Source organism: Beggiatoa leptomitoformis, from assembly GCF_001305575.3.
GTDB classification, from domain to species: domain Bacteria; phylum Pseudomonadota; class Gammaproteobacteria; order Beggiatoales; family Beggiatoaceae; genus Beggiatoa; species Beggiatoa leptomitoformis.
This window is the reverse complement of the sequence record NZ_CP012373.2, coordinates 2,018,504-2,076,174: the sequence shown is the minus strand read 5'-3', so window position 1 is coordinate 2,076,174 and position 57,671 is coordinate 2,018,504. Positions and strand designations below refer to the sequence as shown.

Below are 57,671 nucleotides of genomic sequence, written 5' to 3'. Positions count from 1 at the left end.
GCGCGTTTGTAATTCCTCCCACGCACCCGAGCCTGACTTCACGACCGTGCCATTTTCTTTCACGTCACGCAGGAAACCATAAAAATTTCCCCACTCGTAACGTTCTACAATCATCAAATTTTGTGGGTACTCTATTTGGCTTAGGTCCATTGCAAGAATAGGACGAAAATCTAAGCCAACCAAATCACGATTACCTGTTTTGACCAGATAACGATCTACCCATTCAACGTTTTGATCTATTGTGAAACCGATTTCCCGCAAGCGAGCAGCAGGAATTTCTTCCTCACTACGGATTTCAGCAATGAGACGATAACTTGTACCGTCGCGTTCTTTATATTGTGCTTGCATCACCGCTGACGGGTAAAATTGTTCCAAACCACGCACAGCGATAAGAATCAACAAGCCCATAACGACGATGACGCTAACGCTGACTGCGGAGGCTGTTAGCCAAATCCAAGGAGCACCACTTTTCCACCAGTTTTTCATAAGAGTTTAGGTCGGTTGTATTTTTTGATTAGGGAATGCCGTTGACAGCTTTTGTGGGGTATGTGACAGCACAAGCTAGATACTCGTGCTATCCCACATCTTACAAAGTCCGCATGACTACAGCGTTACAGTGAACTGTACTTTTTACGCAAACGATGGCGTATCACTTCTGCAATGGTGTTAAAGAAGAAAGTGACTAAGAACAGGAATAAAGCTGCAAGGAATAGAACCCGATAATGTGTACTGTTGACTTCAGATTCAGGCAACTCTACCGCGATATTCGCAGATAAGGTACGCAAGCCTTGAAAGATGCTGAAATCAATGACAGGTGTATTGCCCGTTGCCATTAACACAATCATCGTTTCCCCAACAGCTCGCCCCACACCAATCATAATGGCAGAGAAAATACCGGGGCTTGCCGTTAAAATCACCACACGGATTAATGTTTGCCAAGGCGTTGCACCTAAAGCCAATGACCCTGAAGTAAGATGTTTAGGAACACTAAAAATTGCATCTTCGGCAATGGAGAAAATGTTAGGAATAACCGCTAATCCCATTGCAATACCCACAACTAGCGCATTACGTTGGTCAAAATCAATCCCATGTTGGGTTAACCAATGAGGCATGTCACCCGCGAATAATAAGGCTTCAATAGGATGACTTAGCGCAAACGCGACCCAACCCACAAAAAGGATAACGGGAATCAATATACCCGCTTGCCACCCATCAGGAACACGTTCAGTAAATGATTTAGGCAGAATATGCCATACATAAGCAGAAACAAGCACCGCAATAGGCAAGAAGAGCAAAAGCATTAATACACCGGGTAAGTTAGATTCAACAAACGGTGCTAACCATAATCCTGCTAAAAAACCTAAAATAACCGTTGGTAACGCTTCCATAATTTCAATGGTTGGTTTTACCACCGTGCGCATTGCAGGCGACATAAAATAAGCGGCATAAATCGCCCCGAAAATAGAAAGGGGAATAGCAACTAATAGCGCGTAAAAAGCCGCTTTTATTGTGCCAAATACCAATGGAACAAGGCTAAACTTAGATTCAAAATCATTGGTCGCTGATGTAGATTGCCATGTATAGTCAGGTTTAGAATAGCTTTCATACCAAACTTTGCTCCACAAGGCATACATAGATGATTCAGGATGTGGATTGTCTAAATGCCAAACACTAATTGTTCCTTTTGCATCCTCTGCCAGAATCACTTCACCACGTGGCGACAACGCAACTTGTTTAATCGGTGCAGGGCTTACTTTTTCAATTTTCAGCACGCGCTCCGACGTGGTGTAATACACACCAACATACCCATCGCTATCGGCTGCAATAAATCCTTTACGACGTTGTTCTATATCAATACTGGTGATTGGTGTCCGTTGTTCATGAAAAAAACGAATGCGCGTTAAAATGGACTCATTTTTTTCATTCCGCACAGGAAACCACTGAGTGATACGACCTAAAGAATCCCCTACTAATAAAGAAATATCGCCATTCAAAAAGGCTAACGCAGTAACGGTTACACCTTTTTCTAAAGCATTAACGCTTTGCTCAATAACCGGTGCATTTTTCTCTACAATATTAATCCGCAAAATAACGCCATTAATATCTGCCAAATAGGCAACCCGTTGTTCTTTATCAATCAACAAATGCTCAACTTTACCCGTTTGTGACAGCGCGATTTCACCATTCACACTTTGTAAAGTCATCTCATCTGTCATAAAGTTTTTTTGCTTTGTAACACCCGTTAATACCAAGCGATTATCGTCTGTTACCGCTGCAATGGTATTTGCATCAGACCCTACCTGCACGGCAATCGTTAATAAAGCGTGTCCTTTAGGGTCAACCACAATCGGTGCTTGCTCCATCGGATAACGCAAAGCAGTTTCTACAGAACGCGCATTATTCTCACCAAAGGAGACTTTAAAAGAGGCTTCCACCACCAATGCCTGTCCATTACTTAAGCCAAACGCAACCGCATTACTGGTAAAATCCGCCGTATTAAAACTGCTAATGCTCACACCATCAGGCAATGTGATTTTCTGCGTTTGCAAGTGTTGACCTGTTGCGACATCAAAAAAAACCACTTGACCTGTCACAGTATAACGAACACCAATTTCCCCCCGTTCTTCCGTCATGATATACAAGCTTTCCCCTGCCTCAGCGACAGGCAGCGCATATTGCTTAACCGCCTCCATTCGTGCAGGCAATAACAAGGGAAAAACAACATAAAGCAGATAGAAGAAAATAAGGACAACGGCAACAATCACGCTTGAGCCACCGACAGTCATACCATGGCGGGCGATTTTATCTTTCAAACGCCGCCAACGGTGTAACCGTTCCATAGCGGGAGTGTCAAATAAAGAGGTAACAGTAGAAGATGTATTATTGGATGCGGTAGTATTCATAAAATAATTCTATTGTTGGTTTATGACAACAATGTTACACCCCTTGTATTAGTCAGGTTTTCTGTGAAATCAGGGTTACAACGCATACACACTTACCTTTCAGCAGGTTATTACTGAAACGAATGTTTATAGTGGGTGGCATCTATAGTGAGAATAAAATTTAACAGGCGCATTGTGACACAGAAACTTGACAGTTTTATTGCTTGTGACGAAATGAAGTCATTTAGCAGATAAGTATGAAAATAAAAGAAAATTTTATCCGCTTTTTGTCAAATTTTAGCTTAAACAATAATGAAGGCATAAAGAGAAAGATTCCCCCTTTCCTTAGCAATCCCCTTTTTTAACGATAACACGCGCTAAGCACTATAAAATTTAAGCACTATTTCCCACCTTGATTTCCCTCTCCAACAGAAGCATGTTCTAAACTCCACCGAATAATAATAGGGAGAGGGAACATGTCTTTAAGTCTTGAAGTGCAAGCGACTGAATTATTGCAGAAAATCCTAACTAATTTAGAACGAAATTTCCCACCAAACGAATTTTCCCAACTAAAAACGTTTACCGAGTATTTCTTTAACTTCCTCACACCTGAAGATGTTTTAGAACGTGCAAGCCTTATCGACTTATATGGTGCAGTCGTCTCTTATTGGCAATTCTCACGACAACGACAACATGATGAAGTGAAAATTCGCGTTTTTAATCCACAGTTTGAACAAGATGGTTGGCAGTCACCCCATACGATTATTAGTATTTTAACCCGTGATAGACCCTTTCTTGTTGATTCCGTACAAATGGCATTAACTCGCCTCAATATGACCATTCATCTTATTGCGCACCCTATTTTAAGGGTAGAACGTGATAAACAAGGCAATTTACAAGCCTTATACTCCCTATCACCGCATCAAGAAGAGGGTTGCAGCGACTGTTATGAGTCGATTATGCATATTGAAATTGACCGCCATACTGACTTGATACAACTAGAAAAAATTCAACAATCTATTGCAAGTGTCCTACAAACGCTAAAATCTGCCGTAGATGACTGGGAAGTGATGAAAACCCAGATGAGTGTGCTGATTGAGGAATTGACAACAACGCCACCTGTTGGCATAGCACGTGAAGAAGTTACTGAAGCAACTGCATTTTTAGCATGGTTGCAAGCTGACCGTTTTACCTTTTTAGGCTATCGAGAATACAAATTAGTCAAGCGCGATGGTGAGGATGAATTACGAGTGGTAGCAGGCTCAGGCTTGGGCATTTTGCGTGAAGAATCCGCCGTTGAACGCAGTTCTAAAGGATTTACTGAATTACCCCCAGCATTACGTCAACTGGCGCGTCAGCCACAATTATTATTATTAACAAAGGCGAATTCGCGCTCGACGATTCATCGCGCCAGCTATATGGATTATATCGGCGTAAAACGCTTTAACGAACAAGGGGAAGTGATTGGCGAGCGGCGATTTGTCGGGCTTTATACCGCGACCTTGTATCATCTCAGCACAGCACACATTCCCTTTTTACAGCGTAAAGTACAACAAGTTGTTACCCATGCAGGGTATCGTCCTAATAGTCATCAACAACGTAAATTACTCACTATTTTAGAAACATATCCGCGTGATGAGTTATTACAAATGGACGCAACGGAATTGTTTCAAATAGTCACGGGAATCTTAAAATTACAAGAACGACAACGTGTGCGTTTATTCGTGCGTCCTGATACGTATAGACGGTTTTATTCCTGCCTAGTCTTTGCCCCACGCGACCGTTATGACTCGGCTGTGCGTGAGCGGATGCAAGCCGTTTTATTAAAGACTTTTCAAGGGAATAGTATTGATTCTACCGTTAATTTATCTGAATCAGCACTTGCGCAAGTCCATCTCGTTGTTCACACCGATTCCAACACAATCCCGCGTTATGATGTAAAAGAGATTGAAACACAACTGGTTGATATTATCAGTGGTTGGGAGGATGTATTAAACACGATGGTATTAGAAATGTATGGCGAAGAAAAAGGCACACAATTATTTCGCCGTTATCGTGCTGCATTTCCAAGTGCTTATCGTGAACATTTTAACCCGCGTCATGCGGCTCATGATGCAGAAAAACTAGAACGCTTGCGGGCAGGCGAACCATTGGTAATGCACTTGTATAAACCATTGGAAGCCTTAGATAATAGCCTACGGTTTAAGCTATTTCATTTGGATAAACATATTTCCTTGTCAGATGTCTTGCCTATGTTGGAAAACATGGGAGTCAAGGTTATCAGCGAGGATGCGTATGAAATTCACCTAGCCGCAGAGCCAACACAACCAACCATGTGGATTCAAGATTTTGGTTTAACCCACATGCCATCGGTTACGATTGATATTAAACAACTAAATCAAGCTTTTCAGGAAACCTTTAAACGGGTTTGGCAGGGTGACATTGAGAACGATGGTTTTAACCGTTTGGTATTACACCCTGAATTAAATTGGCGGGATATTGTCACTTTTCGCGCCTATTACAAATACATACGCCAAGCAGGCAGCAGTTTTAGCCAAAGCTATATTGAACAAACCTTATTTAATAATCTGTCAATCACCTGCTTACTTTCCAAATTATTTCATGCCCGTTGCAACCCTGAACAAGCGGCAGAAATTAAAGCGGATGTTTTGTTAAAGCAGTTAGAAACCGCGTTAGACAGCGTTGTCAGTTTGGATGAAGACCGTATTCTGCGTAAATTTCTTGCTGTGATACAAGCCACGCTCCGCACCAATTTCTTCCAAAAAGAGGCAAATGGCGAACCTAAGCCCTATCTCTCCTTTAAAGTAAATCCGCATAAAATCCCTGATTTGCCTGAACCGCGCCCATTATTTGAAATTTTCGTTTATTCGCCTCGCATGGAAGGCATTCATTTACGGGGCGGCAAAGTAGCGCGGGGGGGAATTCGCTGGTCTGACCGTTTAGAAGATTTTCGCACCGAAGTGTTAGGCTTGGTTAAAGCACAAATGGTGAAAAACGCCATTATCGTACCTGTTGGCTCTAAAGGGGGTTTTGTTTGTAAACGTCCTCCCACAGAAGGCGGGCGCGAAGCCATGCAAGCAGAAGGGATTGCTTGTTATAAAACCTTGATTCGCGGTTTATTAGATTTAACTGATAACTTGGTTGACAATAAAATTGTCCCACCGCCCCATGTTTTGCGCCATGATGACGATGACCCCTATTTAGTCGTTGCTGCTGATAAAGGCACAGCGACTTTTTCTGATATTGCCAATGGCTTGGCGAAAGAATACGGTTTTTGGTTAGGGGATGCTTTTGCTTCTGGCGGGTCTGCGGGTTATGACCACAAAAAAATGGGCATTACCGCACGGGGTGCGTGGGAATCGGTTAAACGTCATTTTCGTGAACTGGGTATCGATACGCAAACCCAGAATTTTACAGTGGTAGGAATTGGTGACATGTCGGGCGATGTATTTGGCAATGGCCTGTTATTGTCTCCTCATATTTGCCTCGTTGCCGCCTTTAATCATCAACACATCTTTTTAGACCCCAATCCTGACCCTGACACCAGCTATGTAGAACGCCAGCGTTTATTTGCATTACCGCGCTCAACGTGGGGAGATTACAATAATCAATTGATTTCTAAAGGTGGTGGGATTCATTCACGCACCGTAAAATCTATTGTTTTAACACCTGAAGTAAGAACGCTTTTAGGTATTCAAGCCTATGCACTCACACCGAATGAATTAATTCGCGCCTTATTATGCGCACCCATTGATTTATTGTGGAATGGCGGTATTGGCACGTATGTAAAAGCAAGTACCGAACACCATAGCGATGTTGGCGACCGTACAAATGATAACTTGCGCGTAAATGGGCAAGAATTACGTTGCAAAGTCGTTGGTGAAGGGGGGAATTTAGGCTTTACCCAACGCGGACGAATTGAATACGCACTGACTGGTGGACGCTTAAATACAGATGCCATTGATAATTCTGGCGGTGTTGACTGCTCCGACCATGAAGTCAATATTAAAATTCTCCTCAATGCCATCGTCAGCAATGGCGATATGACCGCAAAGCAACGCGACCAATTATTAGTCGACATGACCGAATCAGTCGCGCAATTAGTCCTACGCAACAACTACTTACAAACCCAAGCGCGCAGTTTATCGCTACTCCTCGCCAGCTCATTAATTGATGTACATGCCCGCTTTATCCGCGAGCTAGAAAGCAAAGGACAACTGGCGCGCGAACTAGAGTTTTTACCCACCGACAAAACCATTGCAGAACGCCGTGCGCAAGGCATTGGACTCACCGCGCCTGAAATTGCGATTTTAATTGCCTATAGCAAAATCACCATTTATGACGCATTACTCAGCTCTGACGTACCAGACGACCCCTATTTACACACCGTTTTGTGCAACTATTTTCCCACACAATTACCTGAACGTTTTGACAAAGAAATTCGTGAACATCGCTTACACCGCGAAATTGTCGCCACTGAACTCACCAATATGGTAGTCAATCGGGGAAGTAGTGTATTTAGCTTTCTTCTACAAGAAGGCACAGGCTTTCCCGTTGCTGACACCGTGCGTGCATTTCGCATTGCATGGGATATTTTCGACATGAAAACGCTTTGGACAGATATTGAAAGTTTAGACGGCAAGATAACAACCGATGTGCAATACAGCATGATGCTCGATGCACGAAAATTAGTTGACAGAGTCGCCCGCTGGTTACTCCGCAATCATCGCGCCCCACTGAATATGCAAGAGATGGTTAGCGCATTACGCCCCGGTGTGAAACGTCTTACCAGTATCTTATGGGATATTATTGTTCCACAAGACCGCCAACTACTCGCTGATAAACTGCAATTATTGGTTAATGCAGGCATTCCCTTAGCACTTGCGCAACGGGTAGTGAGTTTAGAAACTAATTTTTCCACCCTAGATATTGTCGAAGTGACGAATGCAACCTCGATACATTTCACGGATGAAGATGCGTTTAATCAACGTTTAGCGTATGTAGGACAAGTACACTTTTTATTGGGGACACGTTTACAACTGCATTGGTTACGGGATTGTATGACAGCGTTACCGCGTGATAATCGTTGGTCATCGCTCGCGCGGGCCTCCTTGCGGGATGAATTATTCCGCACGCATCGTGAATTAACGTTAGCCGTGCTGGCTCAAGAAACACCTGATAATCTGAGTGCTGATGTTTTATTTGAAAAATGGAAGGCACAGAATATATTAGGAATTACACGCAGCTTGGCGTTATTGGCAGATTTAAGTCATCAAGACAAGATGGATTTAGCCATGTTATCTGTCGCATTAAGAGAAATTCGCAGTGTTTTATAAATAAAGTGGCTATAAACCACTGATAAAATCGGCACGGACAACATCGTTTAACGCGGTGGTGTCCGTGCCGTCTGCATTAGAACTGGTTGAATATTCACTTGTAGTGGGTGGAAGGTTTAAAGAAAGCAGAGGATGGTTTGGTACAGTGTCGGGCAAATCCTGAGCATTGGTATTATCAGCAGAAATCTGTTTGTACGTGGTGCGAAAGAGTAAAAGCATTACAAGGGAAAGACCCTTTTCCACGTGTGGCTGATTCAGTTTTTATACAAGAGCTATTGCCACCTGTTACGTTACCGCCTGTTGCGTTAGACGGGAGGGCAAAGACTTTTTCACTTCGGGTTTCTTGGTCTGTCAGTATTGAAATGGTTTTAATACCAGCGGGTGAGTTTATGATGGGTTCGAATAATGGGTCTAGTGATGAAAAGCCTGTAAAGACTTTTTCACTTCGGGTTTCTCCGTCTGTCAATATTAAAATGGTTTTAATACCAGCAGGCGAGTTTATGATGGGGTCTGAAAAGGGTGAAGACAATGAAAAGCCTGTGCATAACGTTAAGATAAAACAGCCGTTTTATATGGGGAAATATCCAGTGACGCAAGCGCAATGGAAGGCAGTGATGGGGGATAATCCATCGTATTGGAAAGCAGTGATGGGGAATAATCCATCGCATTGGAAAGGAAACAATTTGCCAGTTGAGAATGTGAATTGGGCAGATTGTGTAGCGTTCTGCGAAAAGCTCTCAAAATTATCAGGGAAAACGATACGTTTACCTAGCGAAGCGGAATGGGAATATGCGTGTCGAGCGGGGACAACAACGAATTACTGGTGGGGCGACAGTATAGATAATAACCGTTGTTGGTATAATGATAATTCAGGGGGAAAAACACACCCACACCCTGTGGGTAAAAAAGTGAACGCGCATACGAACCCATTTGGGTTATGTGATATGTTGGGAAATGTATGGGAATGGTGTGAGGATAAATGGGAAGGGAACTATAATACGCTAAGAAGTCAGCAAGCACATAAAAGTAATAGTGAATATTGGGTTTTGCGCGGCGGCTCTTGGGGCAGCTTTGCAAATGGCGTGCGTTCTGCTTACCGCTACGGCAATTCTACTTACCGTGATGGTATCGAAGGCTTTCGTATTGTTTTCTTCCCCTAGGATTTACCCTTTAATTGTCTGAACCGCAATTCACTCAATTTCCACAATTAACACAATTTAAAGATAATTATTTTTATCTTTTTGTATTAATTGGGGTAATTGTGTTAATTATAGCAACAGTACTATAAAAAGATTAAATAGAATATCAGTAAAAAGAACTCATCATAGAACAATTTGCTTGTTACCAAGCTCTGCTTGGTAATGCCTGCTTTGCAAGCTCCGCTTGCCGAGTACAAGTGGACTTAAGCGTGGGGCGTTCAAGTACCAGCTTGGCGAATAGGCATTACCAAGTGAAACTAATACTTTTACGGAAATCTGTTGAATAGGTCATTTCTTATCCTCTTTTTAAAATACGGTTACTATATGCGAATTGTGGTTCAGACAGTCTGAACCGCAATTCACTCAATTTCCATAATTAACACAATTTAAAGGCAATTATTTTTATCTTTTTGTATTAATTGGGGTAATTGCGTTAATTATGCGAATTGTGGTTCAGACAGTCTGAACCGCAATTCACACAATTTCCATAATTAACACAATTTAAAGACAATTATTTTTATCTTCTTGTATTAATTAAGGTAATTGTGTTAATTACGTAAATTGTGGTTCAGACAATTAAAGCCGTACATTTTCTTAACTTGTCAATATTACCCTCACTACGCTACTATGGTGCATTGCACAATCAATTAGATTCAACTCACTAATCCCTAAAATTGATGTGCCATAACAAACTGGTATGTAACCTTTACGTCAACTGATGTGAACGTTGCAATAAATGTTTGTTATAAAGACCTGTTGGCACTTACAACAATCACCGTATAGGAGTCTTTAATGCTTCCCAAATCACTCAGTGAATTGCCTATTTTTGAAGGGTATAACCCTGAAGCATTGCTAAAAACAATGCAGGGTATTTTGGATAAAAGCCAGAAAATTATGACGCATTTAATGGCTCAACAAGCAGAAAAAGTGGAGCAAGGTACAATCCCTAATATTGACCATGACCCGCTCAATATCGGTCGTGCCTCACAAGAACTTGTAACGCACTTTATGATGAATCCTGTGAGCTTGATGGAAGCAAATTTGTCCTTTTGGCAAGAACAGATTAAAGTGGCTGATAATGTTTTTAAACGTACACTTGGTTTAGAAACAGAACCTTATATTGATGCGGCTAAAGGTGACCGTCGGTTTAAACATGAAGCATGGAATACCGTCCCTGCCTTTGATTTAATTAAGCAAAGCTATTTACTTTCAGCAACATGGCTACACAATACCATTAAAGAAATCGGTATTAAAGAAGCCGAACACGCCAACGCCAAAAAGATTGATTTTTACACCCGCCAACTGATTGATGCACTTGCACCCACTAATTTTGTTGCAACCAATCCTGAAGTTTTATTTCTCACGTTACAAACGGGGGGACAAAACTTGTTAAATGGGTTAAATAATTTCCTTGAAGATTTAGAGCGCGGTAAGGGAAATTTAAGCATTAAAATGACTGATTTGGAAGCGTTTGAACCGGGTAAAAATATCGCCGTCACACCGGGTAAAGTCGTTTTTCAAAACGATTTAATGCAGCTTATCCAATACACACCCAGCACGGAAAAAGTTTACAAACGGCCTTTGTTGATTGTTCCGCCATGGATTAATAAGTTTTATATCCTTGATTTGCGTGAAAATAACTCATTTGTAAAATGGGCTGTTGACCAAGGACATTCCGTTTTTGTTATTTCTTGGGTCAATCCTGACGCACGTTTAGCGGATAAAAACTTTGAAGATTATATGCTTGAAGGTCCATTAGCCGCATTGGGTGCTATCGAGCAAGCAACTGGGGAAAAAGAAGTTAATGCCGTTGGCTATTGTTTAGGCGGTACGCTTTTAACCAGTACCTTAGCTTATATGGCAAGCAAGAATGACACACGCATTGTTAGTGCGACGCTTTTCACTACTTTGTTAGATTTTAAAGACCCCGGTGAGCTGAGTATTTTTATTGATGAAGAGCAAATCGAAGCCTTAGAAGAAAAGATGGATGAAAAAGGCTATTTAGAAGGAAGTCACATGGCAACCACGTTTACCATGTTACGTGCTAACGATTTGATTTGGTCATTCCACATTAATAATTATTTGCTGGGCAAAGAAGCCAGTGCATTTGATTTGTTATATTGGAATTCTGATTCCACCCGTATGCCAGCGAAAATGCACAGTTTTTATTTGCGCCGCATGTATTTAAATAACGCATTAAAAACGCCTAATAACGTTGTTTTAGCAGGACAACCGATTGATTTAGGAAACGTTAAAATTCCAGTTTGTTTTGTATCCGCACAAGAAGACCATATAGCCCCTTGGGAATCTACTTATGCAGGCACGCAATTAGTTTCTGGTGAGGTTAAATTTATTCTGGGTGGTTCTGGGCATATTGCAGGGATTATTAACCCGCCCTATAAACCTAAATATTTTTACTACACGAATGACAAAACCAAGACCATTGATGACCCCAAAACATGGTTAAAAGGTGCAAGCAAGCATGAAGGTTCTTGGTGGCCACATTGGGAATTATGGGTTGACCAATATGGTGGTGAGAAAGTAGATGCGCGCACCCCTGGAACAGGGCAGTTACCTGTTGTTGAAAATGCCCCCGGTAGTTATGTTAAAGTACGTGCATTAGCAGGTTAATTCCTTGTTTGTGTGGTGAATAAAAGGGATGTTGATTGAAAAATCAACATCCCTTTATTTATTGGCATGGATGCCATAGATTCTTGAGAAAGTCACCTTTATAAAACAGACCGTTTAGAGAAATAACACAGACACCACGACTTTAAACGGTGTTATTCGGTCTTAAACATGTTGCTGCTATTTTTCTTAAAAAACTTTAATAAATATTAATTGGTTATATGCTAGATTATTCAGCAATTGATAGTTGTAGGTAAATAAATTTGTACTTATACTTGATATAATTATATTATAGACTATTTTTCTTCATTTTATCCTGTTTGTTTTCTTCATGGAATACCGTTATGCGTATTGTTCAAGAAGCTCTTACCTTTGATGATGTCTTGTTGTTACCCGCCCACTCTGTTGTGTTGCCCAAGCAAGTTGCGCTACGCACGCCACTCACGCGTAAAATTGTTCTCAATATCCCCATTTTATCCGCCGCAATGGATACCGTCACTGAATCCCGTATGGCAATTTCTATTGCACAAGAAGGTGGCATGGGAATTATTCATAAAAATATGACGATAGAAGAACAAGCACGACAAGTAAGACGTGTGAAGAAATTTGAAAGTGGTGTAATCAGTGACCCCATTACAGTGACTCCTAAAACGAGTATTCGTGAAGTTCTCTCGCTAACCCGTGCAAACCAGATTTCGGGTGTTCCTGTTGTGGATGGTGGCATCTTAGTCGGTATTGTTACCAGTCGCGATTTACGTTTTGAAACGCATTATGATAGCCCTGTTTCTAGCATCATGACTCCTAAAAATCGTCTGATTACTGTTCGTGAGGGGGCAAGCCGTGAAGAGGTGCAGGACTTATTACACGAGCATCGTATTGAAAAAGTCTTAGTCGTTAATGACCATTTTCAACTCTGCGGTATGATTACGGTTAAAGATATTCAAAAAGCCACAGAAAAACCCTTTGCTTGTAAAGATGAACAGCAACGTTTGCGGGTTGGTGCGGCTGTTGGAACAGGCGATGATACTGATGCACGAGTTGCTGCGTTGGTAGAGGCTGAAGTTGATGTTATTGTTGTAGATACAGCACATGGACATTCACAAGGTGTATTAGACCGTGTTCGTTATGTAAAACAACGTTATCCGCAAGTTCAAGTGATTGGTGGCAATATTGCGACAGGCGCGGCAGCACTTGCTTTAGCCGACGCGGGTGCAGATGCGGTTAAAGTGGGTATTGGCCCTGGGTCTATTTGTACAACCCGAATTGTTGCAGGTGTTGGCGTGCCGCAAATTACTGCTATTGATAATGTTGCGACCGCCTTACAAAATTTAGACATTCCCCTTATTGCTGATGGGGGCGTGCGTTATTCTGGTGATATAGCTAAAGCACTTGCAGCGGGCGCGCATTGCGTCATGATCGGGGGTTTATTGGCAGGCACAGAAGAAGCACCCGGTGAGGTAGAGTTGTATCAAGGACGTTCTTATAAATCCTATCGGGGTATGGGTTCATTAGGCGCAATGGCACAAACGCAAGGCTCGAAAGACCGCTATTTTCAAGATGATACTGATGTTGAAAAACTTGTTCCTGAAGGTATTGAAGGGCGTGTTCCTTACAAGGGGAGTATGTTAGGTGTTATTCATCAGTTATTAGGTGGATTGCGTTCTAGCATGGGTTATACAGGTTGTCGCGATTTAGATGAAATGCGAACAAAAACCGAATTTGTTAAAGTTTCTTTTGCAGGTATGCGTGAAAGTCATGTTCATGATGTAACGATTACCAAAGAAGCCCCTAATTATCGCGTTGATAATTAAAAAATACCGCAACCAAGAGCAGGCACAAATTTATTTGTGCTTGCTTTGTCTCATCATTAGTGCGTTTTACAAATCCATTCCTCTGCCTTTAGCGCATTTCTTTACATAAAAAAATTTCCCTAATCGTCTTACTTGTGGGGGGAAATTTGCTTTATCCTCACTTGTGTATCACTGTCAACATTAGATTTACACGACCATGTGTTTTTTTGCGAAAGAAAGCATTTGTGTATGCTATTGCTGCAAGCAGTGTTATCTGTCTATCTCGCTTCATCCTTTTGATGAATATAGTGAAATTGCTCGTTATTGCTCGTTACCAAGCTCTGCTTGGTAATGCCTGCCTTGCAAGCTCCGCTTGCCGAGTACAAGCGGACTTAAGCGTGAGGCGTTCAAGTACCCGCCAAGCAGAGCTTGGTAACGAGCAATACTTTTTTACGGAAATCTGTTGAATAGGTCATTTCTTATTCTCTTTTTAAAATACGGTTACTATATCTGTCTATCTCGCTTCATCCTTTTGATGAATATAGTGAAATAATAAAATTCTATTTCTAAAGGGGGTTTTATGAATCATAAAATGCACGCGGTTATTATTCAAAATTTTGGGGGACGTGAACAACTTAAGTATGTTGAATTACCTAAACCCGCTATTAATGAAGGTGAGGTTTTAATTCAGATTAAAGCGGCAGGTGTCAATCCTGTTGATTGGAAAATCCGCGAGGGCTGGTTAAGAGAATTTATTCCCCATCATTTTCCGCTTATTTTAGGCTGGGAAATGGCGGGCGTAGTGGCAGAGTTGGGTTATAGTGCGCGACGTTTTAAAGTGGGGGATGAGGTATATGCTTATTGCCGTCGCCCTTGTGTTAAACAGGGAACATACGCTGAATATATCAGCCTGCCTGAAAGCTATTTGAGCTATCGTCCGAAAAATTTAACATTTGAAGAATCCGCAGGTGTGCCACTGGCAGCATTAACGGCTTATCAGGCGATTTATAGCACCGCCCATTTACAAGAAGGACAGCGTTTATTAGTCATTGGGGCATCAGGTGGTGTGGGGTCATTTGCCGTGCAATATGGCAAGCTGATAGGTGCGCAGGTCATTGGGGTAGCGAGTGGTCGGCATCGCCATTATTTAAAGCAATTAGGGATTGAGCAAGTGTTGGATTATACTGAAACACCCAATTTCGCAACAAGATTGCATGAATGCCTACCAGATGGTGTGGATGTTGTGTTTGATTGTGTTGGTGGTGGGGCATTATATGCAGGACAAACGTGTGTCAAAAAAGGTGGTGTGCTTGTCTCTATTGTTGAACAACTTCCTGAAGAACAAAAATATCCTTTTGACTTTCACTATGTTTTTGTTGAACCCAATGTGATGCAATTAGAGCATATTTGCCAACTATTTGAACAAGAACAACTACAAATTCATATTGATGCAGTGTATCCCTTAGCCGATGTTGCCAAAGCGCATGAAGTATCTGAATTGTTACACACGCGCGGTAAAATTGTATTAAGGGTATAACTTTTGCGGGCTATTTTAGAATCGGCAAAAATACGCAAAAACTGACCCATTTTGTCGTTTTTTAGCCATGTATGACACTTAATTGCCATATATGAAAGCTACGCTTTACAAAAGGTTATTATTACTATTTAATCTCTTTTGTAAAGAAGACAAGAAAGCAGAAAAACTAGGTACTTTGCTATGAAAAAACGACAACACTTATTTTATACTTGCTGTTTGCCTAGCGTATTGTTACTTTTTAACGTAACGCTAGCATCCGACTGTATTGCAAAAGAAATTTATCGTTATACGGATTCTAAAGGGTTGATACATTTTACTGATGTTCCCCCTAAACGTAATGCCGCACAAACTGCAAAAGTAAAAGCAAGCACCAAAACAACGGGCAAAGCCTTTCGTATTTACAAATTTGTTGACTCATTAGGCATTGTCCATCTGACGGATACACCAAAAGACAATCGTTACGAGCTGATTTATGAAGGCCCTAGCAATATTCAAAATCTGTATTATAACCAGCTAGGGGTGACTTACGCGCCAAAAACTATCATCAGTAAATATCAAGATTATAAAGATTTAGTGAATCAAATTGCTGCCCAAACACAGCTAGAACCAGAATTACTTCATGCGGTTATTCATGCAGAATCTGCTTATAACCCTAATGCGGTTTCACCAAAAGGAGCGGTAGGACTTATGCAACTCATGCCTGCAACCGCTGCACGTTATGGTGTATCTGACCGCACCGATCCAGCGGATAATATGGCGGGTGGGGCGCGCTATTTAAAAGATTTATTAGAAATGTTTCAATATAATAAGCAATTAGCAATTGCCGCCTATAACGCGGGTGAAAACGCGGTGATTAAATACGGCAACCAAATTCCGCCTTATAAAGAAACCCGTGGTTATGTCACGCGCGTATTAGGGTTGTATGATGCTTATCGCAATATGTAGGTGCATTATATTTCTATTGGATATCACTGTGTTAAGCGGTGGTATCCATCTGTGGTCAATCCCTTATAAAAACGGCTAAATAACCCGCCTAAACATACCCGCAAACGCTCGTAAACTAAAAACTATTCACATCATGATAATAATAAGCGCGATGTGGCTATATAAATATTAAAAAACGACGGTGTCGTAGTTCAAATTCCTCAATCATTGTCTATCAATGACATTATCTGATGATGTGCCACAAACCCTTAACTTGTTTAGCACTACTTAAAATTTAAGCAAGTAGGTACACATTGCATTATAAACTCTCAATAAGTTGTGCTTTAATAACAGCAATTACTTTTGTATTTGTGCGGGTGACGAAAAATGGCAAAGCAAGTTGGTATTGTTACAACGGTTGTGGACACGGCTATTAAAGCAGTTGGAGCGGATGGCAGTGGTCGAATACTGGTTCAAGGTGACCCTATTTATGAGGGTGATACTATTGAAACAGGTAAGCGGGCATACATTAAAATCACGCTGACTGATGGTACATTATTTCAATTAGGCCCTTTGTCTAAAGCCAGTCTTGATAAGTTTAATTATCAACCAGAAGCACATCATGGTGAATTAGAGACGAATGTTTTTATAGGATTTTTTCGGTTTATTAGCGGAAAAATTGGCGGTGATGAACGCGGGCAACATACAACGATTAAAACCCCTTCGGCCACAATTGGTATTCGTGGTAGCGAACTGGATATGGCAGTTAATGAACACGGTGATACAACCGTTTTACATATTTCAGGGTTGATTGATATTAGTCCGCTTACTGGTGATCCATTCACCGTCTATGTAACAGGTACACGGATTGAAATTCCTCTAACGGGTGTTCCATTTATGGAGTTGGCTTCTCCCGAGTTTATTAATGGATTTCGGGCATTTTTACTGCCACTCAATCCTGCAAATACTGAAAAAGAGGAGTTGCTTCGCACCACTCATGCAGAGAATAAAGAGCAAACGGTAGATGATAAAAATACAGATAACGCAAACCCCAATAATGCCACGGAAAGTTTAGGACGTAATGCGTTTACTATATTTTCGCCTGATGCACAGATACCGTTGACAGGTGCGTTACATTCTTCATCACCAACAGAAACACGGCTAAATCATGCTATTCACACCGCATTTAATCTCAATGATGAGGCTTTAAATAATGAGGGTGTAAGCAACAATAATACAAACATAACCAGTAATGATGCGTTATTAGTCACCGTGCTTGAACCATTGCCTCCAACACCACCGACTGTCGACGACGATGCTAATCAATTGACAGAAGATTACGCGCTGATTACCCCTGTTTTATTTTCTGAACCCGAGTTAATCCGTGCTGATACAGAATTATTGCAAGGTAGCAATGGCTTTGTATTTAATAATCAAGATGGTTCATTTACCTATCAACCCAATGCAGGATTTTCGGGAACAGATACCTTTGCCTATCGATTTACCAGCACAGAACCCTTTATTTTTGTGGAAGTGAACGTGTCGCGTCCACAAGTGATAATGCCGAACATCAAAACAGGTGACGAATTACCCATTAAAACCAATGCGGGGGGCGATTTATTATTACAGCCTGATGGAACAGTGGATTATATTCCCCCTGCTGATTTTCATGGCACGGATAGTTTTAGTTATTTACCCGCAGGACAGACAGAACCCGTTACCATCGTACTAACGGTTGCCGCAATGAACGACGCACCACAAGCCGTGCGTGACCACTATAATGAATTGTCTGACCCTAGCGTTTTAAGCGTTGCAGAAGATTCTAGTTTAACTATTCCCGCCAGCGTTTTATTAGCAAATGATATTGATGTAGATAGCGTAGATGGCGACAGCCTGTCTATTTATCAGGTGAACACCATCCCCAATACACTAGGGTCTTTAGGGACACAAGGGGCTGTGGTACTCAACGCGGATAACAGCATTAGCTTTCAACCAACACCTAATTTTAATGGTGAAACAGAATTTACCTATGTAGTACAAGATAATGCAGGGGTACGCAGCAGTACAACTGTTCGCGTTAATGTAACCGCTGTTAATGATGCCCCCTTAGTGGTAGCGGACACAGTAGAAGGAGCTGGACAAGCCAGCATTACGATTCCTGTTACCCAATTATTAAGTAATGATAGTGACATAGAGGCGCAACCGCTTGTAATCATCGGCGTTGATAATGCAGAAAATGGCGTTGTTACTTTGCTTCCAAATGGCATGATTACGTTTACACCCGCGTTTAACTTTAGCGGTGGACGTTTTGAATATATCGTGAGTGATGGGCAGGCAGAAAATAGCACCAGTCGGGGAGTTGTCACCATCACGGCAGGAAATACGCCAGATACCCCCGACCCAACAATTCCCGACCCTGATATACCCGTTGATAATAATATCAGTCCGATAGCGACTAATGATGGCGTGTTACAAATAGGCTCAGCCGATAGCGTTCTGATTTTAGGAGCGCGCTTGTTAGCCAATGATAGTGACCCAAACGGCGATGTTTTAACCATTACCTCCGTTAATTCATTAACAGGGGGAACGGCTACACTAGACAATGCAGGCAATATTCTGTTTAGCCGTAGCGCGGATTTTACAGGTAACGCCAGTTTTACTTATACAATAAGCGACGGACGCGGTGGCAATGCGAGTGCCATTGTGAGCTTGCAGGGTGACACGCTTCCCGTCAACCTGCCCCCTGTCGCGGTGACTGATAATTTTAGCGTCGCAGAAAATAGTTTTTTAGTCATTGCCCCCTCAGCATTATTAAGTAACGACACAGACCCTGAAGGTCAGCCATTAAATATCGCTTCGTTTGGCGGGGCGAGTAATGGCACGCTAACACAAGATGCAATAGGGAATCTCATTTTTACGCCTACCGCTAATTTTGTAGGCAATGCCCAATTTACCTATAACGTCTCGGACGGGGTAAAAAACAGCACGGCAACGGTACAAATTCAAGTGCTTCCACTGCCTGACGAGCAACCACAAGCTCTTAATGATACTTTTAGCACCCCACACAATACCCCGTTAGAAATTGCCAGCAATTTATTGTTAAATAATGATATTCCTGCGCAATCAGGCGATATTTTACAAGTCACAACAGTGAGTAATGCCAGCAACGGCACCGTGCAACTCACCAGTACTGGCACAGTCCTTTTTACACCAACGGCAGATTTTTCAGGGCTTGCAACCTTTAACTACACAATCAGCGATACGCAAGGTAAAACCAGTAGTGCGAGTGTAACGGTTGACGTGATGGCAAACCAAATGCCTATTGCAGTGGATGATGCCGACTCAAACACCAATACGTATATCACTAACCAATCCTTAACCTTGAATGCGGCATTATTATTAGCCAATGATAGCGACCCTGATGGTGATACCTTACAAATCGTAAGCGTTGGCACAGCAACCCATGGAACAGTTGCACTTGATGCCGATGGAAATGTCATCTACACCCCTGAGACGGACTACAACGGTACAGACCAATTTACTTATACAATTGACGATGGACAAGGTGCGACAGCTAGCGCGACTGTGAGCGTTTTTGCGGAAAACGCGCCGCCTGTCGCCGTAGATGATTTAGACCCAACACAACTAACGACGGCCAAAAATCAAGCTATCATTATTCCCGTTACGACATTATTAGCGAATGATAGCGACCCAGATAATGACCCATTAACCGTTATTGCGTTGGGTAATGCGGTAAATGGTCAAGTATTGTTTGCATTAGATGGCTCTGTTTCCTTCACTCCTGATGTCAACTTTGTTGGTACGGCTGGTTTTCAATACAGTATTGGCGATGGAAAAGGAAAATTTGACAGTGCAACGGTTGCCGTCACGGTGGTCGATGCAAACAGTCCACCCGTTGCCACGCCAGACACCATTGATGCGCCATTTAATCAAACGGTTTTTATCGCCAGTGCAGACCTCCTTAGCAATGACAACGACCCTGATTCCACCGATGTGCTACAAATCACTCAAGTAATTGATAATCCAGATGATGGTGTGACGGTTAAATTACTGAATAATAATGAAATTCAACTATTTGTTGATGCACTTGCTAGCAATCAATTTGAGAGTGTGCGTTTTAACTATATTCTCAGTGATGGACAAGGTCATAACAGTGAAACAACGGTAACGGTGGAAAGTAACAATGTTACTCATGGAACGGCAGTAGCCGATAATCTACGCGGTACTGGTGGAGACGATATTATTTTAGGACTGGGCGGGAATGATACTTTTCAAGCACCGACAGGTAATGATATTTTTCTGGGCGGCACAGGTGACGATTTATTTCTTTTTGACCCCAGCACCGTTAAAAATGCAGTGTTACGCGGTGAAGAAGGTCAAGACACCCTAAAATTAGTGGGGTCACAAAGTTTAGATTTATTACAAAATAGCAGCTTACCTGCGGGAGAAGGATTTGCGCTTACAGGCATTGATGTTATTGATTTACGAAGCACCAGTACCAGCAACAGCCAACTGCGCCTAAGTGTTCAAGATGTGTTAAACATTTCGGATAACAATCGATTGATGATAGAAGGCAACGCGCAAAGTTTTGTGGTTTCTAACGACGGCTGGACAAATTCAGGTGTAGAAACCATAGGAACCGCTTCATATAACCGCTATACCGCAGGCGGGGCTGAACTACTGGTTAATACTGATATTGGGGGACAATTTATATTTTAGATAAATGAATAAATTAAATACCTAGGATGGATATTATTCCATTCTGCTCCCACCGACTGCTATTTATTGCCCTGCGATAAATAGCCGTTTCTTTCCATCTCAACCGCTAAACACTTATGTCTATTGAACTAAAACCCATTGAAAAAAAACTGTCCATCACGCTCACCGAGATTGCCAGCCATCTACCTGAAGGCAGTTTAACGTTACGTCAATTATTAGAAGAAATTGGCGAACAAGGCTTATTAATTTTTTGTATTTTTCTGACGATTCCGTTTTTAATTCCCGTGTCTATTCCCGGTGTTAGCACGGTTTTTGGCGCATTGATTATACTGATTAGTATCGGATTACTCACCAACCGCCTACCTTGGTTGCCCGAAAAACTCATGCAAAAATCGATTCCAAAAGATTTTCTCAATACCGCCTTAGAAAAAAGCGCGCATATTTTTGAAAAAATAGATAAATTTTCTCATGCTCGCTTAGAACAATTAACCCAAAGTACAACCGCCTTACAGTTTAACGGCTTTATGCTGTTACTCGGTGGTATCCTGCTGATTTTCCCTTTTGGATTTGTTCCTTTTTCCAATACCCTACCGGGGCTTGCTATTCTTTTACTAGCCGTTGGTATGCTGCAAAAAGATGGCTATTTCGTGCTAGCTGGCTATATTATGAACATCCTGACAATTATTTATTTTACCGTGCTTATTGGTGGGGCGATTATGGCGGGTAAAGAATTATGGTCATTATTTGGCGGATAAGTTATTTAGCCTAAACCTGTCTGAATCAGGATTTGCAGATACACAAAAATAATACTTTTGTGTCCAGAAATTCAGCCAATTCTGGTTCAGATAATAAACATCTTATTTTTACCTCTTTTTCTATTTAGCACGGCTCATGATTGATAGATTTTACACGGCATAACCTATCATTTTATTGTCATGGCTATGGCATACAAACGGGAGTATATTGACAACTTTCTTAAACAAACCGCCAAAACAACCGCACAGGCGCGTGATTATTTAAGCTTCCTGCTAAAAAGACTATCAAGCCAAAGTCTTACTGAAATTTAAATCAATAAATAAACGTAGTATCAAGCGTATAAAGATAAAATAAGGGATACAGGCGCAAACTTTATTTATCTTACTTGGCACTATGAGTCCGTTGGTAGGAAACCGTCGATTTGTGCTAAAGTTTCACTAAACTAAAACAAACAACGATAAAACAGTTTTAATACTATGACCACTCATTATCAACACCTGTTTTTAGATGGTTCTTCAGTGAATCTCCCCGTCGGCAAAGTTGTCTGCATAGGCAGAAACTACGCAGAACATGCCAAAGAGTTAAATAACCCCATTCCTAGCAAACCCTTATTATTTATTAAACCCAATACCGCGCTTGCCGACTTGCGTAATCCACTAGAAATCCCCAGTTATAGCAAGATATGCCATCATGAATTAGAGTTTGCATTACTGATAGGTAAACCTCTAAAAAAGGCAAATGTGAGCGATGTCGCGGCGGCAATTATTGGTTATGCGTTAGCATTAGACTTAACCCTACGTGATTTACAAGATGAATTAAAAGTAAAAGGTCATCCTTGGGAAATGGCAAAAGCCTTCGATAATGCTTGTCCTATTTCCCCTTTTATTCCTGTAGAGCAAATCCAAGACCCACAAAATGTTGATATTCGCCTGACAGTCAATGGACAATTGCGACAAGAAGGCAATACCCGACAAATGATAACTAAAATCAATGAATTGCTTGCCTATATTTCAACCTACTTTACCTTACTTCCCGGCGATGTTGTATTAACGGGTACACCCGCAGGCGTTGGTGAACTTAAATCAGGCGACCAACTTCTGCTTGAATTAGAAAACGACTATTCATTTGTTACAACAGTTGCTTAACCCTCTTATTTGTTTTTAAACAAAGGAAAAAAACGTGTTTTATCGGCAATCTGCTTTTCGTCACCTAAGTTTATTCGCAAGCCTTGTTTGTGCCTCACTGAATTTAAGCGCGCAAGAAACATCAAAAACCCCTCCCGCACCCGTACCACCTAGCCAACGCCTGCTTTTTGGTTATGAAGGTATTCAATACAACCAAGCCACACTGCCAGACAGTTTGCGGCAAAGTTTGTACGATGCGGATATGGAACACTTCACCAAGCAAAAACAAATCGTTGATGCAGCCGTTTTTGATTTATACGCAGAAGCTGAAGCGAAAAAGCAAGGCAAAGACAAAGAAGTGCTGTTACAAGAATGGTTTAAGGTAGATGAACCCAGCGAGGCGGAAGTCAACACGTTTTATGAGAAGAACAAGGAACGTATTCCCGTCAGTTTAGCCGAAGCCAAAACCCAGATAGTTCAATTTTTGAAACAACAAAAAGTGCAAGAAAAGCAAAAAACGCTGATTGCAAAAGTGAAAGGCGAAGGCTTTTTTGAATTATTGGTTGCTGAACCCGTTGCCCCGATTGCGGATATTCATTTCACGGGCTACCCTGCAAAAGGTAATTTAAATGCCGATATCACCGTTGTAGAGTTCGCTGATTATCAATGTCCACACTGCAAACACGCGGTAGAAGATGTAAAGAAATTAATGGCGGCGTTTGGGGAAAAAATCAAACTGGTTTATATGGACTATCCAATTAATGCTTCAGGTATTTCACGCACGGTTGCTGAAGGTGCAGTCTGTGCTGACCAACAAGGTAAATTCTGGGAGTATCACGAACTTGCTTTTGAACAACAAGCAACATTAAAAACAGATTCTCCACAAGAATTTGCAGGCCTATTAAAACTGGATGAAGCCGCTTTTAAGAAATGTCTTGCAGAACCTGCGACCAAAGCCAAGGTTAAAACTGCCGAGAATGAAGCTTTACGCTTAGGATTAGCGGGAACACCTTCATTTTTTGTCAACGGTAAATTGGTGAATACCGTTGAATTACAAAGTGCGGTGCAAGCCTTGATTAAGTAACACAGAGATTAAATTTTTTGCAAAAATGGTTGTGCCACTTTTGTGAGAAATCCATTCAAAAATGGGCAGTTTATTAAGAACTGCCCAGCTAGATATTCAGTGAAGATTTTGTAAATAATCTAATACCTGCCACGCCCGTTGTTGAATTTCTGCAAAATGGCAGGTTGTCGCTAATAAATCCGCTTCTGTTTGTACGTATTTGTCTGCAATCAATTCAGCATGACAGTTTTGTACAATGTCTTGCACGCTTGCTGGCGTGGATTCTAAATGAAATTGTAGTCCTAACACACGGTCTTTATAAAGAAAAGCCTGATTTTGGCAACCGTCGCTTTTTGCCAACGAAATTGCATCGGGTGGTAATGCGAAAGTATCGCCATGCCAATGGAATGCAGGAAATTGCAGGGTATCCGCCCCGAAAATGCGCTGACTAATTTCTGTATTCATCAACGCTATTGGAAACCAACCAATTTCTTTATACGTATTGCGCGTCACACTCGCCCCTAGCACGTCGGCGATTAGTTGCGCCCCTAAACAAATACCTAATACTTTTTTACCCGATTGTATCGCCTCATGAATAAAGGCTTTTTCACGGGTTAACCATGCAAACTGTTCTACTTCATAAATATTCATGGACCCACCTAACACAATCAAGCAATCAATCGTTGTGAGAGGCGGTAAGGATTCATCATTAAATAAACGGGTAACGGTGACAGAATGTCCATTTTTTTCTATCCATGTTGCAATACTGGCGAGTCCTTCAAAAGGAACATGTTGTAAATAATGTATATTCATCAGTAAATTATCCTGTTTAGCAAAAATGGATTTTCTGTTACAGCTTCAAAATTAACAAACCAGATAAACTTTTCTACAATCCCCCTTTTTCAAAGGGGAAATCTTTTAAATCTATTTTTCTGCTTGAATGATGGGTACGATTAACACAGGTATTGCGGATAATTGTGTAACACGGCGCGCGACTGAACCAATAAATAACTCGCCTAAGGCGTTATGTCCACGTGTTCCCATTACAATCATATCAATATGTTGTGCTTTCGCATGTTCAACAATTGCCTGTGCGGGATTATGTCCTTCAATCACTGTGATGCTTTCTACCAAGTGGCTGGCTATCTCGCTATTTTTTAATTCTGTTGCACAAAAAACTTCTAATTGTTGTTGCATCCCTTTTTGCACTTTTTGCACTGCTTCAGTGTGCATTTGTTTGGCTTTATCTTCTGGAAAATGAGCCTCAAATAATGCCTCTCCAAATGTACCTAGTTGTTCTGTAACATGTACTAGCGTTAGTCGTGCATCGTAACGGTGAGCTAGACTAATGGCATAACGGAAAACAACATCCGCATTTTCTCCCATATCTGTTGCGTATAAAATTTTTTTAATCGTTGGTAACACGTGATTTTCTCCTTTGATGATGACAACAACAAACAAGAATTATTCGAATGTTTTATTAACATGCATAGGAACAACTAAGACAGGAATTTGAGAAATTTGCGTTACCCGACGTGCAACAGAACCGATAAAAAATTCGCCTAACACAGAATAATTATGTGTTCCCATAATAATCATGTCCGCACCACTTTCTTTCACTTGTTCGACAATAGTTTGTGCAACAGAGCCATCAAGTACAGCAATACTATCGATTAGATGGCTTTCTGCTGAGGTTGTATGCAACTCTTCGGCACAAAAGGCTTCTAAACGCTGCTGCATCTTGCTACGGACTTCGTTAATGGCATCGGTGTGCATCTTTTCCGCCATATCACGTGGGATATATGTTTCTAATAATGCCGCCCCGACCGTGCCTAGTGGTTCTAAAACGTGAATAATACGAATGGTCGCACCATACTTTTGCGCCATACTGATGGCATAACGTAAAACAGGGCGTGACTGTTCACCTAAGTCGGCGGGATAAAGAATTTTTTTAATTTGTGGGAGCATGGCAAAATCCTTCTTTAAAGTAACAAAATATAAAGCACGTCAATCATATTATGCAATTCATCATAGCATAAGTTTTTCAACTGGTATCAATGACAATTGCGAGCCTACAGAAGCTTATTATAATGTCAATCCTACCCTATAACCGAGAATGTAAGGCAACAAGATGGATATAAAAACTGCATTGAAAGCCGTGACAGAAAAACGTGATTTAAACATGGATGAAATGCTTGCCGTGATGACCGAAATCATGACAGGACAAGCAACACCCGCTCAAATTGGTGGCTTTCTCATTGGGTTACGTATGAAAGGTGAAACGGTAGAAGAAATTACTGCCGCTGCCCAAGTGATGCGCCAATTAGCCATTCCCGTCAATATTAATGCGCCTCATCTCGTTGATATTGTTGGTACAGGGGGCGATGGTTTAAGTACATTTAATATTTCTACAACCAGCGCGTTTGTTGTTGCGGCGGCTGGCGCACATGTTGCCAAGCATGGCAATCGTTCTGTGTCTAGCCGTTCAGGTAGTGCAGATATTTTAGAGGCTTTAGGTGTAAAACTGGATTTAACCCCTGAACAAATTGCGGATTGTGTGCAAACGGTTGGTGTGGGTTTTATGTTTGCCCCACAACATCATACCGCTATGAAGCACGCAATAGCACCGCGCCGAGAAATGGCTGTTCGGACTATTTTTAATTTGCTCGGCCCACTGACTAATCCCGCTAAAGCACCCAATCAATTGTTGGGGGTCTTCAGTCGTGATTGGCTTATTCCTGTTGCTGAAGTGTTAAAACGTTTAGGCAGTGAACATGTGTTGGTTGTACATTCAGAAGATGGATTAGATGAAATTAGTATTGCTGCCCAGACATTTATCGCCGAGTTAAGAGAAGGGAGCATCAGCACTTACACTATTCAACCTGAAACATTTGGTATTTGTTCCGCGCCATTAAGTTCTATTCAAGTTAATTCTGTCGCGGAGAGTTTAACTATGGTTAATCAGGTGTTAAATAATCAAACTTGTCCCGCGCGTGACGTTGTTTTACTCAATGCAGGCGCGACTTTATACGCAGCAGGTATTACAGATAACATTGCTCAAGGTATTGTTAAAGCCCGCGAAGCCTTAGCCAGTGGTGCAGCAAAACAAAAATTGACTGAATTAGTGAGTCGTTCACAGGGATTTGCACGTATTGTGTGAAGAGTACGGGGCGAATTTATTCGCCCTATTTTTTTAAAAACGATTAACCAATTTGTGTATCACCCCTTAATAACGCACCAACCGCCCTATCATTCACACAAGAAACCGTAAAATTGCCTACATAACGTGGTAAACACGCATCAACAATCCCTTGTTGCACCCATTGTTCTAAAGAGTTGGGATATGTCGGCAAATGGGCTGATTTAACTAAAATTAAACGGCTTGCTTGTAATTGTTGGGCTAACCACGCGGCAAGACTATCTGAGGTCATTTCCCAAGATTCTTCAATATCAGCACGTCCTTTAGTCATCTGACAAGGAAGCCAGAGAGGAATTTTTTCGCCTGTTTCTAAAAGCGTATGAATTTCCGCGAGAGTGCTAACTCCTTGTAAACTTGGCTGTATTCCCTGTAGCATCCATGCGTATTGTTCCATCGCAAGCAATGCCATCTGATGCGCGTTGCTGTCAGGAAAGTGCCAACGGGCTTGAGCAAGACGAACTTGGTCGGCAAATTGTCCACCGCCCGCAACAATGACCGCTTTGTGTCTGCCTTTTTGCACAAGTTCAGTCAACAAATGGGGCAAGTCAGGCGTGTTTGCCAAACTGCCCCCGATTTTGATTACCCAAGGCATATTAATAATTTATTTTTAGTTTTGTTACCTGCCATGTCCGCCACACAAAAACACTGAGTGTTAAAACGGTTAAGGGAATCACAAACCATAACATGGCATCAGAAAAGAACTCTAGCCCCGTGTGGTTAGTAGAAAGCAGGACTAAATAGACCAGATACGCCGCATAGTAGAAGAGGAATAAAGCTCCTTGCCAACGTTCAACTTTATGACCTATAAAGAAAATAGGTAATGTTGCGAGGGCAACACCCAGCATCACAGGAATATCAAAATAAATTGCTGATTCAGAAACCGCAATACCATTCGGTGCAACAAATGCGGACAATCCTAATACGGCGAGAATGTTAAATAAATTACTGCCAATCACATTACCAACAGCAATATCGGCTTCTTTGCGTAAACTAGCAATAATGGAGGTTGCAAGCTCGGGTAACGATGTACCAATCGCAACAATGGTTAATCCAATGACTAACTCACTAATTCCAAAATATTTTGCCAACGCAACAGCACCATCCACTAACCAATTAGAACCGACAACCAACAAAACTAATCCCATTATTAGCAAAGCAATTTGTTTAAAAATAGTTGTTTGGCCTTTATTAGACACTTCCACATCTAAGGCTTCTGCATATTCTGCTTGAACAGCGGCATTATTTTCTTGCCGACTTTTTCTAATAGAATAAACGGTATAAATAACAATACCTGCGAATAAAACAAATCCATCAAATAGGCTGATTAAGCCGTCAAAAACCAAAAACCATAAGAGAAAAGAAGCCCCTATCATTAATGGCACATCTAAACGCAACAGTTGTTGACTGACCATCAATGGCGCAATAACCGCCGCCGCGCCTAAAATCAATAGGATATTAGCGATATTACTCCCAACGACATTCCCAATGGCAATATCAGATTGTCCTATCCATGCCGATTGGATATTCACCGCCAATTCTGGCGCGCTTGTCCCAAATGCGACAACGGTTAGTCCTATCACCAATGGAGAAATTCCCATGATTAATGCAAGTTTAGAAGCACTTGCAACCAACATATCCGCCCCGTAAACCAAGAATACTAAGCCAATAATAAAGAGAATAATGAGTTGTATATCCATGATTAAGTATCTTTTTAAAGGAATGATGAAAGACGCATACGGACACCATTGTTTTAAGCGGTGCTATCCGCGCTACTTCTGCAAATAACCCAAACAAGTAAATTGCGAAGCGTGGCAGTCCTGATTTGTGTAACACGACTAAAAGGATATAAGGCGTTAGCTTGCTGTTTTAAATAACCCAATTTAACAACAATTTCACCAATTAAGATTTTGGTTTAATATTTTCCTGTAAGATAATCAAATTATTTATATAATCCATTCGACACATTAACAGATTAACACCTGTTCAATGATATAAATAAGTGCATAATAATGAAAAATCTACTCATGGATACTGTCGCTATGTACACACATTTGCAGAATGCGTTTCTCCCTTGCATACATCGAGCGACTTATTTAATGATGGAAAATGGCGATATTTATCTAAATTATCCTTAGAGATTAGAGATTGGTGTTATGGCAAACCCAGAGCATTTATCTATCCTACAGCAAGGGGTAGTTGTGTGGAATGCGTGGCGGGCAAAGGCGGCTGAGTGGCCTGATTTATCGGGTAGCAATCTAGCAGGGCTAAACCTCACGAAAGCGGATTTATTTCGCGCCAATTTAAATAAAGTGGATTTAACGAACGCTAATTTAACTGGAGCGAATTTATCTGGAGCGAATTTAAGCGAAGCAAACTTGAGTAAAGCCAATTTAAGTAAAGCGGATTTGAGCGAAGCCAATTTAAGTGAATCTTATCTTGCGCGAACTAACTTAACCGATGCGAATTTATCTGAAGCCAATTTAACAAAGGCTTATCTTATTGAATCGTATTTATCTGGGGCAAATTTGTCCGAAGCCAATTTATTTAGAGCCAACTTATTCGAATCTGACTTGTTTCGCGCCAATTTAACAGGTGCAAATTTATTTAAAACTAATCTCACAGAAACCAATCTCATTGAAGCCTATTTAACAGGGGCAAGCCTTTTTAAAGCAACGATGACAGAAGCTGATTTAACAGGGGCAAAAATTGATGGTACACAAATTGATGAAAGTGTGATGAAAAAATAGCATTTATCATAAAGCATCTTTTATTTGGTTGAATTTTACAGTCGTATAACTATTTTATCTTTTTAACTTAACTTTATAGCGAGGATAGTTTTAATGCGTGGTGGACTCGGTAATTTAATGAAGCAAGCACAAGATATGCAAGCAAATTTACAAAAAGCGCAAGAAGAAATTGCCACTTTAGAAGTCACAGGCGAGGCAGGTGGGGGAATGGTAAAAATCCTGATGACAGGGCGGCATGATGTGAAAAAAGTTACTATAGACCCCACGTTAATGACAGAAGAGCGTGAAATGTTAGAAGATTTACTCGCTGCTGCTGTGAATGATGCCGTGCGTAAAGTAGAAAAAGTAACCCAAGAAAAATATTCGGGTATGACAGGCGGTATTAACCTACCTGCGGGTTTCAAACTCCCCTTTTAACCAACCTAATCTAATCGCTTTTATGCAGATAACGGATTATGAGCCAGCGTTCTTTACAACTTAATCGTTGGTTTGAAACGGCGATTGGACAACGGTTATTTAATATAGAAACAAACAGTCTAGCGCGAATATTACCGTACCTGTTTGGTTATCATCTTGTACAAATTGGCGGTATGGGACAAGGTCGCTTAATAGAAAGCAGTCGCATCCGCCATCGTTGTGTTCTCAGCCGCTATGCTGACAGTTTACAAAGTGTTCGCTCACGTGTGTGTGGTACGATGGAAACGTTGCCATTTGCAGCGGATAGTATTGATGTCGCAGTCTTACCACATATCTTAGAATTTGAAGACAATCCCCACGCCATCCTGCGCGAAGTAGAACGCATCCTCATACCTGAAGGACATGTTATTATTGTCGGGTTTAATCCACTAAGCTTATGGGGAATATGGCGTTGGTCATTTGCTAATCGTAAATCCGCGCCATGGTGTGGACGGTTTATTGGACTGCTCCGCATTAAAGACTGGTTAGCCCTGCTCGGCTTTGAACTGGTAGAACAACAAACCTTATTTTATGCCTTACCGTTTTATCATGAACGCTTAATGCCTCGCTCACCCCTATTTGAAAATATTGGCAAACGGATGGCAGGACGGTTTGGTGCAGTGTACATTGTCGTTGCAAAAAAACGGGTTGCAACCCTTACCCCATTACGAAAACCAACATGGGCAACACGACGGAAATCACTCGTTGCCTCAAACGTGATTCCCTCACGTTACGCTAAAGACCCCCAAAAACAGACAGAACATGAGTGACGATATTGTTGAAGCATTTACCGATGGCGCGTGTCGCGGTAATCCCGGACCTGGTGGCTGGGGCGTATTATTGCGTTATAAACAGCATGAAAAATGTTTATGTGGCGGAGAGCATGAAACCACAAATAACCGCATGGAGTTACTTGCTGCCATTATGGCGTTAGAATCCTTAAATCGTGCTTCTATTGTGCGCCTCACGACAGATTCTACTTATGTTCGTGATGGTATTACAAAATGGATTCATAATTGGATTAAACGCGGGTGGAAAACTGCCGATAAAAGCCCTGTGAAAAATGTTGATTTATGGCAACGGCTTTACCAAGCAACACAACAACATAAGGTTGAATGGTGCTGGGTGCGTGGACACACAGGGCATCGAGAAAATGAACTTGCGGATACGTTGGCTAATCAGGGATTAGATGCGGCCTTAAAACAAAAAATTTTAGGGTAACGATAAATCGCCCAGATTTTTTACAAAAATGAATAATGGAAAATAAACGACGGATAACACCGTTTAAAAATGGTGTTATCCGTGTTGTTTTTGCAAGGTTTTTTTTTGACACAATACATTAAATATACAGTGTAATGTCCGCATTACCTGCAAATTCAAAAAAGGTTGCTGCCCCACCAAACTCAACTGACGGAATAAAATCTTCTTTGTGCAAATCAAATAAATCCACGGTCATCTGACAGGCAATCAGTTTTACTTCCGCCTCGATGCAAAGCTCGCGCAACTCTTCAACACTGGCGACACCTTTTTGCTTCATCTTCTTTTTCATCATGCTGGTCATAAAACTTTGCATACCGGGCAATGCCTGTACTAAGACGGGTACAGGAATAGGCATTTCCATGGCAGGATTGCCCAACGAGGTAACTTGCAAATTTAACTTTTTCTTTAACAATTGTAACCCGTAAAAAGTAAAGAAAATCTGCGCTTCATACCCCAAGGCGGCTGCCGTTGATGCCAAAATAAACGGTGGATACGCCCAATCTAACGTTCCCTTAGTCGCAATAATGGCGAGTTTTTTTGTATCAGACATGCTTATTCCCTCCTTCTTGTACAGGGGATGATTTTATTTCGCTTTTTCAATCAGAAAGGAATACTTGCCATTTTCTTCAGTAGAAGCAAGCAACTTATTGCCTGTTTGACGTGCAAACGCATCAAAATCCTTCACCGAACCGGGGTCAGTTGTCAGAATATGCAGTATTTCACCCATTTGCATGGTGTTAAGCTCTTTCTTGGTTTTCAGAATAGGTAACGGACAGTTTAAACCAGACGCATCTAACTCTTTTGTAAACTCAATCATTTTAGTTTCTCCTAACATTCTAATATAAGCAAATAGCCTAGCATTTTTTACATCAGCACAATAATAACAAATAACGCTAGCATTAGAATTTTTGCGTATTATTTATTTCTTATATACTGAATTAGAAATAGGTGTCAAGTGCTATAACAGTTTGATGCAACGCAAAAAATAAAAATCTTTCAAATAAAGCAATTCCTGCTTGTTTTTAACTGGCAGAATAAGCAAAGACAACAGATTACTGCTTAACATGGCTTATCTTCAGAAGGACACCGAAAATGGATTTTTTTCCTATTTTCCTTGATTTACGCAATCAACCTTGCTTGGTTATTGGCGGGGGAACAACAGCAGCCCGTAAAATTGAATTATTACAACAGGCTGGTGCGCTAATAGATGTTGTTGCCCCTGAGTTACAGGATAAATTAGTTCTTTTACAACAGGCAAGAAGCCTTAGATATTACCCCCGAACATTTCAAGCATCTGATTTGCAAATGCAAGCGTATCGTCTCGTTATCGCCGCAACCAGTGATAATGCGGTGAATCGTGATATATCTGAATGTGCTAACGCCTTAAATATACCTGTCAATGTTGTTGACCAGCCTGAATTATGTAGCTTTATTGTCCCGTCAATGCTAGACCGTTCCCCCTTACAAGTTGCAATCTCTACAGGGGGCGCAGCACCCGTTTTAGCACGGATGCTACGCGCAAAATTAGAAAGTGTCATACCAGCCGCTTTTGGGGATTTAGCCCGTTTAATGGCGCAATTTCGTGATAAAACTAAACGAGTTTTTACCAATACCGCGCAACGGCGGGATTTTTGGGAAACGGTATTAAGTGGACATATTGCTGAATTGGTTTTGTCAGGACAAATTGCAATGGCGGAACAAGCGGTAGAAACCTTACTGCATGAAAAGTCGACTGTCCATTCTACAATGGGAGAGGTTTATCTAGTTGGCGGTGGCCCAGGAGACCCTGATTTATTAACATTTCGCGCCCTGCGTTTAATGCAAAAAGCCGATGTGGTGTTATATGACCGCTTGGTTTCCCCTTCAGTATTAGCCCTTGTCAGACGGGATGCAGAGCATATTTATGTTGGAAAACGTCCGAATAATCACACGTTGCCGCAAGAAGAAATCAATTTGCTATTGGCACGATTGGCAAAAGAAGGCAAAAAAGTCTTGCGCTTAAAAGGCGGAGACCCCTTTATTTTTGGGCGGGGAGGGGAGGAAATTGAAACGCTAATGGCAGAAGGCGTGCCGTTTCAGGTTGTACCCGGAATTACTGCCGCGTTAGGGACGGCTGCTTATGCAGGTATTCCCTTAACTCATCGTGATTATGCCCAATCCTGTATTTTTGTCACAGGACACTTGAAAGATAACAGTATTGATTTAAATTGGCAGGTTCTCACACAAGCACATCAAACGGTTGTGGTCTATATGGGATTGAAAGCAATCTCTATTTTTTGCGCAGAAATGATAAAACATGGCATGTCTGGTGAGCAACCCGCAGCACTTGTTCAAAAAGCAACCACGGCTGACCAAAAAGTGATTGTTGGTACGTTGCAAACATTACCGCAATTGGTTGAAGCTGAGAATGTTAATTTGCAAAGTCTGATTATTGTTGGTGATGTGGTGAAGTTACACGAGAAGTTAAAATGGTTTAATCCTGAGACGATGGCACGGAAGAACGCATCGGTTATGTGAGTGTAAATGGGTGGATTGTTTATAACAGGTTACGCAGATAACACCGTTTGAGACCGTGTTATCTGTGTGATTAAGCATTATGTTAATTGATTTTCTTAACCTTCCCACGCGGTCAAAAATTCTTGTAAATGTTTTTTCTGTGCATCTGCGCCTAGTGTTTCACGGACACGTTGCGTTTCCTTTTGATACTCGTCAGGTTTTAATTTTCCTCGTATTAACTCAAAACGTAAAAAAATCAAATATGTATTTAATACATCCGTTTCGCAATAATGGCGAATATCTTGAATACCGCCTGCTTGGTACACATCCCACACTTGGTCGCCACTCATCCCCATTTTGCCGGGAAACCCCAAAATTGTTGCAATTTCGTCTAAACGGGCAAAGGCTTTTGGTTGATACGCGGCCAACACATCCATTAAATCGGTATGTCTTTCATGAAAACGGCTTAAGTAGTTATTCCACCGAAAATCGCCATTCGTTTCCCAATAACGCGGGGCAGGAATACCATGTAGTAATGTTCGATAATGCAACACGGGTAAATCAAAGCCACTGCCATTCCAAGAAACCAATGTCGGTGTATATTCTTGTAATCCCGTATAAAACCGTTGAATCAATTCCTCTTCTGGTGCATTTGGTTCGCCTAATGACCAAACTTTAAAAATATCATGTCTATCATTTTTAATGCGTAATACGACAGAAATAGCAATAATTTTCTGCAAATGATGGCGTAATACTTCCGTTTGTCCGTCAGTTTCTTGTTTACGATAATGAAACATGACTTTTGCCACGTCTTTATCACTAAGTTGCGCCATTTCGGCGGGCGTTCCATATAAACGTCGACCACTGGCAACATCGGGAATGGTTTCAATATCAAACACAAAAATATTCATGGTGATAGTCCAATACACGGAAGAATTAAAAATTGTTTGATAGTGCCAAATAAATAAAATTATCTTTGTTGCGTTGGCACTACTGATTGTTGGTAGCGATAAAAGAGGCAGAATGAAAAAGTCTTCCTGCTTATTTAGCACTACTCTTTTTTTACCAAGCGTAACGCATTTAGTACAACGAGGAGTGAACTCAAAGACATCCCTAATGCAGCCAACCAAGGTGGAACAAAACCTAACGCCGCTGCGGGTAACGCCAGCACATTATAAGCGATTGCCCAAACAATATTTTGGCGGATAACGATTAAGGTTTTTTGCGCGGTTTGAATGCCGATATTTAAATTAGATAATTGTTCGGATAATAAAATCATATCTGCACTGGCTCGTGCGATTTGTGTACCGCTTCCCATCGCAATGGATACTTGAGCTTGGGCCAGCACAGGGGCATCATTTACACCGTCACCTATCATAACAACGACTGCACCTTGTGCTTGTAACGCTTTAACTTTAGATAATTTATCCGCTGGACTCAATTCTGCTGCGTAGTCTGTAATGCCAACTGCCAGCGCAACATTTTGTACAGCAGTGACATGGTCACCACTGAATAGATACAGTTGCTTGTGTTGTTTACGCAGTGCATCAATCAGCTCGCGCGCTCCTGCACGCAGTTCATCATCCAGTAAAAAAATGCAGTGAATTTGTTGTTTATCCGCAAAACAAACAAGAGTCTGCCCTGTTTTTTGTAGCGTGTTAAGGGTTGTCAGGGGAAGCGTTAGCGTTGTTTGGGTTTGAATAAAAGCAACTGTTCCAACAAAATAGGTTTTACCATTAATCTCACCTTGTAAACCCGCGCCCAGTTGATTGATAACCGCATTCGCACTTAATGGTGTATTTGTACAGGCGTTGTGTAAGGCTTTTGCGATGGGATGTTCGGAATACTTTTCTAAGGCGGTTGCGTATTGTAAACAGGTGCTGGTTGTCCAGTCGCTGATGTTATGTGTACTGTGTAACGTTAGTCGTCCAATGGTGAGTGTGCCTGTTTTGTCAAAAACGATATGTGTTGCCCGCGCGAGTGTTTCTAACGCATGACCGCGTGTGGTTAATAAACCAATACGGGTTAATGTGCTGGTTGCAGCCGTAATTGCGGTTGGTGTCGCCAGCGATAAAGCACAAGGACAGGTAACAACAAGGACAGATAAGGTAATTTCTAGCCAACGGCTGGGGTCAACTTGCCACCAGTAAAAGGCAACGATAACCGAGAGTAATAAGACACCACCCACGAACCATCCTGCGATTTGGTCGGCAAATTGGGTAATATTGGGTTTTTCAGTCTGTGCGCGTTCTAATAAGCGGAGTATGTGTGATAACACGGTATCAGCACCAATTTTGTCCACGCGCATTTGTAAAGGGCTTTCTATGTTGATAGTACCCGCAATAACAGTATCGCCGCTGTGTTTTTCTATTGGGCGACTTTCTCCTGTTAGTAATGATTCATCAATACTGGAATATCCCGCGATAACCTGCCCATCTGCTGGAATATTTTCTCCCGGACGAATCAATACGGTATCACCAATCGCTAAATCGGCAACTAAAACAAGTTCTTCATCCGTCCCTGTTGCATTGGTGATGAGGCGTGTTGCCATACTGGGAACAATACGAACTAAACTTTCTGACGCATGGGAACTTTTTTGGCGGGCAACCAATTCAAAATAGCGACCACTCAGGAGAAAAAACACAAACATGCTCACAGAATCATAGTAAACATGTTCAGTTCCTTGCACGATAGTTGTCCACACGCTACCAACAAAAGCGAGGAGTAAGCCTAACGCAACAGGCACATCCATACCAACGCGCCGTAAGGATAAATCTCGATAAGCATTATTAAAAAACGGCGTTGCGGCATACAACATAATGGGGATAGTCAATAATAAACTAATCCAATTAAATAAAATGCGGAATTCATCTTCCAATTGTGTACCAGACCATTCTGCTGCATAAACGGCGAGGGCAAACATCATAATCTGCATACTAAGAACCCCTGCAACCCCAATACGTCGCAGATAATAACGGCGTTCTTGCTCTAAAACGGCTTGTTGGCGGTCGGGGTCATAGGGATGAGCAAGATAACCTATACGTGTAACTGCTTGTAAAATATCGCTCAATTGAATTTTACGGCTATCCCAACGCACACGCGCTCGATGTGTTGTGTAATTGACACTCACTTCTAACACACCTGATAAACTGCGCAGATGGCGTTCATTTAGCCATACACAAGCAGCGCAAGTAATTCCTTCTAATATTAATGCCGCTTCATAAATATTCTCCCCTTCTTCTCGTACAAAGCGTTTTTGAATTTGTGGATTATCATAAACCGTCGTTTGCTGTAAAAAACTCGGGACGATTTCCCGTCCTGTTGGCGCGTTATCTGTACGATAATCATAAAAATCGGTTAAACCACTATCAACAATGGCTTGTGCAACTGCCTGACAGCCTGCACAACACATTAAATGGGTTTCATGATTGATACGAACGGGTAAATAAGTTTTTTCAGGAATGGGTAATCCGCAATGGTAACAATGGGTTTCTGACATCATGGGAGAGGATATTTAGTTGTGATTCAATAGACGGTTGAATATATTTATAGATTGGCTTTCATAGCCCTATTATGTATTTGAATGGTTTCTACCCGTAAGTGCAAGTTACCATAACATGGCAGAATACAAGAATTCGGGATGACTTCAAACTGTCTTAAGGTGAAGAAAAGATTTATGTGCGCAGATTGCCACAATAAAACACTTAATAGCTAATAAAAATAAGTAATTAAGCTAGAATGCTGGGACAGCTTAACTAAAAACAGATTAAGAGAAAAGCTATGTTATCCATATTACGCTTAATTAAAAGGGTCATTATCTTTGAAAAACATTGCTCTTGTCTTTAAATTCTCTGTATCTGAGCATCCTGATAAAAATAACCTTTAAAAACAGATGATATTGTTTTAAACAGTGGTGTCTGTGTTATTACAAACCGTCAAGTAATTTACACTCTGTAAGATTTTTTTATAAAAAAACAAAATTAGCTTGCATGTAAAAAGCAACAGGTCTATAATGGGTTCTTCTGGTGCGAGGTGGAGCAGTCTGGCAGCTCGTCGGGCTCATAACCCGAAGGTCGTAGGTTCAAATCCTGCCCTCGCTACCAATTTTTAACCCTTCTTAAATGTATTTTTCTGTTATTACACTCAAATAAATCCCCAATATTCTGTTCAAAAATAAGCCACTAACTTCCTGTTAGCTTGCTTTTTCTTGCGTCTGCAAATAATTCAGCTATTTTTCCATCCCGTAACAACATTAAAACCCATTTGAATCAGGACTAACCGCATTACTAATGTAGTAACACTATTAATCCTGACACAAACAAGTTTTAGTTTATTACTTATACAACAACAGGTTGTGTAAACTGTGCTTCAGTTTTCTTGACGGTTTTTTCTGCAATGCGCCGATAACGTCTATCAGTGGCTGATAAAAATCCCGCGAATGCCATGAATAACGCACCTAACCAAATCCAACGAATAAATGGCTTGTAATAAATCCGCACGCTCCACGCGCCACCACCTAATGGCTCACCCATTGACACGTAAATATCACGGAATAAACCCGCATCAATACCCGCTTCAGTCATTGGCATAGAACGGACTAGATAATTACGCTTTTCAGGATGTAACACAGCAACATCCTCTCCATCTTTCTGCACACGCACGGTTGCGCGCTCTGCCTTATAATTTGGACCATCAACCTGTTCGATTTTTTCAAAAATAAAATGATGCGCCGCAACATCTAATTCTACATTCGGTTCTAAACGAACATCCTGCTCCACACTATAAGCATTTGTTAGCGTAACCCCGACAACAAATACGGCAACCCCAAGATGTGCGATAGTCATGCCGTAAAAACCACGCGGTAAATCACGCAAGCCTTGCCAAACAGTTGGTTTATTTCTTATTTTTTCACGTATATCCTTAACCACTGTGAATAAAATCCAAAATGCAACCGCAAGACCGGGAAAAACGACTAAGCCTGCTTCACCCAAATAAAAAACAGGGACGGCAACACCTAACACAATACTCATCAACAATAAAAACCACAATTGCTTGATTACTCTGCGTGGATTATCACTTTTCCAATGGGTTAATGAACCAAATCCTAACAACAACATTAAGGGTGCGATAAGAAAGAAAAAGACTTTATCAAAATAAGGCGGGCCGACAGAAATTTTTCCTAAATTCAATGCGTCTAAAAAGAGTGGGTATAATGTTCCCAATAAAATACACGCGGCAGCAACTACAAGAAATACATTATTCAACAACAACAATGTTTCTTTAGAAAATAAATCAAAATGTCCACCTTTACCCATTTTTGGCGCACGCCATGCGTAAAGTAATAAAGAAATTCCAATTACCGTACCCAAAAAAGCAAGAATAAAAATCCCTCTTTCAGGGTCAGTCGCAAACGCATGAACCGACGTTAGCACACCTGAACGAACTAAAAACGTTCCTAATAAGCTAAGAGAAAAGGTAATAATAGCAAGCAATACCGTCCAGCTCTTAAAAGCACCGCGTTTTTCAGTAACTGCCAACGAATGAATTAATGCTGTCCCTACCAGCCAAGGCATAAAAGACGCATTCTCCACAGGGTCCCAAAACCACCAACCGCCCCACCCCAATTCGTAATATGCCCACCAACTACCCAACGCAATACCTACCGTTAAAAACATCCACGCAATCAGTGTCCAAGGGCGTGACCACCGCGTCCACGCACTGTCTAGCTGTCCACTCAGCAATGCTGCTATTGCAAAACTAAATGCAACGGAAAAACCAACGTAACCCATATACAACATGGGTGGATGGATAATTAAACCGGGGTCTTGTAATAACGGATTTAAATCGCGCCCATTAGCAGGCGCAACAGCCAAACGGTCAAATGGATTAGACGTAACAATTAGAAACAATAAAAACCCCGCGCTGATAAAACCCATAACACTCAACACCCGCGCAAGGGTTGCGATGGGTAAATGACGGCTAATAATGGCAACAGCTACCGTCCAAAATCCTAAGGTCATCACCCACAATAATAATGACCCCTCATGTCCACCCCACACGCTCACAATGCGATAAATAAGCGGTAATTGTGAATTAGAATTTTGTGCAACATAGCTAACGGAAAAATCATTTGTAATAAAAGCATAAGTTAAACAGCAATAGGCCAATAAAATAAACACCAATTGCCCCACCGCCGCAGGACGCGCCACCGCCATCCAGTTAGGAATATTGCGTGTTGCACCCACCAAAGGGAAAAACAATTGCACCATCGCCAAACACAAAGCGAGAATTAAAGCGAAATGACCAAGTTCTGGAATCATAAATAAACACAAGTAAAAGAAAAAAGAAGGAAAACCGCTTATTGCGGGGCTTTAGCTTTTTCTAACTGCGCGGCTTTAATCGCGCTAGCGGCTTCAGGCGGCATATATTTCTCATCATGCTTTGCCAACACCTCAGAGGCTTTAAACACCCCATCACTGGATAATTTACCAATTGCAACAACGCCTTGTCCTTCACGAAACAAATCAGGCAAAATCCCTGTATATTCAACCATCATGGTTTTTACCGTATCAGTTACTGTAAATTGCACGGTTAAACTATCCTTTGCCCGTTGCAAACTGCCTGTTGTGACCATGCCACCGATACGAATTGTTTTATCTGCGGGTGCTTTGCCTGCCAAAATTTCACTTGGCGTAAAGAAAAACAACATATTCTCACTAAAGGCACTCACCGCTAACCCAACCGTTGCGCCAACCCCAGCAATAATCAAAAATACAATAACAAGACGTTGCTTGTGTTTTTTTGTCATAGTGATAAAACTATTAGCCATTTTCTTTCCTTCTAGCTCGTCGCGCTAACGTTTGCAATAACTCACGCTTATGACTCAAGGGAATCAACAAATTAGCTCCTAAAATTAAAAAAGCCAATCCATAACTTGTCCAGACATAAAAGGCGTAACCGCCCATATTAAAAAAATCATTCATTGATTAATACCCGCTCTCTTATTCTTTAACAACCGATGGATTAGATGCCGTTGTCAACGTAACGGGTGTCAATAAGAGAGATTCCACCCATTTACTGTTTTTTTCACGTTCTAACACCTCATTGCGCGCTCGCATCAACAAAACCAATACAAAAAATAATTTAAATGCAATCGCCATAATCAACAAAGGAATCAACATACTAATATCAATATTGGATTTCATCTTTAAAATACTGATAGTTGAACCTTGATGCAAACTGTTCCACCAATCTACAGAAAACTTAATAATCGGTAAATTAACAGCACCAACAATGGCTAAGATACCACTTGCCCGTGCAGCGTTACGCTTATCCTCAATCGCAGAATTTAACGCAATAATTCCTAAATACAGAAAAAACATGATTAATGTAGAAGTGAGTCGTGCATCCCATGCCCACCACGTTCCCCACATAGGTTTTCCCCATAAAGACCCTGTTGCTAAAGCAAGTAAGGCGAAGGAAGCCCCAATCGGTGCTGCACATGCCGCCATAATATCCGCAAGTTTAATTTTCCAAATAATACCAATTGCGGCAGAAACGGCCATAAACGCATAAATAAACATACCCATCCATGCTGCAGGCACATGTACAAACATAATTCGATAACTATGTCCTTGTTGATAATCGACAGGTGCGACGATTAAGGCTTGATATAAACCAATCAGTAGTAGAACAGCGCAAGTCCAACCCACATAAGGAATCAAACGACCTGCAAAACTGTAGAAATAAGGCGGAGAGGAAAGTTTATGTAAAAATGCCCACATAGCGTATAGGTAATGAGTGAGAAACCAATTTGATTTGAAAGGAGAGTATAGATGATAGTGCTTAAAACGGACTGAAGAACATAACTTAATTAGTTAAGACAGTACAGCATTTAAATAAAATTTAATCAGAATCTTCTTTTTAGGGTAAATTTCTCGCAAACCCATATCCAAGTAAACAATGCAAAATGGGCAATTATTAAATCATTGATTAAAATAATTACCAATCCAGAAAAGACAAACCTACCCCCAGAAGTAGGCTTATTACGTCTTGTTTGATACCATTGATATTTACACACCATAATGAAGAATATTAATAACATAGGATTGATTAACCTAAATATTTTAGGAATGAGCAGGTTTTGTCCTCATTATAGTAATATGGTAGTTGAAAGGTCTAATATCTGGGTAGGGAATAAATCGAGGATTAAAAACGTTGAACAATCTTTTGAGAATGCAAATGCGAAACTAAAATTGTGTTCTATCACACTAATGATTAAATGAATGGTTTTCTTTTAAAGACTTCAAATAGGTTCTATAAAATTAAGAGTATTTAATTTTGGCAAATGAATTTAAGCAGTTAAGTTTTGAATATCGTATCGAATCCAACGTCGTACGTGTGTATAAAGTTATTGATTTGTTTGCGGGTATTGGTGGCATTCGGACAGGTTTTCAACAAGCATTTAAAGAATATGCACAGTTCGTGTTTTCTTCAGAAATCGATAAGTTTTCAGCACAAAGCTATCAAGCAAATTATGGTGAATCACCTGTGGGCGATATTACCCTAATTAATGAAACTGAAATTCCTCAATTTGATGTTTTACTTGCAGGTTTTCCCTGTCAGCCATTTTCTCATGCAGGACTGAAAAAAGGTTTTGAAGATGTACGCGGCACTTTGTTTTTTGACATTGTCCGTATTGTGAAGCATCACCAGCCAAAAGTGGTATTTTTGGAGAATGTGAAAGGCTTTAAAAATCACGATAAAGGCAATACTTTTCGCGTCGTTAAAAATACATTAAATGAGTTAGGTTACATAGTTTATGCTGAAGTTTTAAATGCTAAAGATTTTGGTGTTCCTCAAAATCGCGAGCGGATTTATATTATTGGTTTTCGAGAGCCATTGGATTTTGAATTTCCCACTCCGCCAAAATGCAAAGTCAAATTAGGCGATATTTTGGAAGCTAATGTTGATGAAAAATATACACTTTCAGATAAGTTATGGGATGGGCATCAGCGGCGTAAACTAGAACATTTACAAAAGGGTAACGGTTTTGGGTATTCTTTATTTGATGCGAATTCTGCATATACCAGCACTATTTCTGCGCGCTATTATAAAGATGGTTCGGAAATTTTGATTGCTCAACAAGGTAAAAATCCCCGTAAGTTAACACCCCGTGAGGCTTGTCGCCTACAGGGGTTTCCTGAAGATTTTATGATTGTGGTAAGTGATACGCAAGCGTATCGGCAGTTTGGCAACAGTGTTTGTGTGCCTGTAATTCGCGCTTTGGCGGAGGCTATTTTTAATGTCCTATTACAAAAGGTAAAATGAACATGACGATACAGAAAATCAAAATTCTTGATAAAAAATTTGATATTAGAGCCTGTCATCAAATAAGAAGGGTTAAAGGTTCAAGCCAAAAGAATCAAGGTAGAAGCCAAATAAACCCCACTTAAGAAATTCCTAGCGCGTTTATCATATCGTGTAGCTATGGCGCGGTATTGCTTTAATTTACCGAAGAAATGCTCGATTAAATAACGTGCCTTATAAAGGACTTTATCATAATCAGGTGGATTTAAACGATTTTTCCTGAACGGAATCACAGGTTCTATGCTTTTCTGTTTTAAAACATCTCTAACCCGTTCATCAGCATCATAAGCCTTATCAGCCAATAAAGCGTTTGCCTTTATCTGAGGAATAAGAGCATCAGCCCCTTCAAGGTCGCTTGCCTGTCCCGCAGTCAAAAAAAAAGGGTCGGATTGCCCAGTGCGTCAACAACGGAGTTAATCTTGGTACTTAAACCCCCTGCGCTACGTCCAATGGCTTCATCTGCACCACCACCACTACTATGTTGATGCGCTCTAACTATTGTGCTGTCTATCATGGCATATTCATTATCGGCATCGGCACTTAGTATCTTGAAAACACGTTCCCAGACACCTTTTTTAGACCAACGACTGAAGCGGGTATGGACGACACGGAAATCACCAAAGCGTTCGGGGAGGTCGCGCCAAGGAATGCCACTGCGATAACGGAATAGAACGGCATCAATAAACAAGCGGTTATCTTTAGCCGTCATCCCGACATGTCCTTTACGTCCAGGGAGTAGCGGTTCTAGTTTTGACCATTGTTCATCGGTTAAGGCATAGCGACGACTCATTGTTTTATCCTTGGCGATATCTGGGTATATACCTATAATATAACACTTTTTACTATTTGATGACACGCTCTAGGCTTTATGCAATTAAAGATTTACTATTGAGCGAAGCCAAATTAAAAATAATTACCATTGCTGAACGGCTTGCCAGCTTACCGCCACTTTCTCTTGAATATGATAAATTATCAGTGATGACACCGTATTCAGCGCGGGTTAATGGTGCATTATTAGCGTTGGTGTTTTTTGAAAAATTGATAGCAGGTCAATCTGACTTTATGTCTCAAGAAGTTGAAGATTTTTTAAAATCTTTATCAATATCGGCAATGAGCTTAGTAGCTAAAGGCGTTGAACCTAATCAGATATTTATGCTGATGTTTAATGAAAGCATAAATCAATCGATTATTTCCAACTCAGGCTCAAACTATGAAGATCGTATTTTATCCGTCTTAACTGGAAATATGGGACTTAGAAAAGAAGATATTGAGTGCAATGTGCATGATACAACCGATGCAAGTACTGAATATGATTTTCGGTTTAAATTACGGGATAAGAGAAGCTATGGCATTGGTGCGAAAAGAACTTTGCGTGAACGCTATAAACAATTTATAAAAACAGCCCATGCCAGTGATATTAACGTGATGATTACAATTACTATCGGATTAGATTTAACAGAAGATAAAGCAGTGACCATTCGAGAAAATGGGGTGTATATCTTTGTGGCTGATGAAGTTTACAGTGATCGTGGCTACTTACGAGAGCAGGAGGGTATTTTCCCAACAAGTGAATTAACGGAAACAACATTGTTAGGTTTAACCTAAGAAGAACGAATAATAGATACCACCATGTGAAGTGATGTCATTCATGCCATATTACAAAGCATCATTTTTGGTAAATTCCGTGCATAACGCATCTAAAGATGAACGATTAAACCACGATTAACGCATTCAATAAGGCTAATCGCTCGGGTGTACCAATATCTAGCCATTTTCCGTGATAGTGTTCGCCACTTACTTGTTGATTTTTCATTGCTTCTAATAGTAATGGAACAATAGAAAATTTACCCGCCGTACAATTTTTAAATAATATAGGGTGATAATAAGCAATTCCGCTGAATGTTAAACGGGGTTCTCCTTGTGGGGAAACGGTGGCATTTTCTAAATAAAAATCACCTGATGGATGTTGGATAGGATTATCAACTAATACTAAATGTGCTAATCCTTGCAAATGAAAATGGTGAAATCGTGCAAATGGATAGTCACACCATATATCACCATTAACTACCAAAAAAGGTGCATTCCCTAGTAATGGTAAGGCTTGATAAATTCCGCCCCCTGTTTCTAGTGCTTGGGTTTCGCGGGAGTAGAAAAATGTTGCGCCATAATGTGAACCATCACCCAATGTTTGTTCTATTTTTTCACCTAGCCACGCATGATTAATAATAATCTCTGTAAATCCAGCATTAACCAATCGTTCAATATGATGTTCAATTAATGCTTTACCGCCTGCCTGTAATAAAGGTTTAGGACAGGTATCAGTGAGAGGGCGCATCCGCTCCCCACGCCCTGCCGCAAGTATCATGGCACGTATCATTTTGTTTAATTTAGTAGGTGAGTAAAAAAGTAGTTGTGTTCTAAAATTAATTGGATTATTAGAAGCTTAATCTTTTGTCTTTCCTTTTTAAAGCCGTTATTAAGCCTGATTCAGACAGGTAATAAAGTATCTGCCAAGTTTAAAAAATTTAGTTAATGTTATCAGGATTACATAAAGTTTATGGATGGACACTAAAGGATAAAATGTAAATTTATGAAAAAACTCATTGTATTATAATGTTTCATAAGCTATAAATTTTCTTAATTTATTAGGTATTTTTATAACTAAAAATTAATCCCTAGTCTGAAAAAGCTATGTTATATTAACCATCAATACCTCAACATCAGTATTAATTACTGTTAATACTTCATTATCATCAAATGCTTTGCAGCCTGTGCAAAGTTGATATAGAGGGGGAATTATCGTTTTCTCCCTTTCTTTTTCCGATTTGCTAACCCTTGTTTTATGCCTCACTGGCAGATTTTGTATGCTAATCGTTGCGTTGACAACGACTAAGGTTTTAACCTTATACAAAAATTAGACAACCCGTTTAATAATACTAGTCAAATAGAATAGTTAGTTTGTATAAAACTTATACGACTGTGTGAAACTGATTGTTTGATTCACTTGACATAATAATACCTGAGTGTTACACTGGGTTTAAATCTGTACAAAAGCGTTGAAGATACCATCCTCATGATTTTCGCGCTCTGTCAACAGAATGCCAAGCATATCTCACAACGCTTATGAGGGGAGGTTTACCATGACATCTCAGACATTAACGCTTAATTTGCAACTTGCTGTTCCCGGTCAAAGCATTGAAGGTTATGCGCAGGCTATTAGAGCAATTCCAATGTTAACCAGTGATGAAGAGAAAGCACTGGCTGTTCGCTTGCGGAGTGAAGAAGACCTTGAAGCGGCTCGGGTATTGGTAATGTCGCATTTGCGTTTTGTGATGCACATTGCACATAGCTATCGTGGCTATGGCTTACCGCAAGCGGATTTAATTCAAGAAGGCAATATTGGCTTGATGAAAGCCGTTAAACGCTTTGACCCGACGGTTGGCGTGCGTTTGGTTTCTTTTGCAGTCCATTGGATTCGTGCAGAAATTCATGAGTATATTTTGCGTAACTGGCGAATTGTTAAGGTCGCTACAACCAAGTCACAACGTAAGTTGTTTTTTAACTTAAGAAGTGCAAAAAAGCATTTAGGTTGGTTAACGAATGCTGAAGTAGAGTCGGTTGCAAAAGATTTGGGTGTCAGCACTAAAGATGTGCTGGAAATGGAAACCCGTTTGACAATGCACGATATGGCGTTTGACGCGCCAAATGATGCCGATGAAGAAAATGAAATGCTTGCACCAGCGGCATATTTAGAAGACATTCGTTACGATCCCGCAACCATGATTGAGCAGGCGGAGTGGGATGCGCATGGGAATAAACAGCTTAAACAGGCTTTAGATCAACTGGATTTGCGTAGCCAAGATATTTTACAGAAGCGTTGGTTAGGCGACGAGAAAGCAACATTGCAAGAGTTGGCTGAACAGTACAATGTTTCTGCGGAACGTATTCGGCAAATTGAAAATAATGCAATGAAAAAATTGAAGAAGAATTTACTAACCGCAATATAATTGTAATTAACGGGCTGATTTTTTGCGGTATTTGCTGGATAAATGGGAAATATATTGATTTGTCCCTATTTTGGTCTGAGGGCTTTTGTTTAGACAGTTTTGTTTTGTGTGTTTAAATAAAATGCGGTAGCATGGGTGTGACCAGTACCCAAGCTACCTAACTACATGCAGACTGGGTAGGAGCAATCCATCATGTAGCTATTTCCTATAAGGCAATTAGAGTGCCAAGTTTTTTGTTCATCGTGGTTAGTTATTTTTAGATTGAAAAATTTTTTCTATATCAGGTTATTATAAATAGTCCGTGTATTTTTGTATAAAAAAACCCCTTGCGCTGATATTCAGTTCAAGGGGTTTTGTGTTTGTTCTACAGTATTGTTAGTAAATCTGACGATAATTCGGTTTTATTTGGTTTTATGATGACACTTTATTAAATCTTGCCTGACCAAAACCTCGACAATATTGTCATTTAAACAACGCTTCTCCTGAAAATCCTTCTTTTTCCAGAATTTCCCGCAATCGTTTTAAGGCTTCCAGTTGAATTTGTCTTACTCTTTCGCGGGTGATACCGATTTCTGCACCGACTTGTTCAAGTGTCGCAACTTCATCACCATCTAAACCAAATCGACGTTCAACAACCCGTCTTTGTTTCTCGTTGAGTTGTGATAACCACAATTCAATGTGTTTTAACATGTCCGCATCTTGTAATAATACCGATGGGTCGGGGTTTTGTTCGTCAGGAATAGTGTCAAGCAATGATTTTTCAGAGTCATTTGCCCGTGGCGTGTCAACTGAGGTAATCCGCTCGTTTAAACCTAACATCCGTTTTACATCTTCAATCGGACGGTCTAGCTCTTGAGCAACATCTTCAGGCGTGGGTTCGCGATCAAGTTTTTGTGACAATTGACGTGCGGCACGCAAGTAAATATTTAGCTCTTTTACGACATGAATGGGTAAACGAATGGTGCGTGTTTGGTTCATCAACGCGCGGTCTATCGTTTGTTTAATCCACCATGTTGCGTAGGTTGAAAAGCGAAACCCACGTTCGGGGTCAAATTTTTCTACGGCACGAATCAGACCTAAATTGCCTTCTTCAATCAAATCTAAAAGAGCAAGCCCACGATTCATATAACGCCGCGCAATTTTTACGACTAGGCGTAAATTTGCCACAATCATCATGCGCCGTGCATCCATATCGCCTTTTTGAGCGCGCCGTGCATAATCAACTTCTTGTTGTGGTGTTAAAAGTGCGGAAAAACCAATTTCATTTAAATAAATACGGGTTGCATCACGATCACCATCCACAACATCGTGAACAGGGGCTACAACCCCTGCTTCTATTTCTTCCGTGACGGGTTCGTCAACATCTGCGACATCATCACCTTCAAGGATGTCCGTATCATCTAATACAATAGGGTCGTCATCCATATCTGCCTCATCATTAATTGATGTGTTAGTTTGATCCTATAATGGGGGCAGATATAGCAAAGGATCAACTGCTTTTGTACGGCATCTGATTTCAAAATGTAACGCGGCAATGCCGTTACTATCTGTTCCCATTTCGGCTATCGCTTGTCCTGACGCAACTTGTGTGCCTTCGCGAACGAGTAAACGGCGATTATCAGCATAGACGCTATAATAAGCATTATTGTGTTGTAGAATGATTAGATTACGATAACCATTTGTTCCTGTTCCACTATAAACAACTTTACCCGCAGCGGCAGCACGGACAGATTGTCCTTGTTGACTAGCTATCTTAATTCCCCGCCGTCCTTCAGGTGAAACACTGGCAGAAACACGCCCATTGGTTGGCCATATCCATTGTACAGGAGGGAAACAACTATCTGATGTTGTTGGTTTAACTGTCACTTCAGGTTCTTGTTGATAACCTCTATATACCTGACGTAAAGGTTGTTTTTGCGTTGTATTCGTCGCAGGTGTGGAATAGGTTGGCGTTGGGGCTGTATAGCTGGGGGTAGGGGTGGTGGTGCGACTGGGCGCGGGTGTTACAACAACAGGGGTGGTTTTGCTGGGGGTGGTGGGCTGTTGTGTGGTTGCAATACGAATAACTTGTCCAACTTGTAGGGCTTTAGAAACACTAAAACCGTTTAAACGGGCAATGGCATTTGCTGTTGTATTGTATTGACGAGCAATGGCATACAGCGTATCACCCTTTTTAACGACATAAGTGATTTGTGAAGCAGCCGCACTGAATTCTGTATTATCATCAGCGGTGGGTTTGTCTATATTACGGGGTAAAAACAGGCTGTTACTACAGGCACTGCTGAGAAGAATGCTAGCGAATAAAGCAAGGTGACGAACGGCAAACATGGTGTACAACTTCTTGGCTGGGGTCAGTTAAAAATAGACTTGTTCATGACTGAACAAGTCTATTTACAGTGACTAATTGGGCGGGATAATCATTAAACGTTGTCCTGGATAGACCGTATAAGGACTACCAATGCCATTCCATAATGCAAGTTCTTGTCTGGTCAACCCATAGCGTTCTGCAATACTACCCAGCGTTTCTCCTTGCGCAACCACATGATAACTATATGCTTGTGAGAAGTTACGGCTATTGTTAGTAACACTTTGCGTTTTAAGCGTACTGCTTGTATTGCCTGTATAAGATTGGCTTGTCATATCCCCTGTGTAACTGCTTGCAGCTGGGGGAGAAACAATTAAACGTTGACCTAACATAATGTTATAGGGTGGTGCAATATTATTCCATGCGGCAACATCCAACGGCGTAAACCCGTAACGGGTTGCAATATTGTATAGCGTATCACCTTTAGCAACTGTATGATATTGTTCGGTACTACGGCTATAACTGCGGGTTGCTACGCTTGCTTTTGTCACGGCACCCCCTGTGCCAACGGTTAGCTGTTGCCCGACAGATAACGTGTATGGTTGAGGAATATTATTCCAACTCGCCACTTGTTGCACAGAAGCACCATAGCGTTTAGAAATGCTATAAAGTGTTTCACCTGCTTGTACAACATGGGTATTTTCAGATGTTGCATAATTACGACTACTGCTAACGGGAACAGCGGCTGTTGTACTACCTGTTGTCCCTGCGGGAGATAAATTTAACTGTTGCCCAACAGAAATCGCATAGGGGGCAGGAATATTATTCCACGCAGCTATGTTACGAAAATCCACATTATACAAACGTGCGATACCGTATAAACTTTCTCCACGCTGTACGACATGCACATTACCACTGCTAACACTTGGATAGTTATTATAATCAGGTGTTGTTGGTTGCGGTTGTGGCGTAGGTACTGATTTTACAGGCGCAGTTACCGCGCCACTATCATAACTAGGACTACTACTCCCATTAATAATTAATTGCTGCCCTACAGACAAGTTATAGGGTGGAACAATACCATTACTACTTGCGATTGCACGCCAATCCATATTGTAGCGTCGAGCAATTGCATACAAACTGTCGCCAGCAACAACCGTATAATAAGAGCCATCAGCAGGAGGGGACTCGTTACCATTATCTGGGATAGTTATATCAGTCGGATATTCTCCTGAATACCCGCCATTATCTGTATCTGTTGGGGTTGGTTCGGTGGTTTCAACGGTAGAACAGCCACTGATAAAAGCGGTCATTACTAAACCTAAAACTGTCCATCGCCTTGCAGAGATTAGCGTTCTATACATTGTGAGATAAACTCCAAGCTGTTTTTAAACATACTACAGCTAACAAAAGCGCGTTTTTGAAAACAAGGGGTCAAGCCATTCCATTTCTGTTATCGCCAGAAATGGTAAACAGCCCATTTAAGATAAACGCTATTTAACCCATTGTGAGAAAAAAGTTAAGTTTTATTTTGACATAAAGAACTTATTTAAATCAACTTATAAACCTTTAGTATTTAGTCTGTTGAAAATAAAATGAATTACTCATTAGTAACAACATCATCATGTACTAATTTCTTCATTTCATTCTCAATCCACTCTTCAGCCTGTGTATTAATAACCTTAGCAGTTTTCCCTTCAGTCTTAATTAATGTTCCAATACTCACTTGAATAACACCGGGATATTTTAAAAACCCCTGTCGTCGCCAAAAAACACCCGCATTATGCGCAATTGGTAACACAGAAAAACCACTTTTCTCCGCCAATAATGCGCCACTGACGGTATAACGTCCACGTTCGTTTGGTGCAACCCGCGTGCCTTCAGGAAAAATAATTACAGAAATTCCATTCGCCAACCGCTTACGCCCTTGGTCAATAATCTGTTCTAAAGAACGGCGCACATTTGTCCGTTCAATGGCAATCGGACGCATTGTTGCTAACCCCCAACCAAACAATGGAATCCACAATAATTCCTTTTTTAAAACCCACACCTGCATAAATGGTAATATTTTTGCATAAGCAATTGTTTCCCAAGCAGATTGATGTTTGCTCAATACAATGACAGGCTTATCTTTAGGAATATTTTCTAAGCCTTTCACTTCATAAGTCAAATGACAAGTTTTATCCAACCACCATAAAAAAAAGTGCGCAAAGTGCGTCATAATTTGATAGCGAACAGGGTAACGCACCAAGGCGAGTGGCAACGATAAAGGCATAAATACCATCAATGCCGCCACGATACCCAGATAAAAAGCAATAGAACGTCCATAAAGAACGAAGGTAGAAGGGGTTAAATCATTACGCATGTTTTTCACTCAAGAGGTCATCCACAACACTAGCGAGGTTTTCATATACGGCAACATCGCCAAATCCATTTAGTTCTTGTAAGGTTTTTTCACCCTTGCCCGTTAAAACCAGCAAAGGTTTTGCGCCACAGGTAATGGCCGCTTGTAAATCACGTAAAGAATCACCAACAGCAGGCACGCCCGTTAAGGAAATACCCAACCGTTCTGCCAAATTATGAAATAAGCCCGCACGGGGTTTACGACATTGACAATCGTCTTGCAAGTTATGCGGACAGAAAAAAATTGCCTCAATGTTACCGCCAACCTCGCTCAACTGTTGATACATCTTATTATGAATCGCGTTCAAATCATCTAACGTAAATAAACCACGCGCCACACCCGACTGATTGGTAATCACAACCACGCGATAACCCGCCTGATTTAGTCGCGCAATCGCAGCTAAACTCCCCGGTATTGCGTGCCATTCATCTGGCGATTTAATATACTCATTGGAATCGTGATTAATGACCCCGTCACGGTCTAAAATGACTAATTTCATGGGGTAAGACTACTTTATTAAGTAAAGAGAAAGAGAATTTGCTACTTGCGCAATCAGGGACGCATTAAGCCGCCCCTATCATCTTGTCATATCATCCCTGTAAGCGAGAAATATCCGCGATTTGTAAAAATAATGCTCGTAATGTTTGCAATAAAGCCAAACGGTTACGTCGGACTTTTTCATCATCAATCATCACCATCACCTTATCAAAAAAGCTATCTACAACATCCCGTAAATTGGCGAGTTGTTGCAAACTTGATTGATAATCACCCTGTACTAACAAGGGTTTAATTATCTCGGCAGTGTGCGTTAATTGGTTATATAAAACCCGTTCTGCCTCTTCAGTAAAATGGGTAAAAACAGGGTGGCTGGGTAAAGGTTCTTCCACCTTTTTCAAAATATTATGGATACGCTTATTCGCTGCCGCTAAACTTTCCGCTGCGGGCAATTGTTGAAAGGCTTCTACCGCACGAATACGTCTATCAGCGTCTAAAGGCGATTCTGGCTGACAGCTTAACACCGCTTCAATACTATTATTATTAATCCCTTGTTCCTGATAATAACCACGCAAACGGTCTAACATAAATTCAAACACTTGTTCGCTGGTTGTGTTAGCCGTCAGTTCTGTGGGATAGGCTTTAACCGTTTCTTGTAATAACACGCGAATGTTTAAGGGTAACGCACATTCAATCACAATACGTAAAATACCCAAAGTTGCACGGCGCAAACCAAACGGGTCTTTATCCCCTGTTGGACTTTGTCCTATGCCAAAAATACCTACTAAAGTATCTAATTTATCTGCAATTGCTAGGGCTTGACCGATAGGCGTTTGGGGTAAATTATCCCCCCAAAAACGCGGCATATATTGCTCACGCAAGGCAATTGCTACCGCATCGGCTTCATTATCATGCCGTGCGTAATAATCACCCATAATTCCCTGTAATTCTGGAAATTCATTGACCATGCTGGTCATTAAATCGCATTTACTTAACTGTGCGGCGCGTTGCGCGTGTTTGGGGTCTGCACCCAACTGTTTGGCAATAATCCCCGCGACAATTGCAACCCGTTGCGATTTATCAAATAAACTGCCTAATTTATCCTGAAAAGTGACGGTTTTCAGTCGCTCTTGACGGTCGGCTAATGGGCTTAATTTATCCTGATTCCAGAAAAACATTGCATCGCTTAAACGTGGACGAATAACCCGTTCATTACCCTCTTTAATCACATTAGGATTTTTGCTTTGAATATTGGCTAAGGTAATGAAATAAGGTAATAATTGACCTTGTGCATCAATGACATGAAAGTATTTTTGATTGCCTTTAATCGTCGCAATTAGGGCTTCAGGCGGTACAGCGAGGAATTCTTTTTCAAATTCGCCCGTGATAGGGAAAGGATTTTCAACAATACTGGTCACTTCATCTAATAACGCGGGGTCTATAACCGCTGTTCCGCCTAATCCTTCAGCCGCCTCTTCTACCAGAATTTTTACCCGTTGTTGACGGATAGAAAAGGTCGGAATGACAAAACCATCGGACTCTAATTTTTTCGCGTACTCATCTGCATGATGGATTGTAATCGCATCGGGATGATGGAAACGGTGTCCGCGTGAGGTGTTACCACTTTTTACGCCTAAAATTTCCGTTTCAATAACTTGACTACCTAATAAAATCAATACCCAATGAATAGGACGAACAAAAGCAAAATCTGAGTTTCCCCAACGCATCCGTTTTGCAATCGGGAGTGCATTTAACGCATTGTGAATAATATTATTTAATAGCTCAGTCGTTGCTTGTCCTTTCTGCAAGGTTCGATAAACTAACCACGCACCTTTGTCAGTTTCTAATTTTTCTAAATCGGCAAAACTTACCCCGCAAGAACGGGCAAAACCTTCGGCGGCTTTGCTTGGTTTGCCCTCTTTATCGTATGCAGCAGTCAGTGCAGGTCCGCGCTTTTCTATGGGAATATCAGGCTGTTGTACGGCAACCCCTTTGACTAATACCGCTAGGCGGCGCGGTGTTGCATAAGGATTTGCCATATTATATTGAATATGCTGGGTTTCTAACCCTTCACAAATACCTGATAAAAAGGCTTCTGATAAATTCTTAAGGCTTTTGGGGGGTAACTCTTCCGTCCCGATTTCTATTAATAAATCCTGTGTTGCAGACATTGCACTGATTCCATGAATGACGTGGCTGAATACGGTACATAAAGCTTTGTTGATGCACCCAACGAACTATTCTTATGCAGTTACCTTGTTTTGACACATAGGAAAACCCAGCATTTCCCTACTGTTATAGTAGGCTTGTGCGACAGCACGGGCGAGTGTGCGGACACGTAAAATAAAGCGTTGGCGTTCTGTTACTGAAATTGCTTTACGGGCATCCAATAAATTAAACGTGTGTGAGGCTTTTAACGCCATTTCGTATGCAGGCAAAGGTAAACCTAACTCGATTAATTTCGTGCTTTCGCGTTCGTATAAGTCAAAGTTTTTAAATAAATCGGCAATAGGCGCGTGTTCAAAGTTATAAGCGGACATTTCCACTTCATTTTGATGAAATACATCGCCATACGTAACCCGTCCTAACTTACCATCTGCCCACACCAAGTCATAAACGCTGTTTACGCCCTGCAAATACATGGCAATCCGTTCTAATCCATAGGTAATTTCGCCCGTCACAGGTTTACACTCTAATCCACCCACTTGTTGAAAATAAGTAAATTGTGTGACTTCCATGCCGTTTAACCATACTTCCCACCCCAAGCCCCACGCGCCTAAGGTTGGCGATTCCCAATTATCTTCAACAAAACGAATATCATATTCAAGTGGGTCTATGCCCAACATTTGCAACGAATCTAAATAAAGTTCTTGAATATTTAATGGGGACGGTTTTATAACAACTTGATATTGATAATAGTGTTGTAAGCGATTAGGATTTTCTCCATAACGACCATCCGCAGGACGGCGGGAGGGTTGTACATACGCCGCGCTCCAAGGTTCAGGGCCAATAGAACGTAAAAAGGTTGCGGGGTGAAAAGTTCCCGCGCCGACTTCCATATCATAAGGTTGTTGAATCACACAACCTTGTTTAGCCCAATATTCTTGTAATCTAAGGATTAAATCTTGAAAAGTGCTAGGTGATGACACGACTTTTTCCCTACGGTTTTGCTTGCTGTTTTAGTGGGTGATTTATGCAAAATATTCTCATTATAACGACTAACAAACCGCTTGGGTATGTTGAAATAAACTAGCGAACGGTGACGTATTGTCTAACCCCTTTGCAAAGGGGACGATTGTCGGGTGCATTAGCATTATTGCGTAACGCACCTTGTAAAAAACCGCACCTAATACACCTTGTTGAAACAAGTCTTACAAGCATTCTATAGGTTATAAATACCATCGTTTCAAGCGGTGTTATCAGGTTGCGTAATTTAAAAATGCAGATAATTCAGTTTTATAGCGTAGGTTAAAACGCCCTTCTTTCCCGTACAATGCGCACGCCTTCCCATGCGGGTAATTCTCCTGCTTCACGGGCTAAAACGATTCGTAAATACCAATATAAACGCAAGACAATTTCACGCCCAAATAATTGTTCAGGTTTATTCTTTTTAAAAAAACGTTGCCATCCTTTAGGGGCTAGTTTGTTCTCTAATAAATCGTATCCACGCCATGTATATTCGGCTAAGTGTAAACAATATTGTCGCCATGCTTGACGCACCGCAAGCGGGTTTTTGGCAGCTACACAGTGTAATAAATCCGCAATTAATACCCCTACCCGCTGTTGTTCTGGGTCAGTTACAGCTTGCATGGCGAGTAATAATTGTTTGGCTTGTCCAAGTAAATTAGCAGGAAGCGGGTTATAAAACTCGTGTTCTAGTTGTGTATGTTTGTCATGAATTTCTTTAGAATCTAAGCGTTGGCTGCGTGCTTGAATGAGTATTTCAGGCGAGTTGGAATGACGAACTTTATCAAAAATAAATTCTAATACACTGGCTAGTTTGGGTAATCTTGCAAGTTCTAACGCACTGCTGGGTAATTCTGCATATTCTAATGCTAAGGCTAGCGCGCTTAAAACAGGGTGTTCCGCAGGTTCAGACAGACTGTAGTGACGCGGCTCTCTGGAGGTTGTGCTTGCCTTAGAACGGGCGCGGGATAGGTCTATATCGTGTGATAAAGCAAAGCATTCTTCACGAATACGTCCGAATGTTAAATCTATCGGTAACGCTGAGAGGCGTTGTAATCGTTGTAGGAGTGCTTGTTCATTAGTTTCGCTATCCCACTGTAATCTATATTCGCTGTTGTATTTGCACCATGTTGCAAGTCCTGTGTTTAATGCAGGATGACTGCGTGCTTCTGTTGGGGTTGGTAGGCGATAGGCAACACCGCCCCCGCGTTTATTGGTCAGCCAGAGACAAAAGGCTTCCGCATCCTTGCCTTGCATCCCCGTTATGGATTGTTGTGCTTGTCCGCGAATAAAACTGAGCTGTTGCCAATGGTCGGGCTGGTGGAATTTTCCTTGTGAGCGGGTATCGTCTAAAAACAATTGATATTCTGCATAACTGATAAACTGTAAATCAATTTCTATATCATCATCAATTCGTTGTAATGTGTTGAGTCGTTGGCTCATGCGCACTTCTGCCGCCAGCTCCCGTTGCTCTATCGTATCCGCTTCTAAATTACTTAAGACTTTTTCAACCACTGCATTACGTAATTCTTCTTCTAATTCTCGGGCTTCTTCTAAACAGTGTGCGGCTAAGGTCATTGCAGCCAGCGAACTATTTTCTAAACAAGCTTTTACAACAGGTGTTGCATCCCCCTGTGCGGCATATAAACGCAAGGTTTCTTGCCACCAACTGCGATATACCAAGCCTTCCCATTTAATACTGTCTTTGCGTTCTAATAAATAAGCAGATGCTAAATATTCCTGAAAC

47 protein-coding genes and 1 tRNA gene (2 of these 48 running past the window's edge) are annotated in these 57,671 nt (G+C 41.1%); 22 read left to right on the top strand and 26 right to left on the bottom strand.

Going from position 1 to position 57,671, the window contains the following annotated elements:
• Window positions 1-486, bottom strand: partial view of a phosphate ABC transporter permease PstA gene (gene pstA, locus AL038_RS08705; protein ID WP_062151841.1) — the 5' portion only. It extends 1,170 nt beyond the left edge of the window; 486 of the gene's 1,656 nt are visible here — the first part of the coding sequence; it begins with the start codon at window positions 484-486; the stop codon falls past the left edge of the window.
• A gap of 125 nt (window positions 487-611) precedes the next feature.
• Entirely contained in the window at window positions 612-2,903 is a 2,292-nt protein-coding gene (locus AL038_RS08700; RefSeq protein ID WP_062151838.1) for an ABC transporter permease subunit, read from the bottom strand.
• Between the two features lie 455 nt (window positions 2,904-3,358).
• Between AL038_RS08700 and AL038_RS08695 the strand changes: the two genes are divergently transcribed.
• Window positions 3,359-8,239, top strand: coding sequence for an NAD-glutamate dehydrogenase (locus AL038_RS08695; RefSeq protein WP_062151835.1), 4,881 nt, complete (start codon window positions 3,359-3,361; stop codon window positions 8,237-8,239).
• Window positions 8,240-8,248: 9 nt separating this feature from the next.
• Here the strand turns inward: AL038_RS08695 and AL038_RS08690 are convergent, their stop codons facing one another.
• Window positions 8,249-8,458, bottom strand: coding sequence for a hypothetical protein (locus AL038_RS08690; protein ID WP_145917080.1), 210 nt, complete (start codon window positions 8,456-8,458; stop codon window positions 8,249-8,251).
• A 26-nt stretch (window positions 8,459-8,484) separates the two neighbouring features.
• Between AL038_RS08690 and AL038_RS08685 the strand changes: the two genes are divergently transcribed.
• The 10 genes from AL038_RS08685 to AL038_RS08640 all read left to right on the top strand — a co-directional run bounded on the left by AL038_RS08685 (window position 8,485) and on the right by AL038_RS08640 (window position 24,021).
• On the top strand, window positions 8,485-9,399 hold the full coding sequence (locus tag AL038_RS08685) for a formylglycine-generating enzyme family protein (RefSeq protein ID WP_201800147.1): 915 nt from the start codon (window positions 8,485-8,487) through the stop codon (window positions 9,397-9,399).
• An 831-nt stretch (window positions 9,400-10,230) separates the two neighbouring features.
• On the top strand, window positions 10,231-12,069 hold the full coding sequence (locus AL038_RS08680) for a PHA/PHB synthase family protein (protein ID WP_062151828.1): 1,839 nt from the start codon (window positions 10,231-10,233) through the stop codon (window positions 12,067-12,069).
• A 341-nt stretch (window positions 12,070-12,410) separates the two neighbouring features.
• Window positions 12,411-13,877 carry an IMP dehydrogenase gene (gene guaB / locus AL038_RS08675; protein ID WP_062151826.1) on the top strand — a complete coding sequence of 489 codons (1,467 nt, stop codon included), beginning with the start codon at window positions 12,411-12,413 and terminating at the stop codon, window positions 13,875-13,877.
• A 224-nt stretch (window positions 13,878-14,101) separates the two neighbouring features.
• Window positions 14,102-14,323 carry a hypothetical protein gene (locus tag AL038_RS08670; protein ID WP_145917079.1) on the top strand — a complete coding sequence of 74 codons (222 nt, stop codon included), beginning with the start codon at window positions 14,102-14,104 and terminating at the stop codon, window positions 14,321-14,323.
• Window positions 14,324-14,436: 113 nt separating this feature from the next.
• Entirely contained in the window at window positions 14,437-15,393 is a 957-nt protein-coding gene (locus AL038_RS08665) for an NADP-dependent oxidoreductase (RefSeq protein WP_062151823.1), read from the top strand.
• Between the two features lie 180 nt (window positions 15,394-15,573).
• Window positions 15,574-16,338 carry a lytic transglycosylase domain-containing protein gene (locus tag AL038_RS08660; protein WP_083991475.1) on the top strand — a complete coding sequence of 255 codons (765 nt, stop codon included), beginning with the start codon at window positions 15,574-15,576 and terminating at the stop codon, window positions 16,336-16,338.
• A 366-nt stretch (window positions 16,339-16,704) separates the two neighbouring features.
• On the top strand, window positions 16,705-21,057 hold the full coding sequence (locus AL038_RS08655; protein ID WP_062151820.1) for an Ig-like domain-containing protein: 4,353 nt from the start codon (window positions 16,705-16,707) through the stop codon (window positions 21,055-21,057).
• Window positions 21,058-21,173: 116 nt separating this feature from the next.
• Window positions 21,174-21,812: an exopolysaccharide biosynthesis protein gene (locus tag AL038_RS08650; RefSeq protein WP_062151817.1), complete on the top strand. Its 639-nt coding sequence runs from the start codon at window positions 21,174-21,176 to the stop codon at window positions 21,810-21,812.
• Between the two features lie 477 nt (window positions 21,813-22,289).
• Window positions 22,290-22,958, top strand: coding sequence for a fumarylacetoacetate hydrolase family protein (locus tag AL038_RS08645; RefSeq protein ID WP_062151814.1), 669 nt, complete (start codon window positions 22,290-22,292; stop codon window positions 22,956-22,958).
• Window positions 22,959-22,992: 34 nt separating this feature from the next.
• The gene (locus AL038_RS08640) at window positions 22,993-24,021 is read left to right on the top strand and encodes a DsbA family protein (RefSeq protein WP_062151811.1); all 1,029 of its coding nucleotides are present in this window, start codon (window positions 22,993-22,995) and stop codon (window positions 24,019-24,021) included.
• Window positions 24,022-24,117: 96 nt separating this feature from the next.
• Here AL038_RS08640 and AL038_RS08635 read toward each other — a convergent pair whose 3' ends face one another.
• From AL038_RS08635 to AL038_RS08625, 3 genes are all read right to left on the bottom strand, one after another.
• Window positions 24,118-24,813 carry a type 1 glutamine amidotransferase gene (locus AL038_RS08635; protein ID WP_062151808.1) on the bottom strand — a complete coding sequence of 232 codons (696 nt, stop codon included), beginning with the start codon at window positions 24,811-24,813 and terminating at the stop codon, window positions 24,118-24,120.
• Between the two features lie 111 nt (window positions 24,814-24,924).
• A complete protein-coding gene (locus AL038_RS08630; protein WP_062151805.1) occupies window positions 24,925-25,425 on the bottom strand; it encodes a universal stress protein in 501 nt (166 codons plus the stop codon).
• 39 nt (window positions 25,426-25,464) lie between these two features.
• Window positions 25,465-25,968, bottom strand: coding sequence for a universal stress protein (locus AL038_RS08625; RefSeq protein WP_062151802.1), 504 nt, complete (start codon window positions 25,966-25,968; stop codon window positions 25,465-25,467).
• 163 nt (window positions 25,969-26,131) lie between these two features.
• Here AL038_RS08625 and trpD point away from each other — a divergent pair, with 163 nt between their 5' ends.
• On the top strand, window positions 26,132-27,160 hold the full coding sequence (gene trpD / locus AL038_RS08620; protein WP_062151799.1) for an anthranilate phosphoribosyltransferase: 1,029 nt from the start codon (window positions 26,132-26,134) through the stop codon (window positions 27,158-27,160).
• A 43-nt stretch (window positions 27,161-27,203) separates the two neighbouring features.
• Here trpD and AL038_RS08615 read toward each other — a convergent pair whose 3' ends face one another.
• Together AL038_RS08615 and AL038_RS08610 are read right to left on the bottom strand one after the other, a co-directional pair.
• Window positions 27,204-27,791, bottom strand: a complete 588-nt coding sequence (locus AL038_RS08615) for an amino acid kinase family protein (protein ID WP_062151797.1) — start codon at window positions 27,789-27,791, stop codon at window positions 27,204-27,206.
• Window position 27,792: 1 nt separating this feature from the next.
• Window positions 27,793-28,896, bottom strand: a complete 1,104-nt coding sequence (locus AL038_RS08610) for a calcium/sodium antiporter (RefSeq protein ID WP_062151794.1) — start codon at window positions 28,894-28,896, stop codon at window positions 27,793-27,795.
• Between the two features lie 312 nt (window positions 28,897-29,208).
• On the opposite strand from AL038_RS08610, the gene AL038_RS18795 reads away from it, so the two are divergent.
• The 5 genes from AL038_RS18795 to rnhA all read left to right on the top strand — a co-directional run bounded on the left by AL038_RS18795 (window position 29,209) and on the right by rnhA (window position 31,623).
• Complete coding sequence (locus AL038_RS18795) at window positions 29,209-29,334, top strand: hypothetical protein (RefSeq protein WP_272898046.1); 126 nt, start codon at window positions 29,209-29,211, stop codon at window positions 29,332-29,334.
• An 18-nt stretch (window positions 29,335-29,352) separates the two neighbouring features.
• Complete coding sequence (locus AL038_RS08605; RefSeq protein WP_062151790.1) at window positions 29,353-29,946, top strand: pentapeptide repeat-containing protein; 594 nt, start codon at window positions 29,353-29,355, stop codon at window positions 29,944-29,946.
• Window positions 29,947-30,039: 93 nt separating this feature from the next.
• Complete coding sequence (locus AL038_RS08600; protein WP_062151787.1) at window positions 30,040-30,363, top strand: YbaB/EbfC family nucleoid-associated protein; 324 nt, start codon at window positions 30,040-30,042, stop codon at window positions 30,361-30,363.
• A 38-nt stretch (window positions 30,364-30,401) separates the two neighbouring features.
• The gene (locus AL038_RS08595; protein WP_062151784.1) at window positions 30,402-31,172 is read left to right on the top strand and encodes a class I SAM-dependent methyltransferase; all 771 of its coding nucleotides are present in this window, start codon (window positions 30,402-30,404) and stop codon (window positions 31,170-31,172) included.
• Window positions 31,165-31,623 (top strand): ribonuclease HI, encoded by a 459-nt coding sequence (gene rnhA, locus AL038_RS08590; protein ID WP_062151782.1) that lies wholly within the window; start codon window positions 31,165-31,167, stop codon window positions 31,621-31,623. Before AL038_RS08595 ends, rnhA begins: the two co-directional genes overlap by 8 nt.
• Window positions 31,624-31,741: 118 nt before the next feature.
• On the opposite strand, the gene dsrE2 is transcribed toward rnhA, so the two are convergent.
• Complete coding sequence (gene dsrE2 / locus AL038_RS08585; protein WP_062151778.1) at window positions 31,742-32,212, bottom strand: sulfur carrier protein DsrE2; 471 nt, start codon at window positions 32,210-32,212, stop codon at window positions 31,742-31,744.
• A 33-nt stretch (window positions 32,213-32,245) separates the two neighbouring features.
• The gene (locus AL038_RS08580; protein WP_062151775.1) at window positions 32,246-32,479 is read right to left on the bottom strand and encodes a sulfurtransferase TusA family protein; all 234 of its coding nucleotides are present in this window, start codon (window positions 32,477-32,479) and stop codon (window positions 32,246-32,248) included.
• Window positions 32,480-32,754: 275 nt separating this feature from the next.
• On the opposite strand from AL038_RS08580, the gene cysG reads away from it, so the two are divergent.
• A complete protein-coding gene (gene cysG, locus AL038_RS08575) occupies window positions 32,755-34,179 on the top strand; it encodes a siroheme synthase CysG (RefSeq protein WP_101539212.1) in 1,425 nt (474 codons plus the stop codon).
• 95 nt (window positions 34,180-34,274) lie between these two features.
• Here cysG and AL038_RS08570 read toward each other — a convergent pair whose 3' ends face one another.
• Window positions 34,275-35,069, bottom strand: a complete 795-nt coding sequence (locus AL038_RS08570) for a 3'-5' exonuclease (RefSeq protein WP_062151772.1) — start codon at window positions 35,067-35,069, stop codon at window positions 34,275-34,277.
• 140 nt (window positions 35,070-35,209) lie between these two features.
• Window positions 35,210-37,660, bottom strand: coding sequence for a heavy metal translocating P-type ATPase (locus AL038_RS08565; protein WP_066246112.1), 2,451 nt, complete (start codon window positions 37,658-37,660; stop codon window positions 35,210-35,212).
• A 524-nt stretch (window positions 37,661-38,184) separates the two neighbouring features.
• Here AL038_RS08565 and AL038_RS08560 point away from each other — a divergent pair.
• A tRNA-Met gene (locus AL038_RS08560) sits at window positions 38,185-38,261 on the top strand.
• Between the two features lie 234 nt (window positions 38,262-38,495).
• On the opposite strand, the gene AL038_RS08555 is transcribed toward AL038_RS08560, so the two are convergent.
• From AL038_RS08555 to AL038_RS08540, 4 genes are read right to left on the bottom strand one after another with little or no spacing between them, the layout of a single operon-like run.
• Window positions 38,496-40,478, bottom strand: coding sequence for a heme lyase CcmF/NrfE family subunit (locus tag AL038_RS08555; protein WP_062151766.1), 1,983 nt, complete (start codon window positions 40,476-40,478; stop codon window positions 38,496-38,498).
• Window positions 40,479-40,516: 38 nt separating this feature from the next.
• Window positions 40,517-40,987 (bottom strand): cytochrome c maturation protein CcmE, encoded by a 471-nt coding sequence (gene ccmE / locus AL038_RS08550; RefSeq protein ID WP_101539213.1) that lies wholly within the window; start codon window positions 40,985-40,987, stop codon window positions 40,517-40,519.
• A complete protein-coding gene (gene ccmD, locus AL038_RS08545; protein WP_062151763.1) occupies window positions 40,980-41,141 on the bottom strand; it encodes a heme exporter protein CcmD in 162 nt (53 codons plus the stop codon). The genes ccmE and ccmD overlap by 8 nt, the downstream gene beginning before the upstream one ends.
• Before the next feature lie 18 nt (window positions 41,142-41,159).
• Window positions 41,160-42,032 carry a heme ABC transporter permease gene (locus tag AL038_RS08540; protein ID WP_272898051.1) on the bottom strand — a complete coding sequence of 291 codons (873 nt, stop codon included), beginning with the start codon at window positions 42,030-42,032 and terminating at the stop codon, window positions 41,160-41,162.
• A 466-nt stretch (window positions 42,033-42,498) separates the two neighbouring features.
• Between AL038_RS08540 and AL038_RS08535 the strand changes: the two genes are divergently transcribed.
• Complete coding sequence (locus tag AL038_RS08535; RefSeq protein ID WP_083991474.1) at window positions 42,499-43,488, top strand: DNA cytosine methyltransferase; 990 nt, start codon at window positions 42,499-42,501, stop codon at window positions 43,486-43,488.
• Between the two features lie 80 nt (window positions 43,489-43,568).
• Here AL038_RS08535 and AL038_RS08530 read toward each other — a convergent pair.
• Window positions 43,569-44,317, bottom strand: a protein-coding gene (locus AL038_RS08530; protein WP_201800087.1) for an IS5 family transposase whose coding sequence is annotated in 2 segments (ribosomal slippage) — window positions 43,569-43,903 and window positions 43,903-44,317 — 750 coding nt in all. Because the reading frame shifts where the segments join, the coding sequence is not laid out codon by codon here.
• A gap of 98 nt (window positions 44,318-44,415) precedes the next feature.
• Between AL038_RS08530 and AL038_RS08525 the strand changes: the two genes are divergently transcribed.
• A complete protein-coding gene (locus AL038_RS08525; protein WP_145917078.1) occupies window positions 44,416-45,132 on the top strand; it encodes a hypothetical protein in 717 nt (238 codons plus the stop codon).
• Between the two features lie 106 nt (window positions 45,133-45,238).
• Here the strand turns inward: AL038_RS08525 and murU are convergent, their stop codons facing one another.
• On the bottom strand, window positions 45,239-45,892 hold the full coding sequence (gene murU / locus AL038_RS08520; RefSeq protein ID WP_201800146.1) for an N-acetylmuramate alpha-1-phosphate uridylyltransferase MurU: 654 nt from the start codon (window positions 45,890-45,892) through the stop codon (window positions 45,239-45,241).
• Between the two features lie 775 nt (window positions 45,893-46,667).
• Between murU and rpoH the strand changes: the two genes are divergently transcribed.
• On the top strand, window positions 46,668-47,534 hold the full coding sequence (gene rpoH, locus AL038_RS08515) for an RNA polymerase sigma factor RpoH (protein WP_062151756.1): 867 nt from the start codon (window positions 46,668-46,670) through the stop codon (window positions 47,532-47,534).
• 462 nt (window positions 47,535-47,996) lie between these two features.
• On the opposite strand, the gene rpoS is transcribed toward rpoH, so the two are convergent.
• The 8 genes from rpoS to AL038_RS08475 form a co-directional block, all read right to left on the bottom strand.
• The gene (rpoS, locus tag AL038_RS08510) at window positions 47,997-48,959 is read right to left on the bottom strand and encodes an RNA polymerase sigma factor RpoS (protein ID WP_101539214.1); all 963 of its coding nucleotides are present in this window, start codon (window positions 48,957-48,959) and stop codon (window positions 47,997-47,999) included.
• A 36-nt stretch (window positions 48,960-48,995) separates the two neighbouring features.
• On the bottom strand, window positions 48,996-49,862 hold the full coding sequence (locus tag AL038_RS08505; protein WP_062151753.1) for a peptidoglycan DD-metalloendopeptidase family protein: 867 nt from the start codon (window positions 49,860-49,862) through the stop codon (window positions 48,996-48,998).
• 72 nt (window positions 49,863-49,934) lie between these two features.
• A complete protein-coding gene (locus AL038_RS08500; protein ID WP_083991473.1) occupies window positions 49,935-51,203 on the bottom strand; it encodes a LysM peptidoglycan-binding domain-containing protein in 1,269 nt (422 codons plus the stop codon).
• A gap of 236 nt (window positions 51,204-51,439) precedes the next feature.
• The gene (locus AL038_RS08495; RefSeq protein WP_062151749.1) at window positions 51,440-52,204 is read right to left on the bottom strand and encodes a lysophospholipid acyltransferase family protein; all 765 of its coding nucleotides are present in this window, start codon (window positions 52,202-52,204) and stop codon (window positions 51,440-51,442) included.
• On the bottom strand, window positions 52,197-52,742 hold the full coding sequence (gmhB, locus tag AL038_RS08490) for a D-glycero-beta-D-manno-heptose 1,7-bisphosphate 7-phosphatase (RefSeq protein WP_062151746.1): 546 nt from the start codon (window positions 52,740-52,742) through the stop codon (window positions 52,197-52,199). Before gmhB ends, AL038_RS08495 begins: the two co-directional genes overlap by 8 nt.
• A gap of 91 nt (window positions 52,743-52,833) precedes the next feature.
• Window positions 52,834-54,909, bottom strand: coding sequence for a glycine--tRNA ligase subunit beta (gene glyS / locus AL038_RS08485; RefSeq protein ID WP_062151743.1), 2,076 nt, complete (start codon window positions 54,907-54,909; stop codon window positions 52,834-52,836).
• Window positions 54,910-54,981: 72 nt separating this feature from the next.
• Window positions 54,982-55,887, bottom strand: coding sequence for a glycine--tRNA ligase subunit alpha (glyQ, locus tag AL038_RS08480; protein ID WP_062151740.1), 906 nt, complete (start codon window positions 55,885-55,887; stop codon window positions 54,982-54,984).
• Between the two features lie 319 nt (window positions 55,888-56,206).
• Window positions 56,207-57,671, bottom strand: partial view of an NACHT domain-containing protein gene (locus AL038_RS08475; RefSeq protein ID WP_062151737.1) — the end only. The gene runs 1,550 nt beyond the window's last position; the window shows 1,465 of its 3,015 coding nt (coding positions 1,551-3,015); its start codon lies off the right edge, out of view — the gene reads right to left on this strand; it ends in the stop codon at window positions 56,207-56,209.

Bases quoted from the DNA above. Each gene is read 5' to 3' on its own strand.
- AL038_RS08625 (WP_062151802.1), bottom strand. From the start codon at position 25,968: ATGCTCCCACAAATTAAAAAAATTCTTTATCCCGCCGACTTAGGTGAA.
- AL038_RS08660 (WP_083991475.1), top strand. From the start codon at position 15,574: ATGAAAAAACGACAACACTTATTTTATACTTGCTGTTTGCCTAGCGTA.
- ccmE (WP_101539213.1), bottom strand. From the start codon at position 40,987: ATGGCTAATAGTTTTATCACTATGACAAAAAAACACAAGCAACGTCTT.
- AL038_RS18795 (WP_272898046.1), top strand. From the start codon at position 29,209: ATGAAAAATCTACTCATGGATACTGTCGCTATGTACACACATTTGCAG.
- AL038_RS08665 (WP_062151823.1), top strand. From the start codon at position 14,437: ATGAATCATAAAATGCACGCGGTTATTATTCAAAATTTTGGGGGACGT.
- AL038_RS08580 (WP_062151775.1), bottom strand. From the start codon at position 32,479: ATGATTGAGTTTACAAAAGAGTTAGATGCGTCTGGTTTAAACTGTCCG.
- AL038_RS08605 (WP_062151790.1), top strand. From the start codon at position 29,353: ATGGCAAACCCAGAGCATTTATCTATCCTACAGCAAGGGGTAGTTGTG.
- AL038_RS08615 (WP_062151797.1), bottom strand. From the start codon at position 27,791: ATGCCTTGGGTAATCAAAATCGGGGGCAGTTTGGCAAACACGCCTGAC.
- AL038_RS08650 (WP_062151817.1), top strand. From the start codon at position 21,174: ATGTCTATTGAACTAAAACCCATTGAAAAAAAACTGTCCATCACGCTC.
- rpoS (WP_101539214.1), bottom strand. From the start codon at position 48,959: ATGGATGACGACCCTATTGTATTAGATGATACGGACATCCTTGAAGGT.
- AL038_RS08635 (WP_062151808.1), bottom strand. From the start codon at position 24,813: ATGAATATACATTATTTACAACATGTTCCTTTTGAAGGACTCGCCAGT.
- murU (WP_201800146.1), bottom strand. From the start codon at position 45,892: ATGATACTTGCGGCAGGGCGTGGGGAGCGGATGCGCCCTCTCACTGAT.
- AL038_RS08595 (WP_062151784.1), top strand. From the start codon at position 30,402: ATGAGCCAGCGTTCTTTACAACTTAATCGTTGGTTTGAAACGGCGATT.
- AL038_RS08600 (WP_062151787.1), top strand. From the start codon at position 30,040: ATGCGTGGTGGACTCGGTAATTTAATGAAGCAAGCACAAGATATGCAA.
- AL038_RS08680 (WP_062151828.1), top strand. From the start codon at position 10,231: ATGCTTCCCAAATCACTCAGTGAATTGCCTATTTTTGAAGGGTATAAC.
- rnhA (WP_062151782.1), top strand. From the start codon at position 31,165: ATGAGTGACGATATTGTTGAAGCATTTACCGATGGCGCGTGTCGCGGT.
- AL038_RS08690 (WP_145917080.1), bottom strand. From the start codon at position 8,458: ATGCTTTTACTCTTTCGCACCACGTACAAACAGATTTCTGCTGATAAT.
- glyS (WP_062151743.1), bottom strand. From the start codon at position 54,909: ATGTCTGCAACACAGGATTTATTAATAGAAATCGGGACGGAAGAGTTA.
- AL038_RS08695 (WP_062151835.1), top strand. From the start codon at position 3,359: ATGTCTTTAAGTCTTGAAGTGCAAGCGACTGAATTATTGCAGAAAATC.
- AL038_RS08555 (WP_062151766.1), bottom strand. From the start codon at position 40,478: ATGATTCCAGAACTTGGTCATTTCGCTTTAATTCTCGCTTTGTGTTTG.
- guaB (WP_062151826.1), top strand. From the start codon at position 12,411: ATGCGTATTGTTCAAGAAGCTCTTACCTTTGATGATGTCTTGTTGTTA.
- AL038_RS08495 (WP_062151749.1), bottom strand. From the start codon at position 52,204: ATGCGTAATGATTTAACCCCTTCTACCTTCGTTCTTTATGGACGTTCT.
- AL038_RS08700 (WP_062151838.1), bottom strand. From the start codon at position 2,903: ATGAATACTACCGCATCCAATAATACATCTTCTACTGTTACCTCTTTA.
- gmhB (WP_062151746.1), bottom strand. From the start codon at position 52,742: ATGAAATTAGTCATTTTAGACCGTGACGGGGTCATTAATCACGATTCC.
- AL038_RS08655 (WP_062151820.1), top strand. From the start codon at position 16,705: ATGGCAAAGCAAGTTGGTATTGTTACAACGGTTGTGGACACGGCTATT.
- AL038_RS08645 (WP_062151814.1), top strand. From the start codon at position 22,290: ATGACCACTCATTATCAACACCTGTTTTTAGATGGTTCTTCAGTGAAT.
- trpD (WP_062151799.1), top strand. From the start codon at position 26,132: ATGGATATAAAAACTGCATTGAAAGCCGTGACAGAAAAACGTGATTTA.
- cysG (WP_101539212.1), top strand. From the start codon at position 32,755: ATGGATTTTTTTCCTATTTTCCTTGATTTACGCAATCAACCTTGCTTG.
- AL038_RS08505 (WP_062151753.1), bottom strand. From the start codon at position 49,862: ATGTTTGCCGTTCGTCACCTTGCTTTATTCGCTAGCATTCTTCTCAGC.
- AL038_RS08610 (WP_062151794.1), bottom strand. From the start codon at position 28,896: ATGGATATACAACTCATTATTCTCTTTATTATTGGCTTAGTATTCTTG.
- AL038_RS08570 (WP_062151772.1), bottom strand. From the start codon at position 35,069: ATGAATATTTTTGTGTTTGATATTGAAACCATTCCCGATGTTGCCAGT.
- ccmD (WP_062151763.1), bottom strand. From the start codon at position 41,141: ATGAATGATTTTTTTAATATGGGCGGTTACGCCTTTTATGTCTGGACA.
- AL038_RS08565 (WP_066246112.1), bottom strand. From the start codon at position 37,660: ATGATGTCAGAAACCCATTGTTACCATTGCGGATTACCCATTCCTGAA.
- rpoH (WP_062151756.1), top strand. From the start codon at position 46,668: ATGACATCTCAGACATTAACGCTTAATTTGCAACTTGCTGTTCCCGGT.
- AL038_RS08500 (WP_083991473.1), bottom strand. From the start codon at position 51,203: ATGTATAGAACGCTAATCTCTGCAAGGCGATGGACAGTTTTAGGTTTA.
- dsrE2 (WP_062151778.1), bottom strand. From the start codon at position 32,212: ATGTCTGATACAAAAAAACTCGCCATTATTGCGACTAAGGGAACGTTA.